The 54,612-nt window shown below is 67.0% G+C and carries 61 protein-coding genes, 1 tRNA gene and 1 pseudogene (1 of these 63 running past the window's edge); 34 read left to right on the top strand and 29 right to left on the bottom strand.

Annotated features, from left to right (window positions below; all coding sequences use genetic code 11):
- Positions 1-283 precede the first annotated feature (283 nt).
- From IEX71_RS13605 to IEX71_RS13655, 11 genes are all read left to right on the top strand, one after another.
- Positions 284-997, top strand: coding sequence for a hypothetical protein (locus IEX71_RS13605; RefSeq protein ID WP_188837581.1), 714 nt, complete (start codon positions 284-286; stop codon positions 995-997).
- Positions 998-1,117: 120 nt separating this feature from the next.
- Complete coding sequence (locus IEX71_RS13610; protein WP_229749719.1) at positions 1,118-2,881, top strand: glycoside hydrolase family 15 protein; 1,764 nt, start codon at positions 1,118-1,120, stop codon at positions 2,879-2,881.
- Positions 2,878-3,903: an SDR family oxidoreductase gene (locus IEX71_RS13615; RefSeq protein ID WP_188837582.1), complete on the top strand. Its 1,026-nt coding sequence runs from the start codon at positions 2,878-2,880 to the stop codon at positions 3,901-3,903. Before IEX71_RS13610 ends, IEX71_RS13615 begins: the two co-directional genes overlap by 4 nt.
- Positions 3,903-4,262 carry a hypothetical protein gene (locus IEX71_RS13620; protein WP_188837583.1) on the top strand — a complete coding sequence of 120 codons (360 nt, stop codon included), beginning with the start codon at positions 3,903-3,905 and terminating at the stop codon, positions 4,260-4,262. The genes IEX71_RS13615 and IEX71_RS13620 overlap by 1 nt, the downstream gene beginning before the upstream one ends.
- 1 nt (position 4,263) lies before the next feature.
- Entirely contained in the window at positions 4,264-4,734 is a 471-nt protein-coding gene (locus tag IEX71_RS13625) for a hypothetical protein (protein ID WP_188837584.1), read from the top strand.
- Complete coding sequence (locus tag IEX71_RS13630) at positions 4,734-5,546, top strand: gluconate 2-dehydrogenase subunit 3 family protein (RefSeq protein WP_188837585.1); 813 nt, start codon at positions 4,734-4,736, stop codon at positions 5,544-5,546. The genes IEX71_RS13625 and IEX71_RS13630 overlap by 1 nt, the downstream gene beginning before the upstream one ends.
- Positions 5,543-7,261, top strand: coding sequence for a GMC family oxidoreductase (locus IEX71_RS13635; protein ID WP_188837586.1), 1,719 nt, complete (start codon positions 5,543-5,545; stop codon positions 7,259-7,261). The genes IEX71_RS13630 and IEX71_RS13635 overlap by 4 nt, the downstream gene beginning before the upstream one ends.
- Positions 7,262-7,320: 59 nt before the next feature.
- Entirely contained in the window at positions 7,321-9,135 is a 1,815-nt protein-coding gene (locus tag IEX71_RS13640; RefSeq protein ID WP_188837587.1) for a thiamine pyrophosphate-requiring protein, read from the top strand.
- Positions 9,128-10,252 (top strand): enolase C-terminal domain-like protein, encoded by a 1,125-nt coding sequence (locus IEX71_RS13645; protein ID WP_188837588.1) that lies wholly within the window; start codon positions 9,128-9,130, stop codon positions 10,250-10,252. The genes IEX71_RS13640 and IEX71_RS13645 overlap by 8 nt, the downstream gene beginning before the upstream one ends.
- A 66-nt stretch (positions 10,253-10,318) precedes the next feature.
- Positions 10,319-11,062, top strand: a complete 744-nt coding sequence (gene gntA, locus IEX71_RS13650) for a guanitoxin biosynthesis heme-dependent pre-guanitoxin N-hydroxylase GntA (RefSeq protein WP_188837589.1) — start codon at positions 10,319-10,321, stop codon at positions 11,060-11,062.
- Entirely contained in the window at positions 11,062-11,664 is a 603-nt protein-coding gene (locus tag IEX71_RS13655) for a DUF1989 domain-containing protein (protein ID WP_188837590.1), read from the top strand. Before gntA ends, IEX71_RS13655 begins: the two co-directional genes overlap by 1 nt.
- 54 nt (positions 11,665-11,718) lie before the next feature.
- Here IEX71_RS13655 and IEX71_RS13660 read toward each other — a convergent pair whose 3' ends face one another.
- A complete protein-coding gene (locus IEX71_RS13660; protein ID WP_188837591.1) occupies positions 11,719-12,231 on the bottom strand; it encodes a hemerythrin domain-containing protein in 513 nt (170 codons plus the stop codon).
- A gap of 159 nt (positions 12,232-12,390) precedes the next feature.
- Between IEX71_RS13660 and IEX71_RS13665 the strand changes: the two genes are divergently transcribed.
- Positions 12,391-15,321, top strand: a complete 2,931-nt coding sequence (locus tag IEX71_RS13665) for an FAD-binding and (Fe-S)-binding domain-containing protein (protein WP_229749720.1) — start codon at positions 12,391-12,393, stop codon at positions 15,319-15,321.
- Between the two features lie 35 nt (positions 15,322-15,356).
- On the opposite strand, the gene IEX71_RS13670 is transcribed toward IEX71_RS13665, so the two are convergent.
- Both IEX71_RS13670 and IEX71_RS13675 read right to left on the bottom strand, forming a co-directional pair.
- Entirely contained in the window at positions 15,357-15,710 is a 354-nt protein-coding gene (locus IEX71_RS13670; RefSeq protein ID WP_188837592.1) for a hypothetical protein, read from the bottom strand.
- 554 nt (positions 15,711-16,264) lie between these two features.
- Positions 16,265-16,537 carry a DUF7218 family protein gene (locus IEX71_RS13675; RefSeq protein WP_188837593.1) on the bottom strand — a complete coding sequence of 91 codons (273 nt, stop codon included), beginning with the start codon at positions 16,535-16,537 and terminating at the stop codon, positions 16,265-16,267.
- Between the two features lie 326 nt (positions 16,538-16,863).
- Here IEX71_RS13675 and IEX71_RS13680 point away from each other — a divergent pair, with 326 nt between their 5' ends.
- The 5 genes from IEX71_RS13680 to IEX71_RS13700 all read left to right on the top strand — a co-directional run bounded on the left by IEX71_RS13680 (position 16,864) and on the right by IEX71_RS13700 (position 22,138).
- Complete coding sequence (locus IEX71_RS13680) at positions 16,864-17,667, top strand: SigB/SigF/SigG family RNA polymerase sigma factor (RefSeq protein ID WP_188837594.1); 804 nt, start codon at positions 16,864-16,866, stop codon at positions 17,665-17,667.
- A gap of 135 nt (positions 17,668-17,802) precedes the next feature.
- Complete coding sequence (locus IEX71_RS13685) at positions 17,803-17,976, top strand: hypothetical protein (RefSeq protein ID WP_188837595.1); 174 nt, start codon at positions 17,803-17,805, stop codon at positions 17,974-17,976.
- Between the two features lie 136 nt (positions 17,977-18,112).
- A complete protein-coding gene (locus tag IEX71_RS13690) occupies positions 18,113-20,230 on the top strand; it encodes a catalase (protein ID WP_188837596.1) in 2,118 nt (705 codons plus the stop codon).
- 180 nt (positions 20,231-20,410) lie between these two features.
- Positions 20,411-21,499 carry a fatty acid desaturase family protein gene (locus IEX71_RS13695; protein ID WP_188837597.1) on the top strand — a complete coding sequence of 363 codons (1,089 nt, stop codon included), beginning with the start codon at positions 20,411-20,413 and terminating at the stop codon, positions 21,497-21,499.
- Positions 21,500-21,589: 90 nt separating this feature from the next.
- Positions 21,590-22,138 carry a DUF2231 domain-containing protein gene (locus IEX71_RS13700; protein ID WP_188837598.1) on the top strand — a complete coding sequence of 183 codons (549 nt, stop codon included), beginning with the start codon at positions 21,590-21,592 and terminating at the stop codon, positions 22,136-22,138.
- 67 nt (positions 22,139-22,205) lie between these two features.
- Here IEX71_RS13700 and IEX71_RS13705 read toward each other — a convergent pair whose 3' ends face one another.
- From IEX71_RS13705 to IEX71_RS13775, 15 genes are all read right to left on the bottom strand, one after another.
- Positions 22,206-22,427 (bottom strand): hypothetical protein, encoded by a 222-nt coding sequence (locus IEX71_RS13705; protein ID WP_188837599.1) that lies wholly within the window; start codon positions 22,425-22,427, stop codon positions 22,206-22,208.
- 57 nt (positions 22,428-22,484) lie between these two features.
- On the bottom strand, positions 22,485-22,790 hold the full coding sequence (locus IEX71_RS13710) for a gas vesicle protein K (RefSeq protein ID WP_188837600.1): 306 nt from the start codon (positions 22,788-22,790) through the stop codon (positions 22,485-22,487).
- Positions 22,787-22,972: a gas vesicle protein gene (locus IEX71_RS13715; protein WP_229749721.1), complete on the bottom strand. Its 186-nt coding sequence runs from the start codon at positions 22,970-22,972 to the stop codon at positions 22,787-22,789. Before IEX71_RS13715 ends, IEX71_RS13710 begins: the two co-directional genes overlap by 4 nt.
- Before the next feature lie 11 nt (positions 22,973-22,983).
- Positions 22,984-23,736 carry a GvpL/GvpF family gas vesicle protein gene (locus tag IEX71_RS13720; protein ID WP_188837602.1) on the bottom strand — a complete coding sequence of 251 codons (753 nt, stop codon included), beginning with the start codon at positions 23,734-23,736 and terminating at the stop codon, positions 22,984-22,986.
- Positions 23,733-24,104 carry a gas vesicle protein GvpJ gene (gene gvpJ / locus IEX71_RS13725; RefSeq protein ID WP_188837603.1) on the bottom strand — a complete coding sequence of 124 codons (372 nt, stop codon included), beginning with the start codon at positions 24,102-24,104 and terminating at the stop codon, positions 23,733-23,735. Before gvpJ (IEX71_RS13725) ends, IEX71_RS13720 begins: the two co-directional genes overlap by 4 nt.
- Position 24,105: 1 nt before the next feature.
- The gene (gvpO, locus tag IEX71_RS13730) at positions 24,106-24,432 is read right to left on the bottom strand and encodes a gas vesicle protein GvpO (RefSeq protein WP_188837604.1); all 327 of its coding nucleotides are present in this window, start codon (positions 24,430-24,432) and stop codon (positions 24,106-24,108) included.
- Positions 24,433-24,435: 3 nt separating this feature from the next.
- Positions 24,436-24,687 carry a gas vesicle protein GvpG gene (locus IEX71_RS13735; protein WP_229749722.1) on the bottom strand — a complete coding sequence of 84 codons (252 nt, stop codon included), beginning with the start codon at positions 24,685-24,687 and terminating at the stop codon, positions 24,436-24,438.
- Positions 24,680-25,465: a GvpL/GvpF family gas vesicle protein gene (locus IEX71_RS13740; protein WP_188837605.1), complete on the bottom strand. Its 786-nt coding sequence runs from the start codon at positions 25,463-25,465 to the stop codon at positions 24,680-24,682. The genes IEX71_RS13735 and IEX71_RS13740 overlap by 8 nt, the downstream gene beginning before the upstream one ends.
- A complete protein-coding gene (gene gvpJ, locus IEX71_RS13745; RefSeq protein ID WP_188837606.1) occupies positions 25,462-25,896 on the bottom strand; it encodes a gas vesicle protein GvpJ in 435 nt (144 codons plus the stop codon). Before gvpJ (IEX71_RS13745) ends, IEX71_RS13740 begins: the two co-directional genes overlap by 4 nt.
- Positions 25,897-25,926: 30 nt before the next feature.
- Positions 25,927-27,159 (bottom strand): SRPBCC family protein, encoded by a 1,233-nt coding sequence (locus IEX71_RS13750; protein WP_188837607.1) that lies wholly within the window; start codon positions 27,157-27,159, stop codon positions 25,927-25,929.
- A gap of 6 nt (positions 27,160-27,165) precedes the next feature.
- A complete protein-coding gene (locus IEX71_RS13755) occupies positions 27,166-28,107 on the bottom strand; it encodes a histone protein (RefSeq protein ID WP_188837608.1) in 942 nt (313 codons plus the stop codon).
- 461 nt (positions 28,108-28,568) lie between these two features.
- Entirely contained in the window at positions 28,569-29,330 is a 762-nt protein-coding gene (locus IEX71_RS13760) for a GAF and ANTAR domain-containing protein (protein ID WP_188837609.1), read from the bottom strand.
- An 88-nt stretch (positions 29,331-29,418) separates the two neighbouring features.
- The gene (locus IEX71_RS13765; protein WP_188837610.1) at positions 29,419-30,153 is read right to left on the bottom strand and encodes a GAF and ANTAR domain-containing protein; all 735 of its coding nucleotides are present in this window, start codon (positions 30,151-30,153) and stop codon (positions 29,419-29,421) included.
- A 154-nt stretch (positions 30,154-30,307) separates the two neighbouring features.
- On the bottom strand, positions 30,308-30,676 hold the full coding sequence (locus IEX71_RS13770; protein ID WP_308420986.1) for an ANTAR domain-containing protein: 369 nt from the start codon (positions 30,674-30,676) through the stop codon (positions 30,308-30,310).
- 509 nt (positions 30,677-31,185) lie between these two features.
- Complete coding sequence (locus tag IEX71_RS13775; protein ID WP_188837612.1) at positions 31,186-31,422, bottom strand: hypothetical protein; 237 nt, start codon at positions 31,420-31,422, stop codon at positions 31,186-31,188.
- Positions 31,423-31,592: 170 nt separating this feature from the next.
- Here IEX71_RS13775 and IEX71_RS13780 point away from each other — a divergent pair, with 170 nt between their 5' ends.
- The 4 genes from IEX71_RS13780 to IEX71_RS13790 all read left to right on the top strand — a co-directional run bounded on the left by IEX71_RS13780 (position 31,593) and on the right by IEX71_RS13790 (position 33,741).
- Positions 31,593-31,991 (top strand): VOC family protein, encoded by a 399-nt coding sequence (locus IEX71_RS13780; RefSeq protein WP_229749724.1) that lies wholly within the window; start codon positions 31,593-31,595, stop codon positions 31,989-31,991.
- A 160-nt stretch (positions 31,992-32,151) separates the two neighbouring features.
- Positions 32,152-32,790, top strand: coding sequence for a hypothetical protein (locus IEX71_RS13785; protein WP_229749725.1), 639 nt, complete (start codon positions 32,152-32,154; stop codon positions 32,788-32,790).
- A gap of 53 nt (positions 32,791-32,843) precedes the next feature.
- Positions 32,844-32,996: a GVDTG sorting domain-containing protein gene (locus IEX71_RS22530; RefSeq protein WP_229749726.1), complete on the top strand. Its 153-nt coding sequence runs from the start codon at positions 32,844-32,846 to the stop codon at positions 32,994-32,996.
- A gap of 10 nt (positions 32,997-33,006) precedes the next feature.
- A complete protein-coding gene (locus IEX71_RS13790) occupies positions 33,007-33,741 on the top strand; it encodes a class F sortase (RefSeq protein WP_188837614.1) in 735 nt (244 codons plus the stop codon).
- Between the two features lie 53 nt (positions 33,742-33,794).
- On the opposite strand, the gene IEX71_RS13795 is transcribed toward IEX71_RS13790, so the two are convergent.
- The 3 genes from IEX71_RS13795 to IEX71_RS13805 form a co-directional block, all read right to left on the bottom strand.
- A complete protein-coding gene (locus tag IEX71_RS13795) occupies positions 33,795-34,190 on the bottom strand; it encodes a DUF3040 domain-containing protein (protein ID WP_188837615.1) in 396 nt (131 codons plus the stop codon).
- A gap of 134 nt (positions 34,191-34,324) precedes the next feature.
- Positions 34,325-34,588: a YtxH domain-containing protein gene (locus IEX71_RS13800; RefSeq protein WP_188837616.1), complete on the bottom strand. Its 264-nt coding sequence runs from the start codon at positions 34,586-34,588 to the stop codon at positions 34,325-34,327.
- Positions 34,589-34,697: 109 nt separating this feature from the next.
- The gene (locus IEX71_RS13805; protein WP_188837617.1) at positions 34,698-34,889 is read right to left on the bottom strand and encodes a hypothetical protein; all 192 of its coding nucleotides are present in this window, start codon (positions 34,887-34,889) and stop codon (positions 34,698-34,700) included.
- A 445-nt stretch (positions 34,890-35,334) separates the two neighbouring features.
- On the opposite strand from IEX71_RS13805, the gene IEX71_RS13810 reads away from it, so the two are divergent.
- Positions 35,335-36,108 carry a GAF and ANTAR domain-containing protein gene (locus tag IEX71_RS13810; RefSeq protein ID WP_188837618.1) on the top strand — a complete coding sequence of 258 codons (774 nt, stop codon included), beginning with the start codon at positions 35,335-35,337 and terminating at the stop codon, positions 36,106-36,108.
- A 63-nt stretch (positions 36,109-36,171) separates the two neighbouring features.
- On the opposite strand, the gene IEX71_RS13815 is transcribed toward IEX71_RS13810, so the two are convergent.
- Both IEX71_RS13815 and IEX71_RS13820 read right to left on the bottom strand, forming a co-directional pair.
- Complete coding sequence (locus tag IEX71_RS13815) at positions 36,172-38,061, bottom strand: MFS transporter (protein WP_188837619.1); 1,890 nt, start codon at positions 38,059-38,061, stop codon at positions 36,172-36,174.
- Between the two features lie 299 nt (positions 38,062-38,360).
- Positions 38,361-40,217, bottom strand: a complete 1,857-nt coding sequence (locus IEX71_RS13820) for a transketolase (RefSeq protein ID WP_188837620.1) — start codon at positions 40,215-40,217, stop codon at positions 38,361-38,363.
- A 115-nt stretch (positions 40,218-40,332) separates the two neighbouring features.
- Between IEX71_RS13820 and IEX71_RS13825 the strand changes: the two genes are divergently transcribed.
- Both IEX71_RS13825 and IEX71_RS13830 read left to right on the top strand, forming a co-directional pair.
- The gene (locus IEX71_RS13825; RefSeq protein WP_188837621.1) at positions 40,333-41,499 is read left to right on the top strand and encodes an enolase C-terminal domain-like protein; all 1,167 of its coding nucleotides are present in this window, start codon (positions 40,333-40,335) and stop codon (positions 41,497-41,499) included.
- Positions 41,500-41,541: 42 nt separating this feature from the next.
- Complete coding sequence (locus IEX71_RS13830; protein ID WP_188837622.1) at positions 41,542-42,075, top strand: hemerythrin domain-containing protein; 534 nt, start codon at positions 41,542-41,544, stop codon at positions 42,073-42,075.
- A gap of 244 nt (positions 42,076-42,319) precedes the next feature.
- Here IEX71_RS13830 and IEX71_RS13835 read toward each other — a convergent pair whose 3' ends face one another.
- Together IEX71_RS13835 and IEX71_RS13840 are read right to left on the bottom strand one after the other, a co-directional pair.
- A complete protein-coding gene (locus IEX71_RS13835) occupies positions 42,320-42,469 on the bottom strand; it encodes a GPGG-motif small membrane protein (protein WP_188837623.1) in 150 nt (49 codons plus the stop codon).
- A 149-nt stretch (positions 42,470-42,618) separates the two neighbouring features.
- Entirely contained in the window at positions 42,619-42,822 is a 204-nt protein-coding gene (locus IEX71_RS13840) for a hypothetical protein (RefSeq protein WP_188837624.1), read from the bottom strand.
- Positions 42,823-43,104: 282 nt separating this feature from the next.
- On the opposite strand from IEX71_RS13840, the pseudogene IEX71_RS22845 reads away from it, so the two are divergent.
- Together IEX71_RS22845 and ilvD are read left to right on the top strand one after the other, a co-directional pair.
- Positions 43,105-43,245 (top strand): annotated as a pseudogene (locus tag IEX71_RS22845) (IS3-like element ISMyma3 family transposase); the annotation flags it as partial.
- 54 nt (positions 43,246-43,299) lie between these two features.
- A complete protein-coding gene (ilvD, locus tag IEX71_RS13845) occupies positions 43,300-44,988 on the top strand; it encodes a dihydroxy-acid dehydratase (RefSeq protein ID WP_188837907.1) in 1,689 nt (562 codons plus the stop codon).
- Positions 44,989-45,124: 136 nt separating this feature from the next.
- Here the strand turns inward: ilvD and IEX71_RS13850 are convergent.
- Positions 45,125-45,207 (bottom strand) — tRNA-Leu (locus IEX71_RS13850).
- 147 nt (positions 45,208-45,354) lie between these two features.
- Complete coding sequence (locus IEX71_RS13855) at positions 45,355-45,939, bottom strand: TerD family protein (RefSeq protein WP_188837625.1); 585 nt, start codon at positions 45,937-45,939, stop codon at positions 45,355-45,357.
- A gap of 94 nt (positions 45,940-46,033) precedes the next feature.
- Here IEX71_RS13855 and IEX71_RS13860 point away from each other — a divergent pair, with 94 nt between their 5' ends.
- Together IEX71_RS13860 and IEX71_RS13865 are read left to right on the top strand one after the other, a co-directional pair.
- A complete protein-coding gene (locus tag IEX71_RS13860) occupies positions 46,034-47,557 on the top strand; it encodes an ATP-dependent DNA ligase (RefSeq protein ID WP_188837626.1) in 1,524 nt (507 codons plus the stop codon).
- 31 nt (positions 47,558-47,588) lie between these two features.
- Positions 47,589-48,935, top strand: coding sequence for a M20/M25/M40 family metallo-hydrolase (locus IEX71_RS13865; RefSeq protein ID WP_188837627.1), 1,347 nt, complete (start codon positions 47,589-47,591; stop codon positions 48,933-48,935).
- A gap of 121 nt (positions 48,936-49,056) precedes the next feature.
- Here IEX71_RS13865 and IEX71_RS13870 read toward each other — a convergent pair whose 3' ends face one another.
- On the bottom strand, positions 49,057-49,251 hold the full coding sequence (locus IEX71_RS13870) for a DUF5703 family protein (protein WP_229749727.1): 195 nt from the start codon (positions 49,249-49,251) through the stop codon (positions 49,057-49,059).
- A gap of 82 nt (positions 49,252-49,333) precedes the next feature.
- Here IEX71_RS13870 and IEX71_RS13875 point away from each other — a divergent pair, with 82 nt between their 5' ends.
- Positions 49,334-49,687 carry a hypothetical protein gene (locus IEX71_RS13875; RefSeq protein WP_188837629.1) on the top strand — a complete coding sequence of 118 codons (354 nt, stop codon included), beginning with the start codon at positions 49,334-49,336 and terminating at the stop codon, positions 49,685-49,687.
- 4 nt (positions 49,688-49,691) lie between these two features.
- On the opposite strand, the gene IEX71_RS13880 is transcribed toward IEX71_RS13875, so the two are convergent.
- Positions 49,692-50,639, bottom strand: a complete 948-nt coding sequence (locus IEX71_RS13880) for an aldo/keto reductase (RefSeq protein ID WP_188837630.1) — start codon at positions 50,637-50,639, stop codon at positions 49,692-49,694.
- A 21-nt stretch (positions 50,640-50,660) separates the two neighbouring features.
- On the opposite strand from IEX71_RS13880, the gene IEX71_RS13885 reads away from it, so the two are divergent.
- From IEX71_RS13885 to mshC, 5 genes are all read left to right on the top strand, one after another.
- Positions 50,661-51,761 (top strand): LLM class F420-dependent oxidoreductase, encoded by a 1,101-nt coding sequence (locus IEX71_RS13885; protein ID WP_229749728.1) that lies wholly within the window; start codon positions 50,661-50,663, stop codon positions 51,759-51,761.
- A gap of 3 nt (positions 51,762-51,764) precedes the next feature.
- Positions 51,765-52,475 carry a histidine phosphatase family protein gene (locus tag IEX71_RS13890; protein ID WP_188837631.1) on the top strand — a complete coding sequence of 237 codons (711 nt, stop codon included), beginning with the start codon at positions 51,765-51,767 and terminating at the stop codon, positions 52,473-52,475.
- Between the two features lie 10 nt (positions 52,476-52,485).
- Positions 52,486-53,025, top strand: coding sequence for a DUF3090 domain-containing protein (locus tag IEX71_RS13895; protein ID WP_188837632.1), 540 nt, complete (start codon positions 52,486-52,488; stop codon positions 53,023-53,025).
- On the top strand, positions 53,003-53,812 hold the full coding sequence (locus IEX71_RS13900) for an SCO1664 family protein (protein ID WP_188837633.1): 810 nt from the start codon (positions 53,003-53,005) through the stop codon (positions 53,810-53,812). The genes IEX71_RS13895 and IEX71_RS13900 overlap by 23 nt, the downstream gene beginning before the upstream one ends.
- Before the next feature lie 96 nt (positions 53,813-53,908).
- Positions 53,909-54,612 carry the 5' portion of a cysteine--1-D-myo-inosityl 2-amino-2-deoxy-alpha-D-glucopyranoside ligase gene (mshC, locus tag IEX71_RS13905; RefSeq protein WP_373284645.1) on the top strand. 538 nt of this gene lie beyond the right edge of the window, so only the first 704 of its 1,242 coding nucleotides appear in the window; it begins with the start codon at positions 53,909-53,911; its stop codon lies off the right edge, out of view.

Below are 54,612 nucleotides of genomic sequence, written 5' to 3' on the forward strand. Positions count from 1 at the left end.
AACGATTCCGTCGACCAAGGACCGGGCGTTGCTGCCCTGCGCCCGCCGTGCCCGCGCTGCGGGCAGCCCTACAACGCAGAAGACGCCGCGCGGCACACGGAGCCGGTGGACTGCGGAGGATGCCATCAGTGCAAGGGCATGCCGGCCTGCTTCGCGTGCGGGTTCATGTACTGCGCCTGCGACACGCACGAGCACGGATGAGGTAGGGGGACGGACAGCGCGGTTTCCCGCATCGCGGCCGGGGGTAACCCTTCTTCATGACGAGTTGAAGGAGGGCGGCGACGTGGCGGATTCGTCGGGGCACGAGCGGGTCCGGCGTCGATCCGGCGATGGGGAGCATCGACTTCCACCAGCGGCTGCGGTGGTGGTCGCGGCAGTGACGTACGGGTTCTTGCCGGAGTCGTTGCTGGTGGCGCCCCGGTTCGCCATACCGGGCGTGGAAGTTGTGCTGTTGATCGCGTTGGTGGTCACCAACCCGGTGCGTATGACCCGGGAGTCCCGGTGGTCACGCGGCGTATCCATGGCGCTGGCGGCCCTGGTCATCGCAACCAATCTCGTCGCGTTGGGCATGCTGATCCGCGCGCTTGTCGCAGCGAAGACTCCCGGAGGGCCGTTGCTGGTCGCGGCGATGCAGGTGTGGTTGACCAATGTGATCGGGTTCGCGCTGTTGTTCTGGGAATTGGACCGCGGCGGGCCGGTGTCGCGTCGGAGTCGGGACCGGGATGAACTGCCGGCGGCCGACTGGCGCTTCTCCCAGGACGAAAACGATGACGCCGTCGTCGAGGTGGCGATCACCGCGAGTGGCCGCTCCGGCTGGATTCCGACCTTCGTCGATTACCTGTACCTGTCGTTGACGAATTCGAGTGCGTTCAGTCCGACCGACACGATGCCGCTCGCCAGTCGCGCCAAGGTGCTGATGGGTGTCGAGGCGACCGCAGCCCTGCTGACTTCGCTGCTGGTCATCGCCCGCGCGGTCGGGTCGCTCGGTGGGGGCTGACCGGCGCACTGGGTCCCTGGTGCGGCGCCGGCACGGTTGAGGACGACCATCTGCGGGTACGGCACTCGCAGCAGCCCGCTGACAGCGAGCGGCGATCGTCGACAGATGGGATGACAGGGCGTGGCCACGTGGAACGTGCCCGATGTGCAGCTTCCTCCGCATGTCCTGCGCGAATATGCCCTGCTGGCGGACGGCGAGCGTGGGGCGGTGATCGGTCCACACGGAGACGTGGTGTGGATGTGCGCCCCGCAGTGGCACGACGATGCCGTCTTCTCCGCGTTGATCGGCGGCCCTGGGGTCTACTCCGTGACGCCGACGGACCCCAACATGGTGTGGGGCGGCAGCTACGAGCCACGGTCGCTGATCTGGCACAGCCGATGGGTGACGACCGATGCCATCATTGAATGCCGGGAAGCGTTGGCACACCCCGGCGATCCTGGCTGCGCCGTGCTGTTGCGGCAGGTTCGTGCCGTGAGCGGCCACGCCCGGGTGCGACTTGCTCTCGACGTGCGGGCCGGTTTCGGCAAGGAACCAATGTGCGACGTCCGGCTGGATCACGATGTGTGGGAAGGGCATTCGGGGGATCAACGGTTCCGCTGGAGCGGGGCCTCGCTGGCCGCGGTGCGCGACGGCAGTCTCATCCAGGAGATCGAACTCGAGCCGGGCCAGCGCCACGATCTGGTGTTGGAGATCGGCGCAGACCTGGCCGACCATCCGGTGCGGGCGCAGGCTGCGTGGGTGGCAACCGAGCATGCCTGGGCAAAAGACGTGTCGGAAATGAGCACCAGTCTGGCGCCACGGGATGCGGAGTTGTCGTATGCCGTGCTCCGTGGCATGACCAGTTCGTCCGGAGCGATGGTCGCGGCCGCCACAACAGGACTGCCGGAACGCGCGGATGCCGGGCGCAACTACGACTACCGCTACGCGTGGATCCGCGACCAGTGTTATGCCGGACAGGCGGTCGGTTCGGTCGGGCCCCTGCCGTTGCTGGACTCGGCTGTGCAGTTCGTCTCCGAGCGTGTCCTCGCCGACGGTGACAAGCTGCGACCTGCCTACCGGATCGACGGGTTGAACCTGCCGGAGGAGCACGACCTGGACCTGCCCGGCTATCCGGGCGGCGTCGCCAAGACCGGCAACTGGGTCAATGACCAATACCAGCTGGATGCCTGTGGCGAGGCGCTGCTACTGCTGGCCAGCGCTGCACGACACGACCACCTGGACGTGCAGCACTGGGACGCCGTACAGGCATTGGTGACCGCGATCGAGCACACCTGGACCGAGCCGGACAACGGCATCTGGGAGCTGGATCCCAAGCACTGGGCGCACTCCCGGCTGATGTGCGCGTCCGGGCTGCGACGGATCGCCCGCTACGCCCCCCGGCAGGAGGCGGCGGGCTGGGTCGGGCTGGCCGACACGATTGTGGCCAGCGCGGCGTCAGACTGCGTCACCGCCGGCGGCCGGTGGAAACGGGCTCCGGACGACGACCGCGTCGACGCCGCCTTGCTGCTGCCTGCGATCCGAGGCGGCGTGCCCCCCGACGACCCGCGCAGCGTCGCGACATACAACGCGGTGCAGGCGGACCTCAGCCAGGACGGCTACGTCTACCGCTTCCGCCAGGACGCCGGGCCGTTGCAGGAGGCCGAAGGCTCGTTCCTGCTGTGTGGCCAGCTGATGGCGCTGGCTGCTCAGCAGCAGGGCGACGCGCTGGCGGCCGTGCGCTGGTTCGAGCGCAGCCGTTCCGCCTGCGGCTCGCCCGGCCTCTTCACCGAGGAGTTCGACGTCGAACAGCGGCAGTTGCGCGGCAACTTTCCACAGGCGTTCGTGCACGCACTCACCCTCGAAACAGCACACGCACTGACGCGACCCGCAGGAGGCACCTCATGACCAAGAAACAGCAACGCCCGCAGACCGTGGTCGTCACCGGTGCGAGCGCAGGGATCGGCCGGGCTGCCGCGATCGCCTTCGGGGCGCGCGGGGACCGGGTAGCACTACTGGCTCGCGGAGACGCCGGCCTGCAGGGCGCGGCACAGGAAGTCCGAGGCGCCGGCGGTCAGGCGATGACGGTGTCCACCGACGTGGCCGAACACGACCAGATCGAGCGGGCAGCGGTGCAGGTCGAGGCGCAGTTCGGCGAGATCGACGTTTGGGTCAACGTCGCGTTCACCTCGGTCTTCGCACCGGTCTGGGAGATCGAGCCGGCGGAGTTCGAGCGGGTCACCAAGGTCACCTACCTCGGGTTCGTCTACGGCACGATGACCGCACTGCGCAGGTTCCGGCCACGGGATCGCGGCACCATCGTGCAGGTCGGCTCCGCGCTGGCCTATCGCGGCATACCGCTGCAATCGGCATACTGCGGCGGCAAGCACGCCATCCAGGGCTTCAACGAGGCACTGCGTTGCGAGTTGCTGCACGAGAAGTCCAGCGTGCACACGACGATGGTGCAGATGCCGGGCACCAACACCCCGCAGTTCACCTGGGTGCGTTCCCGGCTGCCCGACGACGCGCAACCGGTGCCGCCGATCTATCAGCCCGAGATCCCCGGTCGTGCCGTCGTGTATGCCGCCGAGCATCCACGCCGTCGCGAATACTGGGTCGGCGGCAGCACCGTCGGGACGCTGCTGGCCAACGCAGTAGTCCCCGGCATTCTCGACCGCTATCTCGGGCGCACCGGTTTCTCCTCACAGCAGACCGACCAGCGGCGCGAGCCTGATCAGCCGGACAACCTCTTCAGTCCGGCCGACCAGGACCGCGACTACGGCACCCACGGCCCGTTCGATGAGCAGGCAACGGACACCTGCTACCAATTGACCGCCTCGCACAACCACGTCGGACTTGCCGTCGCTGCGGCCGCTGCCGGCGCCGGGATGGTCGGCCTGACAGTGACCCTACGGCGGCGGTTGCGCTGATGCGTGCCGAAGTCGCCCTGACCGGCGCGAGAGCAGCATGCGGTCTCACACTGGCGTGCCGGCAGTCCCTGCTCGACCGGCTGCAGGGCGGGCGGATGCTGCTCCAAGCCGGCGCCGAAACCTGGGCGCGCGGCGCATCGGGCCTGGCCCGGTCGGACACCGCCACGGGCTACACCGCCGCGGCAGCGATCGATGCGCTGCACGGAGTCTCCATGCTGGCGATCGCCATCTGGCCCAGCCATCGTCGCCAGGCGTCGGCATCCGCGGCTGTCGCGTTCCTCTTCGCGGTCGGCGACCTGCTGGTGCGTCGCACCGACCGGCCGCACCGGCTGACCACCGTTTTGCTGATGGAGGTATGAAATGTCGTTGTTCCGAATGGGTTCCGCGCAATCCAGTGGGGTCGTCCACCTGATCGACCGAGCCGTGGCGAATGTCGAGCACGGCCGTTTTGAGCAGTCGCTGTCCGGGCTCACCGCGATGGCCGCACTGGTGACCACGGCCGAGATCTACCTCGAGCACTACAAGGCCGGGTTCGGCAACAAGTGGATGTGGTCACCAGTCCTGGTGACGCCGCCGGTCGTGGTCGCCGGCGTCGCCGGGGTGTTCAGCAAGAAGTGGGCCAAGACGGCACTGCCGGTCACGGCGGCGGCATACACGCTGAACGGTTTGGCGGGGGAGTACTTCCACGCCCGCGGCGTCTCGCGCAAGCCGGGCGGCTGGAAGAACGCGTCATACAACGTGCCGATGGGGCCGCCCATCGCCGCGCCGGGGCTGATGTGCGTCGTTGGCGGGATGGGGATCCTCGCGGCGATCCTGCGGCGGGAGAAGTGATGCCGAGCAGGAGCGACGACAACGCGATCGACAAGGACCCGATCGACAAGGACCCGATCGACAAGGGCCCGATCGACAAGGACAAGGGCGAGCACCTGCCGCACCTGCGTGCGGATGGGGCGCCGCCGCGTCCCTCGTGGTTGCCGCGGCAGCGGCGGGGGATCACCCCGCAGATGATCGGGCGCTACCCGGACTATGACGTGCTGGAGAATGCCGACACATGGGACGAGATGACCCGCGGTGTCGTCCTGGCACGGCTCGACCCGCCCGGTCCACTGCGCTTCTTCGAACCATCGGAGGAAGCCACCCTGCGCGCGTTCTGCGACGTCACCACCGGGCAGGACGAGGACCCGCGGGTCCCGGTGGCCGAGTCCGTGGACGCGAAACTCGCGGACGGCAAGCTGGACGGCTTCCAGTACGCCGACATGCCGGACGACCGCGACACCTGGCACCTGGTGCTGGCCGGCCTGGACGAGTCCGCGCACGAGCGGTTCCGGACCGGGTTCGGACAGTGCCGGCTCGACGAGCAGGAGCAGCTCGTCCGCGATTTCGCCGCGGGACGACTGAGCGGCGGTTCCTGGAACGAGCTCAACGTCAGCCGCGCGTGGTCGGTGTGCATGCGCGCCATACTCTCCGGCTTCTACTCCCACCCCTGGGCGTGGAACGAGATCGGCTTCGGCGGCCCCGCCTATCCCCGCGGGTACATGCGCACCGGGGCCCTGAACACCACTGAACCGTCCGAGAGCCGCGGCGCCACTCAGGAGGACCCGGTAGGCACAGTGCGCCGCGAGTCCGAGGAGTTTCCCGGATGAGCATCAAGGATCGCCTGCGCAACGCCGCCAAGGGGTCGATCGGCCCGGCCGACAACGATTCCCGTTTCCTGCTCGACGTGCACTCGCGTGCTCTGCCGGGCCGGCAGACGATGCAGCAGTACGACGACGATGACGAGGTCGACCTGGCGATCGTCGGCGCCGGTGCCGGCGGGTCGGTGCTCGCGCAGCGCCTGGCCCGCAAGGGCTGGCGCATCGTGGTGATCGAGGCCGGACCGTTCTGGGACCCGGACAAGGACTGGGTCTCCGACGAAGCCGGCTCGCACGGTCTCTACTGGACGGGCAAGCGGATCATCGGGGGAGCGGACCCGATCGAGTTGGGCAAGAACAACTCCGGCCACGGTGTCGGCGGCTCGATGGTGCACTACGCCGGTTACACCCCGCGCTTCCACCCGTCGGACCTGGAGACGTTCACTCGCGACGGTGTCGGTGCCGACTGGCCGATCCGTTACGAGGACCTGTTGCCGCACTACGAACGGGTGGAACGGGAGCTGCCCGTCTCCGGGCAGAACTGGCCGTGGGGTCACCCGCACAGCTATCCGTTCAGCCCGCACCCGGTGTCCGAGGCCGCCAACGTCGTATGGCGAGGTGCCGAGCAGCTCGGCATCGGGATGCGAGTGGGACCGGTGGGCATCGTCAACGGCACCTTCGGCAACCGGCCGCACTGCATCTACCGTGGCTATTGCCTACAGGGTTGCAAGGTCAACGCCAAGGCAAGCCCGCTCGTCACGCACCTGCCGGATGCGTTGGCGCACAGTGTCGAGATCCGCTCGGACTGTATGGCGGCGCGGATCGAGCTGGACGAGTCCGGGCGCGCTCGCGGCGTGGTCTACCTGTCCGAACCCGGAGGAGCCGAGCGGCTGCAGCGGGCGAAATTCGTTGCCGTTGCGGGGTATTCGATCGAGACACCGCGCCTCTTGCTGGCGTCGACATCCGCGCGTTTCCCGCACGGACTGTGCAACGACCACGACGTGGTCGGTCGCTACGTGATGGTGCAGGGTGCCACCCAGACCGCAGGTCGATGGCCGGAGGAGCTGCGAATGTACAAAGCGCCGCCACCGCAGGTCTCCAGCGAGGACTACTACGAGACCGACACCTCTCGCGGGTTCGCACGCGGCTTCTCGATCCAGACGGTCTCCCCACTGCCGATCGGTTGGGCCGAGCACGTGCTCGCCGACGGTCACTGGGGTCGTGCCATGCGCGAATACATGCGCGACTACAACCACTGGGCGACCGTGGGTGTGCTCAACGAGTTGCTCGCCCACCCGGACAACCGCATCACGCTCGCCGACGAGGTCGACGCCTACGGCCTACCGGTGGCGCGGATGGACTATTCGCTCACCGAGAACGACAAGGCCAACGAGGCCTACTCGACCAAGGTGATTACCGACATCCTGAAGGCCGGCGGCGCCCAGGACGTCTTGACCATCCACCGCTATGCGCACCTGATCGGCGGGGCACGGATGGGCAGCTCACCCGGGACCAGCGTGGTGGACGCCAACCAGCGGTCCTGGGCGGTGCCCAACCTCTTCCTCGCCGACGGGTCGGTCTGCCCCACCCAAGGGTCGGCCAACCCGGCGCTGACGATCATGGCGCTGGCATCCCGCCTCGCCGAGCGGATGGCGGACGGGTCGGCCATGTCCGACGATCCCGAGCAGCGGGCGGGGCCTTTCCGTGCGCGACAGCCGGTCGGGTGACAACCTGCCCGAGCGCGTGAATTCTTGCCCGATTGCACTGCAAGTTAAGGAGATACAGCATGAGCGACACCGTCAGTGACTTCGTCATCGACCGACTCATCGAGTGGGATCTGCACCAGTTCTACGGTTTCCCGGGCGACGGGATCGGCGGTTTCGACGGCGCCCTGGAGCGAGGTGAGCGGGATGACAAGGCGTTCCGCTACATTCGCCCCACCCACGAGGAGATCGCTGCCTTCATGGCGTGTGCGCACGCCAAATTCACCGGCGACGTCGGCGTCTGCATCGCCACGTCCGGGCCGGGCGCCATACATCTGCTCAATGGTCTGTACGACGCGAAGATGGACAACCAGCCGGTGGTGGCCATCGTCGGACAGCAGGGCCGGGCGGCCTTCGGGAGCGACACCCAACAGCAGGTCGACCTGGAGCGGGTCTACCAGGACGTCGCCGGTTACGTGCAGACCGTCGTCACCCCGATGCAGGCGCAACTCGTGGTCGACCGTGCCGTGCGCATCGCGGCCGCCGAGCGGTGTCCCACGGTGGTGATCCTGCCGGCCGACGTGCAGAACCTGCCGATGGAGGAGCCGGCGATGGAGCACTGGGTGGCGCGTACCGGTGTCGGATACGCGTCCACGGTGCTCACCCCGGAGCACGAGGAGTTGCAGCGTGCGGCCGACGTGCTCAACGCCGGCAGCAAGGTCGCGATGATCGTCGGACAGGGCGCGCGCGGCGCGACCGACGAGGTCATTGCGATCGCCGAGCAACTGGGTGCCGGAGTCATCACCGCGCTGCTCGGAAAGGACGTCATACCAGGCGATCTGCCCTATCACACGCAACAGCTCGGCCTCCTCGGTTCGAAGCCCAGTTACGACATGATGCAGGACTGCGACACGTTGCTGATGATCGGCAGCAACTACCCGTATGCCGAGTTCCTGCCCGAGACCGGACAGGCGCGCGGGGTGCAGATCGACCTGGCGGCGGGGCATCTCAGCCTGCGCTACCCGATGGAGGTCAATCTGGCCGGCGACGCGAAGGCGACGATGACCGCACTCCTGCCGTTGCTGCACCGCCAGGAGGACCGGTCGTGGCAGGAGAAGGTCGTCGGGGGCATGCAGGACTGGGAGCAGGTGCTGACCGAGGAGGCCGGGACCGAGGCGGACCCGATCAACCCGCGCTCCGTCTACCACGAGCTCAACAAGCGGCTGCCGTCCGACGTGATCGTCACCGCGGACGCCGGGTCAACGGCGGACTGGTATGGCCACCACATCAAGCTCGGCCGCAAGGCCAGTGGCAACCTGTCCGGAATGCTCGCCTCCATGCTCGCTGCCATGCCGTATGCCGTCTCCGCCAAGTTCGCCCATCCGGACCGCCCGGTCGTCTGCACGATCGGCGACGGCGCGTTCCAGATGCTCGGCATGAACGAGCTGATCACGGTCAAGCGGCACTGGAAGTCATGGGAGAACCCGCAGTTCATCGTCCTGGTGTCGAACAACGGTGACCTCAATCAGGTTTCGTGGGAGATGCGCGAGGCCGGCGATCCACGTTACGACACCTCCCAGTTGGTCGAGCGGATCGATTACGCCGGTTACGCGAAGCTGCTGGGACTGGAGGGGATCACCGTCGAGCGACCGGAGGACGTGGCCGGCGCGTGGGACGCCGCCTTTGCCGCGGACCGTCCGGTGGTGCTCGATGTGCACACCGATCCGAACGTGCCGCCGTTGCCGGCGCACATATCGCTGCAGGAGGCCAAGGGCTTCCTGGCCGCGATGCGCAAGGGCGACCCCGCAGAGGCGTCGGTCATCCGCGACTCGATGAAGGCCATGGGTGCCGAGCTGAAGGCGGGCGTCAAGAACGCGCTCGGGCGGGACGATGGCTGAGAGTTCGGTCCACGCTGTCCGGGGCAGCGTCCCGGTGCAACGGATCGAGGCTGCGATCTACCGATTCCCCACGGACGCACCGGAATCCGACGGAACGCTGGCCTGGGAGGCCACCACGATGATCATCGTCCGTGCCCACGCCGACGGCCGGCTCGGGATCGGTTACACCTATGCGAGGCAGGCGGTTGCGACGGTGGTCACCGAGACGCTGGCCGACGTCGTGCGGGGCCGGGACGCGCTCACGCCGTCCGCTTCGTGGGCCGCGATGCAGCACCAGGTCCGCAACCTCGGCAAGCCCGGCATCGCCGCGCAGGCCATCGCCGCCGTCGACATCGCCCTGTGGGACCTCTACGCCACCCTGATCGGACAGTCCCTGTCGGTCGCGGCGGGCGCGGTGCACTCAGGAGTGCCGGTCTACGGCAGCGGCGGATTCACGTCATACGACGACGAGCAGCTCACCGAGCAACTGACCGGCTGGGTGGAGGCCGGCATCCCGCGGGTCAAGATCAAGGTGGGGCGTGACCCCGAACGCGATGAACATCGGGTCTCGCTGGCCCGCAACACGATCGGCCCGGACGTGGAGTTGTATGTCGACGCGAATGGCGCCTATCAGCGCAAGCAGGCGCTGGCCTGGGCGGAGCGCTTCGCGGCGTATGACGTGCGCTGGTTCGAGGAGCCGGTCAGCTCCGACGACCTGGCGGGCCTGCGCCTGATCCGCGACCGCGGACCGGCCGGAATGGACGTGACCGCAGGGGAGTACGGCTACCACCTGCCCTACTTCCAGCAGATGCTGGACGCGGGCGCGGTCGATTGCCTGCAGGCCGACGCCACCCGATGTCTCGGGGTCAGCGGGATCCTGCGGGTCGCCGCACTCGCCGATGCGCGCAGCATGGACCTGTCGCTGCACTGCGCTCCGCAGGTCAGCGCGCACGTCGGCACGGCGATCTGGCACCTGCGGCACCTGGAGTACTTCCACGACCACACGCGCATCGAGCAACTCGCGTTCGACGGTGTGCTGCAACCGGATTCGCACGGTGTGCTCGTGCCGGACCGGGGTCGGCCCGGGCTCGGCATCACGGTGCGTGAATCGGACATCGCGCCGTACCGGACGGGCTGACTGTCGAACGGCGTGCATCGAACGGCGGCCGGTGGGTACTCCCGTGGAATGGACACGAGGAGAGGCATGGTCGCTGCACCTGGGGGCAGCGTCGGCGACGGACCGGAGGACACGTGGGCGCAACGGCCACCTCACGATGCCGACGACGAGGTGCTTGCCGAAACGTTCCGCTCGATGATCCAGCACCCCGATTACCCGTGCCTCGGCGCACGCTCGGTGGTCAACCGGCATCGTGCATCGGTCCTCGTGCTGCCGCGCCTCGGGTCCCGCGATGCGGCGCCCCGCCTGCTGGACGGTCTGAGGCGGTTCGCGGCGGACACCGACGTCGACGAAGGATTCGCGTCATTCGTCGTCATCTTTCGGCGACCCGAACGCACGGACGAGGAGAGTTTCGAGCAGCTCCTGTGGCAGCAGCTGCAGAGCATCGTGGAGGCCGACAGCGCACCGTGGAGCAGGGAAGTGTCTGACGACCCCGTCGATCCGCATTTCTCCTTCAGCGCTGCGGGGACCGCCTACTTCGTCGTGGGACTGCACCCGGATGCCTCGCGGGTCGCCCGGCGAGCCCCGTGGCCCACGCTCGTCTTCAACCTGCACGAGCAGTTCCAGAACTTGCGCGCACACGGCGGATTCGATCGGATGCGCGAGCGCATCCGGAGCCGAGACAGCGAACTCCAGGGCTGCCCGAACCCGATGGTGGAAGACTTCGGTGACGCCTCCGAGGCGCGCCAGTACTCCGGGCGGGCGGTCAATGCGGAATGGACCCCACAGGCCGACTTCGGCGACACGCGACAGGACGGGCAGGGCCAGTGATGCAGCGAATACCACCGCAGACCGGCGTGGGCCTACGGCTCCGGACCGGCGATCGCCTCGTCGTCGTGGACCCGACCGGCGGACAGGTGAGTGACCTGTTCTGTGTTGCCGGCGACGGGGGAGACGACTGGTTGAGCAATGGGCGGACCATCGACTACGGGAACACGATGTACTTCTCGACCGGCGACACGCTCTACAGCAACCTCAGTCGCCCGATGCTGACGATCGAGCAGGACACCTGCGGCAAGCACGATTTCCTGCTGACGCCCTGCAGCCAGGCGACGTTCGACCTGTTGTATCCCGAATTCGGCGGTGCGCCCCACCCGAGCTGCTTCGACAACCTCTGTGCGGCCCTCGGTCCTCTCGGCGTCGAGCCTGGAACCATCTCGACGACCTTCAACATCTTCATGAACGTCTGGTTCGAGGCGGACGGCACCATGCACATCGATCCGCCGATCTCCGGTGCCGGGGACAGGTTCGTCGTACGCGCGGAGATGGACCTGCTGGTCGGGGTCACGGCCTGTTCGGCGGAGAAGTCGAACGGCGGTGAGTGCAAGCCGATCGATGTCGAGGTCATCCCGGAATCGCCCGCCACTGAATGAGATTCGCGCGAGATGAGACTCGAGCGATGACGGCAGGCATGTTCGCGCCCTGGTTCACTCGAGTTGGCGCAACTGCTCGTGCGCGCTGGCGAACATGTCCTTGAAGGACTCACCCATGAGCCCGGTCCCCGCCTGCAGTTGCTCCGCGAGTTCGACCTTCGCCCTGGCCTGGTCGGTCAGGTCACCCGTCAGCTGCCCGAACTCCTCCTTCTCCTCATGCTCCGCGTGGTCGACGACGTCCGAGCACAACGCCCGATATTCGGCCTCGAAATCGGGGGACATCGCATCACCGCTTTCGAGCTCGGAGATCGCGGACTCCGCCGCGGTCTCTTCCTGCACCCGCGCCGCTGCTTCCTCAGGACTCACTTCGGTCGTCGCCAGCAGGTGGACCGTGCTCTGTTCGAGGGCTTCGTGCACGGCCAGCATCCGCCGCACTCGGGTGAACGCTTCCCGCCGTTGGTCGTCGGCGAGGTCCAGCACCTTCGGCATCAGGTCCTTGACCTGCTGATGCTGATCGGTCAGATATGTCACCAGATCCTGCGCGGTGTTCATTTCGGTGTGCGACATGAGGGGTCCTTCCCAATTGTGTGTCTGACCGTCCGGGACCGGTCGGCTGGCGTCTCGTCGCGGACTCTCGGCAGCGAGTGACCATGATTCGCCTACCCGTCCGCGAATGGCTGAAACAGCAGCTGAGTTGGATGGCCACAGCGTGGGTAGGTGGACATGATGGACGATCAGCAGGCTGACACGCTCGAGCAGGATCTCCTCGCCGAGGTGGACGGTGAGGTCCGCTTCGACGCGGGCAGCCGCGCCGCGTATGCGACCGATGCGTCGAACTTCCGGCAGGTGCCGATCGCGGTCGTCGTCCCGCGCACGATCGAGGCCGGCGCCAGTGCAGTCGAGGTGTGTCACCGAAACCACGCACCTGTCGTGTCCCGTGGCGGCGGCACGAGTCTCGCGGGGCAGGGGACGAACCGCGCAGTCATGATCGACTGGGCCAAGCGCTGTCATCGGTTGCTCGAGGTCGATCCCGCCGAGCGGAGGTGTGTGGTCGAGCCGGGCATCGTCCTGGACGACCTCAACCGCGAACTCGCTCCGCTTTCCTTGCGATTCGGTCCGGAGCCGGCCACGCACCCCAACTGCACGATCGGCGGGATGATCGGCAACAACTCGTGTGGCGCAACCGCGCAACGCACCGGCAAGGTCGTCGACAACGTCTCGCGCCTCGAAGTCCTGCTCGCCGACGAAACACGATTCTGGTGCGGGCGGACCACTGACGAGGAGTATGCCGAGATCGAGCGGCACGGGGACCGGCGAGCCACGATCTACCGGTCACTGCGCCACCTGCGCGACGAGTATGCCGACGACATCCGTGATCGCTTCCCCGACATCCCACGCCGGGTGTCGGGCTACAACCTCGACTCCCTGCTGCCGGAGTACGGGTTCGACGTTGCACGCTCCCTCGTCGGCAGCGAGTCCACCCTCGTCACCGTGTTACGTGCCGAGTTGGACCTTGTCCCAGTGCTTCCCGAACGCACCCTGGTCGTGCTCGGCTACGACTCGGTCGCGGCCGCCGCCGACGCCGTGCCGGCGCTCCTGCGGTACGACCCGATCGCCCTGGAAGGTTTCGGGGAGCGCCTGATCCACGACGAGCAGATCGAACACCTCCTGCAGGATGCCCGTGGTGACATGCCGGAGGGGAACGCCTTCCTGATGGTGCAGTTCGGTGCACCCCACGGGCAGGATGCGGACCGGGCGGCGCACGCCATGCTGCGCGGGCAGGGCCGGTTGCCGGAGGACCCGGACGTGGCGCTGGTGACGGATCCCGCCATGGAGGACGACCTGTGGGCCGTCCGGGAGGCCGGACTCGGTGCGAGCGCGCACGTTCCGGGCGAACCCGACGCGTGGGCCGGATGGGAGGATGCCGCAGTCGCGCCGACGAAGCTGGGTGACTACCTGCGTGACTTCGAGGCGCTGTGCCAGGAGTTCGGTTACGCCGACGATGCGGTGCCGAGCATCTACGGTCATTTCGGCCAGGGCTGCATCCATACCCGAATCCCGTTCCGGCTCACCGACGTCGACGGCGTCCGCGCATATCGTCAATTCATGGAGCAGGCCGCCGATCTGGTCGTCGGGTACGGCGGGTCGTTGTCGGGGGAGCACGGGGACGGTCAGTCCCGGGGCGAACTGCTGCCGAAGATGTTCGGCGACCGCATCATGGCGGCGTTCGTCGAACTCAAGACGACGTTCGACCCCGAGAACCTGATGAATCCGGGAAAGCTCGTCGCGCCCGCAGGGCTCGACGAGAACCTCCGGCTGGGCGCCTCGTGGTCCCCGCACGTCAAAGGGCCGATTACCTTCGACTACCCCGAGGACGGCGGTTTCGTGCACGCGGCGAACCGTTGTGTCGGCGTCGGTCTCTGTCGCGCACCGGAGCCCAAGGCGGACGACGTGATGTGCCCGTCATACCGGGCTACGCGTGAGGAGGCCCACTCGACCCGGGGGCGCGCACGACTGCTGTTCGAGATGATGAACGGGCACGGCGATGGTCCGATCACCGACGGCTGGCGCTCCGACGCGGTCAAGGGCGCCTTGGACCTGTGCCTGTCCTGCAAAGGCTGCGCCAGCGACTGTCCGGTCAACGTCGACATGGCGACCTACAAGGCCGAGTTCCTGCACCACCACCATCGGCACCGCCTGCGTCCGCGCGCGCACTACACGCTCGGCTGGCTGCCGATGGCCGCGCGATCGGTCGCTGCAAGCCGAAGTGCTCGGATCGTCAACCGACTGACTGGTATTCCGGCCGTCCGCATGGCCGGCGCCAAGCTCGCGGGGGTCGAGAATCGGCAGGTGCCGAAGTTCGCGGCGCAGACTCTGCAGGAGTGGTGGAGCGAGCGGACCGCGCGGGGGAGCGGGGAACGCCGCACGGTCCTGCTCTGGCCGGACACCTTCACCAACCACTTCGACCCGCAGGTGGGCCGGGCCGCCATCACGGTGCTGGAAGGTGCCGGTTACGAGGTGCAGCTGCCGCGTGAAGCGGTGTGCTGCGCTCTGACCTGGACGTCGACCGGACAGCTGGATGTCGCTCGCCGCGTGCTGCGCCGTACCGTTCGGGCGCTCGCGCCGGCTCTGCACGAGGGCTGGCCCGTGGTCGGGCTCGAGCCCAGTTGCGCGGCGATGTTGCGCTCGGATGCACCTCGCCTGCTGCCCGACGACCTCGATGTGCGGCGGCTGGCCCAGAACACCGTGGGATTCGCCGAACTGCTCCAGGAGCACACGGACGGCTGGTCGCCACCCGACGTGGGAGTGCACGAAGCGCTGGTCCAAGTGCACTGTCACCAGCACGCCGACGGTGGGTGGGATGCCGACCGCGCCCTGCTGGCGAATGCCGGTGTCGAGGCGCACAGCATCGGCGGATGCTGCGGCCTGGCAGGCAATTTCGGGTTCGAGGCGGGCCACCTCGAGGTGAGTCGCGCGTGCGCCGAGGATCGACTGCTCCCCGCGTTGCGGGATGCGGAGGACTCCGTCGCGGTGCTCGCCGACGGTTTCAGCTGCCGCACCCAGATCGCCGAGTTCGACGACTCGGGGAAGCACCCGGTGCACCTGGCGGAGCTCTTGGCGGAGGGACTGATATCACGGATGCCACACAACGAATGAAGCTGTGCTCCGGCCACAGCCGAGGTCGTCCCGGCCTACTGATCGACGCTCGGGTTGGTCGATGCGTGCGGATCCTCGAGTGCGTCGGTGTCGGAGAGTGCTCCGGCCAGCACGTGCTCCTCGCTGATGATCGTCAGAAAGCCACCGGAGTTGCGGAAGATCTCCTGCCATCGGTCGATCACTACGTCGGGAGAGTCAACTCCGAATCGTTGGTTGACCGCTCTGATCGACGCCGCCATCTCGTCAGCATCGGCGTCTCCCTGCTGTGCGACCGACCACAGCGCTTCGGCGTAGTCGCCAGCGGACCGGCCCAGCTGTTCCGTGAGGTCAGCGGAGAGCGCGATCTGCGCTGCAGGGTGGCCGGTGGCTTCCGTCGGATTGTCGGTCATGACCGGACCTTTCGTCAGCTTTCGGTGGGGCTCTGGTTCTACCCCGGGCAGCTCTGGCCGAATCAACTGGTGAGCGGGCACGGACCCGGTGTGGAGTGAGGAGAAGGAAGACTTCCCCGCAGTGGTCGCCCAGTGCGATCGCTTCAGCGTCGCGGGAAGTGGGTAGGGGAGGCGCATCACCCGTGAGTGGGTGGTCGGCGCGGCGTGAGCGGCTCGGCGTTGTGCACGTCGGGCGCGGGTATCCAACGTTAGCAACGAGGTTGGAGGAACTGAGATGCGAACCGGCTACTTTCTGTCGTGCGAGGAGTACGCCCCACACGAACGTGTCGATCAGGCCTGGGCCGCAGCGGAGGCCGGATTCGACTGCCCTACCTCGACGCGGGATACGACACCGTGACGATCGCGAACATGGGACCGCACTATCGCTCGATGATCGACTTCTACGGGTCGGTGATCATCCCCCGACTCAAGGACGGGGAGGACTGAGTGTGTGATGGCACCGTCCTCGACAGTGCGCACTCATCCACCCGGGTCGGTCGTTGCCCCGGTCCGAGTCAGTGGTTCCGGAGGGCGTCGACCAGGTCGTCCTTACTCATGGACGAGCGGCCCTCGATACCGAGTTCTGCGGCACGCTCCTGCAGATCCTTCTTCGTCCAGTCCTCGTACGACGAGTGCTTGCCGCCCTTGTGGCCGACGCTCGATCGCGAGGAATTGGCCGCTGCATTCGCGATGCGCGCCGATTTCTCCTTGCTGTCGCCCTCGTCGCGCAACTCTTCGTAGAGCTCGTCGTCCTTCACCGACGGGCCGGGCGTCTTCTTGCCGGGCATGTGAGTCACCTCCGGTAATGGTGTTCTGATCGTGCCTTCGGCTTCTACCCATTCCGGCAGAACTTACGCACAACCCTTGGTTCGGCCGGCGTGGGGGTACCACGACGTGGTGCAGGGCGAGAGTGGCCGGCCGAATGGGTGGAAGTTGGGCTACTTTACCGACTGTTCAGCAATTGATATCCAGGCGAATGCCGTTGTGGTCCAATACAATTCACCGAACATCAAGTGGGTGGCCTTGCCGAAACCCGTGCATCGTGTCAGTGTGGTTTCAACGTGCCGGCTCAAGAAGAGTGGTCGGTGTGGTTTCTCGCTGGAAGAGAATTGCCATGCCGCACACAGGAACTCTCAGCAGGTCGGCTCAGGAACAGCGCGAACGCGCGGACCACCTGCTTCGCAAGGCGCAACACGCCAACCGTGCGTCAGCGGCGCGGTTACGTCACGAGGTGGTGCTCGACCACTTCGCGCTGGCAACCTCCATCGCACACCGTTACGACCACCGCGGCCTGGAGCGTCAGGATCTGGAACAGGTGGCGCTGCTGGGTCTCGTCCAGGCGGTGCGTCGATACGACCCGGAGCAGGGCTCGGGCTTCTTGGCGTTCGCGGTGCCAACCATCACCGGAGAGCTGAAACGGCACTTCCGCGACCACGGCTGGGCGGTGCGCCCGCCACGTCAGCTTCAGGAACATTGCCTCGCCGTTCGCTCCAGCGCCGAGCGCTTGGCGCAAGAGCTCGGCCGGGATCCGACCGCTGCCGAAGTCGCCGCTTCCCTGGGTCTGAGTGTGCGAGATGTGGGGCAAGCGCGGGGAGTCGACGGCCAGTATGTCGCGCGGTCGATGGACGCACCGCTCGATCACGACGGTGGCACGACCTTGTCCGACACGTTGGGCGAGACCGCCACCGATCTCGATCGCGTCGATGATTTCGAAACGCTTCGCCCGTTGCTGCGCAACCTGAAGTCGCGAGAGCGACTCATCGTGCGGTTGCGTTTCGTCGACAACCTCACCCAGCGGCAGATCGGCCAACGGATCGGAGTGAGTCAGATGCAGGTGTCGCGTCTGCTCTCCGACATCCTGCTCCGGTTGCGTCGTGCCATCGCGGCCAAGCACGACGACATCAGCGCGGCATCGTGACCCTGCGGCAACCCGTGGGGATCCTCCCAGGGGTGCGGCTGCCTGTCTTCCCTGGGCCCTCCGTCGGTGACGGTGGGACCGGACACTTGCAATGGAGACGAACTGACGACCGATTTCATACGTGGAGGTTTTCTGATGGCTGATGATTTCCGCTCGCTCATCGTGCGACTCGCCGAACTCGAGGATGCTGCCCGCACCGTTCCGGTCGTCGCTGCGGGGGACTCCAGTGCCGCAGTGAATCCGGACCTGCAGCACCTCATCGACGAGGAACGTCTCGTCGTGGAGCAGATCCGGGCATTGCGCGAGTAGGGGTATGTCGTGAGCGCGAAGAAGACTGCCATGAACACCGCCAAGTCCGGCCCTAACAAGGTTCGGGTGGAGGCACCGGGGCCGGCCGGGTGCCGAGCCGGCGCCGCTCGAAGAGCCCACGACTCCGCGGGAGCCGTTGCCGCCCAAGGCCGACCAGCACGGGCCCGCGCCCACATCGCCGACCGGGATCCCGCTCGACGTCGGGCCGACGTATGCCGCCCAGCACGGGGAGTACCTCACGACGGCGGGAGGCACACGTCTACGGGAGACCGACATCTCGCTCAAGGCGGGGCCGCGCGGCCCGATCCTGTTGCGGGACCACCATCTGCGGGAGAAGATCACCCACTTCGACCACGAGCGGATACCGGAGCGGGTGGTGCACGCACGCGGCGCTGCGGCGCACGGCCACTTCGAGGCCAACGGTGCCGCGGAGAGGCTGACCTGCGCCGCGTTCCTGCGGTCCGGTGCGCAGACGCCGGTCTTCCTGCGGTTCTCCAACGTCGTCGGCTCCCGCGGCTCCATGGACACCGCGCGCGACACCCGCGGTTTCGCGACGAAGTTCTACACCGAGGAAGGCATCTTCGACCTCGTCGGCAACAACATGGCCGTGTTCTTCATCCAGGACGGCATCAAGTTCCCCGATCTCGTCCATGCGGTGAAGCCCAACCCCAGCAACGAGATTCCGCAGGCCCAGAGCGCGCACGACGGCTTCTGGGACTTCGTCTCGCTGCGCACCGAGGCGCAGGCGCACACGATGTGGCAGATGTCGGACCGTGGCATCCCTCGCTCCTACCGGATGATGGAGGGCTTCGGGGTGCACACCTTCCGGCTGGTGAACGCCGATGGTGCGACCTCTCTGGTCAAGTGGCACTGGAAGCCTGCCTCCGGCGTGCACTCGCTGACCTGGGAGGAGGCACAGCTGGCCGCAGGGAACGACCCGGACTACCTCCGACGGGACCTTGCGGATGCTATCGAGTCGGGCGCGTTCCCGAGTTGGGACCTCGGCGTCCAGGTCTTCCCCGACACAGAGGACCAGATGTTCGACGGCATCGACCTGTTGGATCCGACCAAGTTCGTCCCCGAGGAGTTGGCGCCGGTGCAGATCGTCGGCACGATGACCCTGGATGCGAACCCGGTCAACTACTTCGCCGAGACCGAGCAGGTGGCATTCCACCCCGGACATCTGGTGCGCGGCATCGACGTCACGAACGACCCGTTGCTGCAGGCCAGGTTGTTCTCCTACATCGACACCCAGCTGACCCGGCTCGCCGGTCCCAACTTCGAGCAGATCCCGATCAACCGCACGCATGCACCGGTAAATGACATGCTGCGGGACGGCTCGCATCAGAGCGGCGACCAGGGCGGCGCCGCGCCATACCACCCGAACTCGCTGGATGCCGGCTGTCCGTTCATGGCGGACGACACATCCGCCGCTTTCATCGACGTACCCGAAGAGGTCGCCGCGAGCCACACGGTGCGCGAACAGTCCGCAAGCTTCGACGACCACTTCAGCCAGGCCACGCTGTTCTATCGATCTCTGACGCCGGTCGAACGCGAGCATGTCGCCCAGGCCTATTCGTTCGAGCTGGGCAAGTGCTTCGAGCAGGCGGTCAAGGAGCGTCAGCTCGGCCACCTGGCGAACATCGACGACGAGCTCGCCGAGCGGGTCGCCGCCGCATTGGGCATTCCCGTGCCGGAGTCGACCGTGCCACCTGCCACCGATGTCGAGGTGAGCCCCGCGCTGAGCCAAGTCGGTGAGTCCTGGCCGGTGGCCGGGCGTCGGGTTGCGCTCGTCGTCGACTCGGCGAGCGGCACCCGCCCTGTCAAACAGGTGCGCAGCAAGTTGCTCGCTGCCGGAGTGCTGCCGGTGCCCGTCGCACCGCATGGTGGCCAGGTCGCGGGGGTGGACGCGCAACGCACCTACCTGACGGCGGCGTCCATCGAATTCGACGCGATCATCGTGTTGACCGCGGCGGCACCGGGCGAGGACGCGGATCCGAATCTGGACACCAAGGCGGGGTATGACGACGCGCCGGACCGCACCGTCGACCCACGGGTGGAGAAGCTCGTGGGGGAGTTCTGGCGTCACTCGAAGTCGATCGGAGCGATCGGCGGCGGGCTCGACGTGCTGCCAACGGCTGGCGTCGCGGCCGGCGCGCCCGGTGTTCACGTCGGCAATGCAGCCGAGGTGGTGCAGGGTCTGCTACACGATCTCGAGCAGCACCGGGTGTGGCAGCGGTTCACCGCTGAGTGATTGCGCTGAGGTGGACGCCTTGACGGGTGTTCCGAAAATTGATGCATTGCAACAACTTTCGGTGAACGCATCGACGTTGTCTCGTCGCGGGGGTTGAAGACGGCACCAGCGGGTACTACAGCACGCACCAGTGGCTGTCCCGGACCCTGACAGCGATCATCACGGCGTTGGAGGGCCCTCATGAGCAGCATCACCGCCCGGCAGTCTGCTAATCCCGACAGACCATCCGCGTCTGTCCGGTATGTCAGCTCGTTCACCGAGCTGTCCCGACAGGTCAAAGAGACCGACCTGCTCGACCGTCGTTACGGTTGGTACTGGTCGCGGATCGTCGGCGTGGTCGTGGCTTTCGCTGCGGTGTGGGTGGCGGTCGTCATCGTCGGCGACTCGTGGTGGCAGCTGGTCGTCGCGGGCGTGCTTGCCGTCATCTCCGCTCAGATCGGCTTCCTGGGACATGATGGCGCGCATCGCCAGATCTTCCGGTCCTGGCAATGGAACGAGTGGACCAGCCGGGTGCTCAGCGGCCTGTTCCTTGGGATGAGCTACGGCTGGTGGGACAAGAAGCACAGCATGCATCACGCGGCCCCCAACCAGGAGGGCATCGATCCGGACATCGCGTCGGGTGCCGTCGCGTTCACCCCGGACCTGGCGCGGGCACGGCACGGGGCTGGCGCGGCGTTCGCCCGCCGGCAGGGCTGGCTGTTCTTCCCGCTGCTGACCTTGGAGGGGCTGAACCTGCAACTGCGCAGCGTCCAGACAGTGACCAGCAGGCAGCCCCTGCAGCAGCGCTGGGTGGAGGCGTCCCTCATCGGGGTGCGACTGGCGGTCTATCCGATAGCGCTGCTGCTGCTGTTGCCCCCGGGCAAGGCCGCCGCGTTCTTCGGGCTGCACATGGTGCTCTTCGGTGTCCTGCTGGGTGGCTCGTTCGCCCCGAATCACAAGGGTATGCCGTTGGTGCCGCGCGACATGAAGGTCGACTTCCTGCGTCGGCAGGTGCTGATGTCGCGCAACATCGTGGGCGGGCCGCTGGTCGACTTCGCGATGGGCGGGCTGAACCAGCAGATCGAGCACCACCTCTTTCCGAGCATGCCGCGACCCAACCTGCGGCGCGTCCAGCCGCTGGTCCGGGCGCACTGCGCCAAGCACGGCGTGACGTACACGCAGAAGACGCTGTGGCAGTCCTACGGGCTGGTGATCCGTTACCTCAACCAGGTCGGCATCGGTGCTCGTGACCCGTTCGAGTGCCCTCTGGTGCGCAGGTACCGCGAATAGAACCCCGTCGATGAGGCTGCGGCGTCGCGTTTGATCGGGTACGCACGGGGTAGGGATCAAGTCGATCACCAGACGCATCAGGAGACACTCATGAGCTCAGCAAACCCCTTGGTACGACTGACAACTCAGCTTGAAGGCGACGACTCGCTCGATCAGCTCGCGGACAACGTGGCCAAGATCAGCCAAGTACTGGTGCAGTCGCCCTCACGGCGCGACCTGCTGCAAGGTAAGTGGCTGGGGCACGCGGTGCACCCGGTGATGACCATGGCGCCGCTGGGCATGTGGATCTCCGCCGGCGTGTTGGACGTCTTCGCGGGGCGGCACGCGGCCCCAGCCGCGCGAAAACTGATCGGTGCGGGCCTTCTCTGTGCGTGGCCGACCGCAGTGACCGGCCTCGCCGAGCTGGCGAACGCCGACCGGCGACAGCTGCGGATCGGTGTCGTACACATCCTGGCGAACACGACCGGCATTGCGTTGTATCTCGCGTCATACCGCGCCCGGCGGCGCGGCCGGCATGGCCGGGGCGTCGCGACAGGTCTGGCCGGCCTGGCCTGCGTCGGCGCGGGCGGCTACTTCGGCGGTCACCTGGCGTCCGTGCGCAAGATGTCGAGTGTGAACCCCGCTTTCCCAGGTGTATGACGCAAGACCCACCACTGGCAGGGGATGGTGGATTGCCGCCGATGTCGAAGGTGGATCGGTCCACGTGTCACGACACGAGGTTCTGCAGCCTGCGCAGCATCGTCACACTGGGGAACCGCTCGCCGTCGACCTTGGCGAACAGCACCTCCACGTACCTCGGCAGATCGTCGGGCGTGAGGAGCTCCTCGGCGAGATCCATGTAGGTCCCCGACGGATAGGGGTCGTCCTCGATCTTGCTGAGCAGGGTGTTCAACAACTTCGACCGGGTGTCCGGTGCGCTGCTGGCCATGGGTAAACCTCCTGATTTGCTGATGTTGCTTCGTGTCGACCGCTCGCTTGTCACCGATCACTCGGAGAGCAGGGTGCCGAGCGGCCCCAGGTCGATGTTGAGGTCTGCGGTCGTGAGGTCGTACCTCGCCTTGAGGTCATCCATCGCCTCCTCGAGGTGCATGAGTCCGGTGCCGAGCCCCTCGACCTGCTCGTCGGTGAGATCTCCCTCGTCGACGCGCCGCAGGGCCTGTTTCTCCATCAGCTGCCGCACGAGCTCGATGATGGTCAGCACGAGCTTGAACAGATCCCGCTCCACCGTCTCCGGATGTGTCTCCAGCCGGCGCGGAACGTTGCACGGTTCGTCTCCTCTCGTGGCGCTCATCGCGGCTCCACCATGTCGGAGCGGATCGTGCTGATCAGCGCCTGCAACCGGATCTGCACCAGGTCGACGCCCGACAACGAGATGACGATGTCCCCGGCCAGCACAACCCCGGTGCCGAGCAGTCGGTCGAGCAGGTCGACGAGGGCGATCTGGCTCGGCCGGTCGGCCTGAGGTTGCGTCACGGTTTGCTCCATCACTGCTCCAAGACCGCGAAGGAGTATGGCGGCCACGGCCCCTGGCACTCGATGCTGACCTCGTGATGCTCGGCCTGCAGTGACTTCACGTGCGACTGAAACGCAGGACCGTCGTCGTCCTGGACGAGGTAGGCGGCGTTGAGCAGCATCGTGCCCGCGAGTCCGGTCAGGCGCTGGTCCTGGGGCTGGAGCCGACGACTGGCGACGGTTCCGTCCGCCAGCGCCTCGTAGACCTTGTCGGCCAGGTCCATCAGCAGGGCGTCGTTGATCTCCTTGTCCTCGGCGCTCGCCTTCTTGCGGCGTAGGTACTCCGCGCCGCTCATCCCTCGTTCGGCTGTGCTGACAACCGGTGTGGCGGGTGCCAGGACCTTGACGCTCCACTCGAGCCGGCCCGCGACCTGACCGAGCACTCGGTCCAGTTCGGCGCACCGCTCGGCGAGTCCGCGACGAACACCCTCGTCATCCAGGTAGACGGTTGCCAGACGTAGTGGTGCCGTCGGGCCGACAGAGGCAACTGCATGCACGACCGAGTCATGGGTCCGGGCCACCCGTTCGAGCCAGTCGAGGTGCTCGAGGTTCCGGCGCAGGCCCTCCTCGCCGTATTCGTCGAGGGCGACGTCGCTGACCACTGCGCAGAGGTCGAGGTGCTCGACCACGTCCAAGTGCCCACCGTCGAGGCCGGGCGTCCCGGCCAGTTGCTGCGGCTCGAGGCCTCGGGTGACGGCATACAGGTAACGGCCCGACTCACTCACGAGCTCCCCTTCCCGGTGCCTCCCGATGCCGCGGTCGGGGAGTCTCCGGCCTCGAGGGTTTTGATGCGCTCACGCAGCTCGCGATTTTCCTCGGCCAGGCCGCGTTCGCTGGTCGTGAGCATCGGGTCGTTGCGCCACCAGTCGATGCCCATCTCCTGAGCCTTGTCGACCGACACGATCAGCAGCCTGATCTTGATCGTGAGCAACTCGATGTCCAGCAGGTTCACCCGGATGTCGCCGGCAATGATGATGCCCTTGTCGAGCACTCGCTCGAGGATGTCGGCGAGATTGGCGGGCTGCGGCCGCGAGGACTCACCGACCGCGGCCGAATAGGGCCGCGACACAGGAGTGTTCGTTGGCTCAGCCATGTCACTCCTCGCCGCGGATGTAGCGACGCACACGGCGGTAGGCGAGCAGCTCACCGTCGCTGTCGGTGTCCACCTCGTAGGTGGCCAGCAGGTCGGTGGTGTCCGGCACGCGCATCATCTCGAGCACGTCGACCTGCACGGTCCAGCCGTCCTCGTCGTCTCCGGACCTGCGCTCGATCCCGGTGATGCCCTCGTAGTCCCGGTCGATCAGCTGGAGCAGTTGGCGCGCCGCCGATGACGCCGCCTCGGACGCGGACACCCGCTTCGGCGCCGCGGCCTTGGGAGCCGAAGACCGCTTCTTGTTGCTGGTCGTCTTCTCGGTAGCCATCAGTCACTCCTTCGGTTGGGTGGGAGCGGACAGCAGGCGTTCGACGAGTTCGTCCTCCCAGGCGATTGCCTGGTCCTCGGTGAGTTCGCCTTCGTCCCGTTGCCGGTCCACCTCATGCAGCTGTGCCCGGATGCTCTCGGGGTCGTAGAACTCCGATTCCGCCTGCTGCCGGACCTGTTCGGCGGCCCAGATCGTCACGCGCAGCGGTGCGAGTGGCAGTCCGAGCAGTCCGGAGACCAGTCCCACTTCAGTCACCACCCACGAACTCGTATGGCGCCAGAGGACCGACGAGACTCAGTCGCATCCGGCCATGCATCGACTCGGCGAGGGACTCGAGCCGCTGCTCGAAGTCGTCGCGTCGGTCGTTGTCGATGAGCAGGATGAAGTCTGCGAGCTGGTCCACATCGGACCCGAGCCGGATGCGGTGTGCCGCGGCGTAGGGCAGGACCGCTTCCGCAAGCACGTCGGCGTCGGCGGTTCTCTTGTCCTGCATCGCTTGTGACACCAACTCGCCGAGCCGGACTCGGTCCGCGAGCGCGGCGTTGCTCGGGGTACCCCGTGTTCGCTCTCGCAACCGGGCGATGGTCGGATCGGCATCGACCACCTCGGTCAGCGCAGCTTCCTGGACGTAACGGACGCTGAGGTTGAACTGTGCGCGACCGTCCAGCTCCGCGAGTAGCCGTGAGAACCATGCCTGCTGGGGAAGGAGCAGGTCGGTCACGACTGCCTCCTCGTCACGAACGACCGACCCGAACCGCACCGGCACCACGGCGCCGGATGACGCCAGGGTGTCGAGCACCCGGCTGTAGGCGACCAGCTCGGCTCGTCGCCCCGGAGGCCGGTCGAGGCGGATGTCGGTGATCACCGCCGCAATCTCGTCATGGGGCACCACGCGGACCGGCATGTCGTCGATGCCGTTGAGGTCTTCGGGCACCCGGCCAGGCCCGGCCGGCACGATGCCATAGACGTTGCAGCCGGTCTCGGTCACGTCCTCGGCAACGCTCTCCTCGGACTTGAACGTTCGCGCGGTCATTTCTGCTCGGACCGGTGCCGTGAGGACGTCTTGCGGGGGCGGCGTCGCGAGCCCTCGTCGTCGTCCTTGTCGTCGTCCTTGTCGCCGCCGCCGGTGAGGGCGCTCTTGACGCCTTCCACTGCACCCTTGGTCTTCCCGCCTGCGCCGCTCTCGGTCATGCTCTCGATGAACTCGTCGAGAGGTTTGCCTCCACCGTGCTTCACCAAGTCGAGCCGGTTGGTCGCCTCTGCGAAACGGAGATAGGTGTCGACGCTGGCGATGACGATCCGCGCGTCGATGGTGAGCAGTTCGATGCCGACCAACGACACCCGGACATAGGCGTCGATGACGACTCCCTTGTCCAGGATGATCGCGACGACATCGGCCAAACTGCTGGGGGCGGGGCGCTCGAGATAGCCACCTCCGCGGTTCTGCACGCTTTGCACACTCATGGGATGTCTCCTTCTCGACGTTACGGCTGATTACCGACGACCGCGACGGCTGCGGCGCTTCGGCTGCTCCTCGGGTTCGTCCTCGTCTTCGGGTTCGTCGTCCTCTTCGGGTTCGTCCTCGTCTTCGGGTTCGTCGTCCTCTTCGGGTTCGTCCTCGTCTTCGGGTTCGTCCTCGTCTTCGGGTTCGTCCTCGTCTTCGGGTTCGTCGTCCTCTTCGGGTTCGTCGTCCTCTTCGGGTTCGTCGTCTTCGGGTTCGTCCTCGTCTTCGGGTTCGTCGTCGTCTTCGGGTTCGTCGTCGTCTTCGGGTTCGTCGTCGTCTTCGGGTTCGTCGTCGTCTTCGGGTTCGTCGTCGTCTTCGGGTTCGTCGTCGTCTTCGGGTTCGTCGTCGTCTTCGGGCTCGTCGTCGTCTTCGGGCTCCTCGTCGTCTTCGGGCTCCTCGTCGTCTTCGGGCTCGTCCTGGGACTCCTGTTCCTCTTCTTCGACGACCTCGTCGTGGTCCTTGACGACCTCACTGTCTTCGATGACACCCCGCCATCCCTCGACGTCATCGGGTGCGAGGATCGTCTTGGTCATCACGTGGCGTTGGAACTGTCTGAGCTCGGCTCGCACGCGTCGGCCCTGGGCGCGCCAGATGTTTCCGGTGTGCTCCATGAGCCCTTGGGGGTGGTATTCCAGGACCACCAGAATGCGAGTCAGGTCGGAGTCGAGTTCATGAAACGTGACCCCGCCGTCGACGTGTCCCTTGTCACCCTTGGAACGCCATACGATCCGCTTGTCTGGGATCTGTTCCAGGACTGTCGCCTCCCAACTACGGTGGGACCAGAAGATCTGTGCCTTGAACCCGAGCTTCGTGTCCTCCTTGGCCTCAACGTTCTCGACCTTCCGCATGAAGCTCGGGAACTCCCCGAACTCGGTCCACTGGTTGTAGGCGACCGAGACGGGCACGCCGACGTCTATCTGCTCGATGATCTTGGTGGCTTTCGGGCCTTTCGCAGAGCCTCCGCCGCCCTTACCGCCCCCGGTGACCTTGTCCTTGATCCCGGAGAGTGCGCCCTTCACTGCTCCGCCGGCCGGCGACTTGCCCTCTGCGGCCGACTCGCCGGCCTTTGCGGCGGCCTTCCCGATCGGTCCGCCACCGGCAATGGCCTCGAACTTGTCAGTGAGCCCTCCGACCTTGCCGGACACCGCACCCATGGCCTTCTCGCCGAGTGCTTTGAGCAGGTCCTGTGAGACGTCCTTCAACTTTTCCATCGGCTCGGGCATCGTTCATCACCTCTTCGATCCGGCGCTGCGCGAGCGCGACGAACTGGACTTCTTGGTCGTCCGCCGCGAGGAGGCCGACTTCTTCGCGGGGGCCTTCTTGGCTGCTGACTTCTTGGCCGGCGACTTCTTCGCGGGGGCCTTCTTGGCTGCTGTCTTCTTGGCGGGGGTCGCCTTCGCCGCGGACCTTGCGGACGCTGTCTTCTTGGCGGGGGTCGCCTTGGCCGCAGACCTTCCGGATCCTGATTTCTTGGCGGGAGTCGACTTCGCCGCGGACTTTCCAGATCCCGACTTCTTGGCTGGGCGCGACTTGGCCGCGGCAGACTTCTTCTTCGGGCGCGGCGCCGGCTCGTCCTCGGGCTCGTCCTCGCCCTCTGGTTCGTCGTCGTCGGACGGCTCGGCCTCGTCCTCTGGTTCGTCGTCAGGTTCGGCCTCGTCGGACGGCTCGTCCTCGTCCTCGTCCTCAGGTTCGGCCTCGTCGGACGGCTCGTACTCGTCCTCGTCTTCGGCCTCGTCGGACGGCTCGTCCTCGTCCTCGTCTTCGGCCTCGTCGGACGGCTCGTCCTCGTACTCGTCGTCATACTCGTCCGTGCCTTGGTCCTCCTCATCGGAGTCCTCGTCCTCCGACCCGTTGACGACCTCGCCTTCCACGACGTCTCGACCGGAGTCGCGCAGGGACTGCGTGACGTGTTCGAGCTGCGTGGTTGCGGTCGCCAACGCGGCTGCCTTCGCGGCCTCCACCAACCTGCCGGTGATCTGTCCCTGGAGCTGCTTGAGCTCAGGATTGTTCTCCACCAGCTTCGAGCCCTGCTTGAGCAGCGCCTGCGGGTTGGTGGCGATCCGCTGGCCGGCCAGCATGCTTCCGAGGGCGATGGCCAGTTTGAGCTTTCCGGTTTTGCCGAGCAGATATCCGCTGGCCACGCCGACGGCGATCTTGGTCTTTGCGCTCATCGTCTCCTCGATCCTTGTCATTCATCGCACCCACGCGGTGTCAATGGTGTTTTCCGAACGACGGTTGTCCGTTCCGCCGCACACAGCTCTGGACCTTCCATACCCAGCCGCGTCCGCAACTACACGTCCCGTCGAACGCACTGTCTTCAGCTGAAGGCGAGCCTGGCCGCGTCGACCGGCCGGTCGCGGGGTGTGGAGATCGCCCGGAGGGACGTGGTGTCTCGGGAGAGGTCGCGAGATCCAATAATCGATTGGTACGACTGACGATTCACCGCAAGGATGTAAACCTCCACGGGCGCGCTGGAGACGCCTTCGCTGGTTCACAGGCCTCTTCGGCCGTCAACCACCCCGACGTGTATGACGGACGGCGAGCGGCGTAGCTCAGGGGTCAGCGGGCGAGAAGGCCGACAACGGTGTTCAGCACTGCCCGGGCAACGGGGAGCTCTCGGCTCCGAGGCGTTCTACCGACTTCTGTCGGTGGCCGGCACGTCTCCGGCACTGAGGACCTGTGCGGCGGTCAGGGTGCCGTCGGCGAGCTGGGCGGCAACCTGGGACAAGCGGCTCTGAGTGCGACGGGCGTAGGCACGCAATGAGCGGAATGCGTGGTCCATGTCGGTCGCGCCCGAGGCGGATAGGATGCCCTTGGCCTGCTCGACGATGAGGCGGCTGCTGAGCGCTCCTTCGAGTTGGGTGACCAGGACACTGCGGTGGTGGATCGCCCGCTCGGACAGGATGCCGATCGTTGCCACGTCCGCCAGTGCCCGCGCGACGCCCAGGTCGGCGTCGGGCATGGCTCCGGTGCGAGTGCGGAAAAGGTTCATTGCGCCGATGATTTCGTCGCGAAGTCGCATCGGGACGGCGTCCACGGCGCGGAAGTCCTGTTCCGCGGCTGCCGGCACGAAGCGTGGCCACTGCTCGGCGCGTTCTGTCAGGTCGGGGACCGACACCGGCTCCCCGGAGCTGACGCAGTCGACGCAGGGTCCCTCGTTGGCCTGTTGCTGGAAGAGCTCCAGCAATCGCGTGTGTTCACTCGTGGAGGCCATCACCCGCAGCCCGCCGCGGGGGTCGACCAGGAGGATGCCGGCCGCGTCGGCGCGCAGCAACTCCGCGCAGTGCTCGACGAGGTCCTGGAGCAGGTCGGTGATGTCGTAGTCGCTGACGAGGGTGTCGGACAGCCCCACGAACGCCCGCACGAGCTGCTTTTCGCGATCTGGTGTAGTCATGGCGTCTCCTGTGCATCCCACCGGTGCAGGTTCGTCTTCGAGTCTAGATGTGCGTCCTGTCGTGACCTTTTGCTCATGGAGTCGTCTGTCACGGTGGGTCCGGGTCGTCGGCTTGCAGGACGAGACGGCGCGCGACGATGTCGGCGGACACGTCCTCCAGGGTGCGGCCGTGCGCGAAGGCGTGCGCGCGAAGGCGAGCGAACGCTACCGCAGAGGTGACACCGCCGAGCTGGACCATGGACATGCCGGTGGCCTGGTGGACCGCGTGGCTGCCGGGGACACCGTCGCCGAGCCATGCGCCGTCCTGGCCGTCCAACAGGGTGTTGTCCTCGCCGACCTGGGTAAGTGCAGCCGCGAGAACGTCCGCGGCTCCTAAGGCGAATGCCAGCTCTTCACGGTCCAGCTCGCCGGTGTCTCGCCGGTAGCACAACACCATCCCGATCACGGTCACGCCGAGTCGCATCGGAAAGGCGAACAGGGCCGCGACCGGCTCGCCGGCCAGTCGGTCGGTCAACCCCGGCCACGCCGCCTGCCACGCCGCGTCACTCAGGTCCGGGACCAGTACCGGTCGAGCAGCTGTGAACGCGTCCAGGCTGGGGCCGTCCCCGACGATGTGTTGCGCCTGCTCGACGGCCGTGATCACCTCGTCGGTGGCGGCCAAGGTATGCCGTTGCGCGTCGGGAGTCATCAGCGTGACAGCGGCGCCGTCTCCAGGCAACGCGCGCGAAGCCACCTCGGCGACAGTGGTCGCCGTCGTCGGGCCGCCAACATCGGCTCGCAGCGCCGCGGCGAGAGCGGCACGAAGCCGGCTCAGGTCACCCATCGCGGTGGCACCTGTCCGGCAACGCGGGTGTCCATGACCTCTCCCATCCGCCGATCATCGGCCGTGGAATCGGGGGCCTGCCGCCCGGGCACCACTGCGCTCGACTCTACGCGGCCGGGTGCGGCGCGATGGTGCAGGCACGCCCGGCCAGCAATCATCGGCTGCGATCTGCGGCGGCTTCCGACGTGGGTGGGGCGGGGGCGAGTTGGTCCAGCACGTGTGCAAGGACGGGATCTGCGCCCGGGTCCGGCCGCTGGTGGCCGCAGCTCACCTCGCACACCAGCGCGGCGACCTCGCGGACCTTGATGTTGGTGTCTTGTGAGACACGGTCGAGCACGGCGAACGCCGTCTCGGCGTCAACTCTGAACTGCCGCATCACGACACCCTTGGCTTGCTCTATCACCGGCAGGCTGAGCAAGGCACGCTGCAGGTCACAGATCTGCGCTTGCAGTGCTGTCGTGTCCGCCGCCGTGGCCCCATCGTCATCGGTCGGGAACGGGACGACATTGGAATGAGGCGTCAGACGGGGTACCTCCTACTGGGGATCAACACAGTGGAGCCACCGGGGTCCGGGGTGACCAATCAGTCCAGCATAGCGTTCCTGGCACCTCGTCGACGCTGCCGTCGTTGACCATCTTGCAGCCGACGACGATGTCACAGGCAATCGTGCGCGATCATCTCAGTCGGCGCCCAGATGCCGACTGGTCCGACCCAATCGCGCGCTTCTCGTGTTCCTCGGGCCTGCCGACTGCGCCAGGGGTCGGGTTATCCGGCCCGGTCCGGCCACCTCGTCCGTCCGTCAGTCCAGGTGTCGGTGACCTGGGTGCCTTGGACCGCGTTCTCGAAGTCATGGGTCTCAGGCGCCAGTCTCGAATGTTCTCCGCGGGGAAGTTCATGATTGAAATCCTTTGCTGCTAGATGCATTCAGCGTCGTACCCGTTGTCGCGAAACGGGACCGGTGTCGCCGGGACAGGCCGAGCCGCGCACACATCAGCGCACTCATGATCCTCCCGCCGACCAGACCCGTGAGACTCAGCGCCCGATCTGACGGAAGGCCGCAACCAGGACCGTGACCAGGAAGACCAGCATCATCATCAGATAAGGCGCGGCGCCCCCTTCCCGGATCGCTGAGGCGCGGGTTCGCCATATGCTGGAGCTGCCGGGTGAATTGGGCCGGGCTGCCGGGGGTGCGCCGGAGCCGACGAACAGCACCGAGCGACACACCCGGGCGCGGCGCTGCCCCGGTGTGATCGCAGTCCTGGCAGTCATGTCCTACCTCTTACCCAGTGACCGGCGCATCACACCCCGGCCTGAACGACATCGAGGGCTTCCTGCCTCCGGTAGCGCCAGTGACCCGGTCTGATGTCGCGAGATTCGTAGCGCCCATCCGTGGGTAGAGCAAGCTCATGGCATTGATATCCAGTACAGGATTTGCTCATGTGCGGCTGACGGTGACCGACATCGGCCGGTCGAAGGCGTTCTACGACCAGGTGTTCGGGTGGCCGGTGGCCATCGACGCTTCCGACCAGGTCGACGAGCCGGGGGTGAGGACCTCCCAGGAGAAGTTCTATGGCGGCACGATCTATCAGACCCCGCAGGGAACCCTGTTCGGGTTGCGCCCGGTCGGAGCCGATGGCTTTGACCCCGGCCGCACCGGTCTGGATCATGTCAGCTTCTTGGTGGAGTCCCGAACCGACCTGCAAACGGCGGCGGATGCGCTGGACGGCGCCGGCATCGAGCACGGGCAGGTCCGCGATCTGCCGGATGCGGGCTTGTCGATCCTGTCCTTTCAGGACCCGGACAACATCAACATCGAGCTGACCGCACCGTTGAGCTGAGCAGCGCCCAGGTTTCTCCCGGCAAAACCACGGGTAGGAGCCTGCGGGGTTGCCAGCTGGCGCCTCGGCAGATGACCCGGTGGAGCGACCGCCGCGTCGGCCCTGAGGGGAGAAAGAGGCACAGGTTATGCAGACGAAGGCGAAGCTCATGGTATCGGCCGTGCCGGTTGCCGCGTGTGTGGCCGCGCTCGGAATGGGTGCGGGAGCACCGCCCGCCCACGCCGCCGGAAACGACAGCTATCAGGCGAAGTTGGCACCGGTGCCGATGAATACTCCGTCCGGCGCGGCGTCGGGGAATCTGATGCTCACGATCAACGGTGACCAGGCGACGGTCAGCGAGACCGTGTCCGGTCTCGCGCCGAAACTGCCGACGGACAAGAAGACGTTGTCCTCGCTCGGGATCCCGGCGGCGTTCGCGGGTAAGCCGTTCCCGCACGTGCAGCACGTCCACATCAACGGCCAGGACAGTTGCCCGACCTCCTCGGACGACAAGAACGGTGACGGCGTCATCAGCACCGTGGAGGGGCAGCCGGCCTACGGCAAGATCGGCACGACCTTGTCGCTCAAGGGTGACACCAGCGCCAAGACCGCTACCGATGTGACGGTCGCTCCCGGTGGTGGCAGCTTCACCTACAAGCGCACGTTCACCTTGAACGCGGACACCATGTCGGCGATCAAGAACAACAAGGCAGTGATCGTCGTGCGCGGGCTGAACCCGGCCACCGCGCCGAAGGCGTCGCTGTCCACTCCGAACGAGCTGGGTGCGACGCTGCCGGGGCGAGCAAGAAGCTCGCCCTGATCGGTACTGCCCCTGCACTGTGCGGCAAGCTGGCCCCATCTCAGATGACCAGCATGCCGACAGGGGGAGTGCAGACCGGTGGTGGCAGCACCTCGGGCACCCAAGACCTGGGTCTGTTCTACGGGGCCGGCGCCCTGCTGCTCGGTGCGGGAGCGGTGCTGACGGTCCGTCGCCGCTACGGCAAGCAGCACGGAACATCCTGCTGACGATCCCGGCATGAATGCCGACACACCCGGTCACCACGGTCGACGCTGGGCGGCAGTGGCGGCCGGGATGCTCGTCATCGCAGCGGTGGTGTTGGTGGTCATCGGCGTCCGCGGTCAGGTGCACGCTGCCACGCCGCCCACGTCGGCGGCGCACCCGGCCGCCGAGGGAGACCTGCCTGCGCCGTCGTCGGGCACCTCCTCGCCGGCATCTTCGGCGCCATCGAGTCGGGCTACGGCCAGCCGGTCCACTCCGTCGGTCGTCGGACCCGTGTTGCCCCGGTCGAAGCCCGTCTCGGTGAGCATTCCCGCTATCGGGATCGAGCACGCCCACTTGGCCGGGTACGGCAGAGACAGTCACGGCGCGATCGCCGTCCCGCCCGCCACCGGCGGCGTGCCGCCCGGCTGGTACACCGGATCTCCCACCCCCGGACAACTCGGCCCGTCGGTGATCGTCGGGCACACCGACGCCGCCAAGGACGGGCGTTCCATCTTCTTCCGACTGGGCGAGCTACGCCCCGGGAACAAGGTCCAGGTCACCCGGGCCGACCACACCGTCGCGACCTTCACGGTCGACAGCCTCGAGGACTACCCCAAAGCGGCGTTCCCGACCGCCCACGTCTACGGAAACATCAACCACGCAGGACTGCGTCTTATCTCTTGCATCGGCAAATTCGACCGCGCCACCGGCCACTACCTGGACAACATCGTTGTCTATGCGCATCTTACGTCGAGTCACCCCGCCTAACCCAGCGCCAAGGTCCGGCCCGAAGTAAGTCCGGACTGCGCCGCGCCCGCGCGTCACTGCCCGTCCGGCGGCACGTGGGTGGCCTTGTGGCGATGCTGCAGGATCGCGAGGTGATAGTGGTGGGCCGCGCGGCGGGCGCGCAATCGGAGGCGTAACCAGCGGGCCCGCGTGGGGACCGGGAACGGCGCCACGGCGCCGACGCTACAGGTGACCCCGGCCAGCGCCAGAGCCGCGGCCACGAACGCCCAGGCGAGGCCGACCGCGCCGCTCAGCGACAAGGCGATCAGGGCGATGAAGCAGACCGCCGCCCCTCCCGCGCGGATCAACCGGACCCGCCGCGTCCAGCCGTGGCGACGGGTGACCAGCTGCCTCATGAATTCCGGGTCGTCGAGGCACAGGTCGATCATCAGCCGGTGGAACTCGCGCTGCTCCTGCGGGGTCAGTGCCATGACGGACTCCTGTGCTCCATCAGTTCTCACGTCTCGTGAAGCCCCGCCCGCTCGGCGTTCTTGCCGGACGCGCTCGCGGGACTCTCGTTCGTGTCGTTCGTGTTCTCGCTCGGACGATGCACTTGCTCGTTCAGTCAGAGGTCGTCCGGACCGGCCGAATCGGCGGCGTCCGGGGTGTGCTTACCGGTGGAGCCGCCGAGGTTGCCGGGTAGCTTGCCCGCCACCTGACCTGAGCGGTCCTTGACCTGCCGCGTCGCCTCGAACTTCTTGGCCTGGACTCGTGGGTCGCTCCACAGCTCGCGGACCTTCGTCTGAATCTGGTCGTACCGTTCCCGGCCTGCCTTGGCACCCAGCACGTAAGCGGCCGCCGCGATGGCGCCCGTGATGATCTTGCTCATTGTTCTCTCCGGAGGACTGATCGGGTTCCTGTTGCGCCCTGGTGGGGGGAGGTGGCGGCCGGGCCGTTGGTTGCGCGAGGCCGACCACCGCCATTTCGAGACGATCCGGTCAGAGGCCGAGCTTGCCGCCCAGCTCGCCGCCACCGAGCAATTCGCCGGGGTTGATGCCCAGCTTGCCCAACTTGTCGGCGTGCTCATCGGTGTCGACCTTGTCGGGTAGCTCCTTGTCGGCCTGGTCGGCCTTGTCGCTGTCGCCCTTGGACTTCAGTGCGTCGATGATCTGGCTCTTGTCGATCTGCATGTCGTGCGTTCCTTTCTTCGTCGACTTGCGGGTCACCGGGACGTCCTCGGTGACCACGTACTTGGACAGCCGCGCCCGACCGCTCTCGCGGGTCTGGCGTGCCCACGTCCAGTCGCTTTGCTGTCTCCCAATGGGATTGGTGCTGCGTGGACTGAGGGAACGGTGCCAGGGTCCGGGGCAACACTGCTGCGAGAACAAGACGTCTGCACGGCGTCAGGTGCTGTAACTACCCCCGGCTGGTGAAGGAAAACGTCACGCGACGATTCCGGGTCTTTCAGCGCCTCGGCCGGGACGACCCGATCGCCGTTGACCATGCACATGGAGCCGGACCAGTTCGACGCGTAGATTGGATGGCAAGTGCAACGCGGGGGCGGGCCGATGATCGCTGTCGATCGGCGATGCCTGCGCAGACCGATGAGAACCGAATGAAAGCGAGTTGGTCGCAATGTCGCATGACGGACAGGACTTCGGTCGCGCTCGAGCGTTCGAGCAGATCAGCCACGACCTGCTGGACACCACTGGCGAGCAGCCCACTCTGGCGTTGACCACCCAGCTCGCGGTGGAGACCGTCCCGGCGTGCGACGCGTGCGGCGTCTCGATCCGCCGCCCCGACGGCAGCGTCGACACCCCGGCGTGCACCTCGCCGCTGGTTCAGAAGGCCGATGCTCTGCAGTACGAGTTCGGGGAAGGTCCCTGCCTGGACGCGGTGTGGAAATTCGACATGTACGTCATCGAGGACATGAGGTCCGAGACGCGCTGGCCCCGGTGGGCGCCGGCGGCGGCCGACCTCGGCTTCCGGTCCATCTTGAGTGTGCGCCTGGACACCCCGGAGCGCACCCTCGGTGGGCTGAACCTCTACGCGCGTGACCCTTACGCCTTCGACAACACCGACGTGATGATCGCCAGCATCTTTGCCCGGCACGCCGCCAATGCGCTGACCGCCACCCGCCGCACCGACGGCATGCAGACGGCGCTGCGGACCCGGCAGGCCATCGGAATCGCTCAGGGCATGCTGATGCAGCGATACGGACTGACCCTGGATCAGTCGTTCGAACTACTGCGCCGCTACTCCAATCAGGAGAACATCAAGCTCCGGGTGCTGGCCGAGCAGCTGGTCGCCGCCGGAACCATCACCGATGGCATCGAAGAGACGCTCGCAGCTGGGAAACTCGCGCCGGGGGCAGGCACTCTCAGGCAGGTGTCCCCACCAGCGGTCTGACCCGGCCGCACACCCATTGGGTGCGGTAACGGCAAGTGACGCAGGAGTCCGGCGGCGTTCGGTCTAGTGCGACTCGTGACCTGAGGACTCGCCGGGTGCGGCCGGCGGTCCGTACAGCGCCCGGGACAGCCGGTCGACGCGTCCTTCAGCCACCGCCTCGCGCAGTGCGCGGCGGAATCGCCCAGGACCCCAGTAACGCCCGCCCACCATCTGGAACAGGTCAGAGGTATTCAGCGCGCCACGATCGGCCAACGCCCGGGCGATGGACTCGATCTCGTCGTCAAGCACGTCAGGTGGTTCCGTCGGGTCGGACACCGACATCCGAGGAGACCAGAGAGTGCGTCCCGGACCCGGGCGGTAACGAGCCGCCCCGGTGGTCTGTTCGCGTCGCCGGCGCTCCTCCATCGCCCTGATGCGTTCGTCCCGGGCCCGCCATTCCTCGTCCCTGTGCTGGCTTCCTTCCCGGGCCCGCTCCTTCCCATCCGCGGCATCTCGCGCGGGATCACCATCCTTCACTCCTTCGGCGGTGAGCGGCGTTGCGATGCTCTCCAGGCTCTTGCCCTCCGAATTCACGCCGAAGAACAGCTCGATCACGCCACCGACCGCCATCACCACGGCTCCGATGATGAAGCCCAGCGCGATCAGCGAGGTGTCACCAGAATCGATGAACCGGCCAAAGAGCAGCGGACCCGCGATCCCTCCGGCAGCGGTGCCGACGGCATAGAAGAAGGCGATCGCCAGGGCACGGGTCTCCATCGGGAAGATCTCGCTGACAGTCAGGTATGCCGCGCTCGCGCCCGACGAGGCGAGGAAGAACGTCACCATCAGCATGGCTTCGAATCCCCATACGCCACCGGCGGAATCGACGATGACCCATGCGAGGATCAGCCCCGCGGCGGCGGAGCCGAGGTAGGAGATCGCGATCATCGGCTTCCGGCCGACCGTGTCGAACAGCCGCCCGAGCAGCACCGGCCCGAGGAAACTGGCCACGGCATACAGGATGAAGAAGATCGGGATCCGGTCGGACGACACGTTGTACGCCTTGCCCAAGAGGGTTCCGAGATCGAAGGTGATCCCGTTGTAGAGGAACGCCTGGCCGACGAACAACGAGAGGCCGAGGATCGCCCGCTTCGGATAGAGCGTGAAAGCGACCTTGGCGATCTCCCGGAACGGGATCGCCTGCCGTTGCCGGACGGTGATGCTGTCGCCCGGCTCGGACAGTTCCTGGCCGGTCTCCTCCTCGACGCCCTGTTCGATGCCGCCGACGATCCGTTCGGCCTCGTCCTCCCGGCCGTGGATGAACAGCCAGCGGGGGCTCTCCGGCACGTGTCGACGCACGAGGAGCACCAGCAGCCCGAGGACCGCGCCGAGCCCGAAGGCCAGCCGCCAGCCGAGGTCGGCCGGCAGCACTGCCTTGTTGAGCAGCACGATGGCCACTGCGGCCCCGCCCGCGGCACCGGCCCAGTAGGTCCCGTTGATGATCAGATCGATCCGGCCGCGGACTCGGGCCGGGATGAGTTCGTCGATGGCCGAGTTGATCGCCGAATACTCGCCACCGATACCGGAACCGGTGAAGAACCGCATGAAGAAGAAGTACCAGGGCGCGAACGCGAAGGCGCTCAGCACGGTGGCGGTGATGTAGACACCCAGGGTGAGCATGAACAGCTTCTTACGACCGAACCGGTCGGTCAGCTGCCCGAAGAAGAGCGCTCCGACACAGGCGCCGACGACGTAGATGGCGCCGGCCATCCCGATCTGCGCCGACGTGATCGAGATGCCACTGTCGCCCTCGGTCATCCGGGCGGCCACATTCCCGACCATCGTGACCTCGAGGCCGTCGAGGATCCACACGCTGCCGAGCCCGATCACGACCCGCCAGTGGAACTTCGCCCACGGCAGCCGGTCGAGCCGTGCCGGGACCTTCGTGGTGATCGTGCCTGTCTGCACACTCATGCCGGCCTCCTCCTCATGTTGCGGCGCCCCTTCGATTGCGCAGGAATCGCCACAGCCGCAAGGGGAACATCCCGAGAAGCGGCGCGCGCTTGCCGGTGTCCTGACCGTCCCGACGGTCGAATGCACGTGCGTACCTGTTCGCGGCAGCGGCAGACTCATAGATCTTGGATCCCGTGTGTCCGCCGCACCATTCGCAGGACCACGTCATGGTGTTGTCGTGCGCGCGGAACCGGATCCGGTGACCGACGACCACGCACTTCCAGTTTCGTGGTCGGTGCTCGTGGTCGGTGGTCCTCACGTCATGCCTCGCAGAGACTCCGCGCTGCGGCGGTGACCGCTTCGGCGTCGATGCCGGCTGCGTGCATCAACTCCTCGGGAGTGCCCGACGTCGGCATGATGCCCACGGCGAGCTTGCGGACCACTGGGCGTGCTTCGGACTCCGCCAGTGCTTCCAGGACTGCGTCCCCGAGCCCTCCCTCGGCACGATGGTCCTCGACGGTGATGATCGCTTTTGTGTCGGCAGCAGCGCGGCGTACTGCGTCTTCGTCGATGGGCTTCACCGAGTAGCAGTCGATGACGCGTGCCGTTATGCCCTGTGCGGCAAGGAGATCCGCGGCCTTCACCGCCTCGTCGACGGTGACGCCGCAGCTGATCAGCGTCACGTTGTCATCGTCGCTCTGCCGCACGGTCCGGCTACCGCCGACATGGACGCGCTCGTCGGGCGCCGTGCGCACCGTCGTCTTGCCGCGCAGCACCCGCAGGTAGGAGATGCCGCTGCGATCGGCGATGTCCTCCATCAAGCAGGTGACCTGGTTCGCGTCGGACGGATGCAGCACGGCGCTGCCCTGGATGGCGCGTAGTGACGCCATGTCCTCCAACGCCATCTGCGAAGGACCGTCGGCGCCGATGGCGACACCTGCGTGTGATCCGCACAGGCGTAGGTCGGCACGTGACACTGCGGCCATGCGGACGAAGTCGTAGGCCCGCGCCCAGAACGCTCCGAAGGTCGAGGCGAAGGCCGTCCAGCCGCACGTGCCGAGGCCGACGGCAGCGGCTGCCATCTGCTGCTCGGCGATGAACATCTCGAAATACCGTTCGGGCTGAGCCTTGGCGAACTGGTCGGCGTGCGTGGAGTTCGAGACCTCGCCGTCCAGGGCGACGAGGTCCTCACGGGTTGCCCCGAGCCAGGCGAGGGCAGCGCCATACGCCTCGCGCGTCGAGCCGTCGGTGCCGACCTCGTATGACGGGCGGTCTGCGTGCGTGCTCGAGAAACGGTGCGGCTCCTGGCTGGTGTCGGGACGCTGTACGTCGACCTGCAGGTCCCGGAGGCCGCCGAGCTCCTGGACCGCCGAAGCTGCGTCGTCCAACGGCTTGCCGTGCTTGCCCGGCTGGTCCTCGACGGCTTTGACCCCCTTGCCCTTGAGTGTGCGGGCGATGATCACGGTCGGCTTGCCAGAGACATTTGCCGCCTCGTCATACGCCTCGTCGATGGCCCGCACGTCGTGGCCGTCGACGACGATCGGATGCCAGCCGAAGGCGGTCGCCCGGTCGGCATACGCCTGCAGGTCGTGGCCGAGCATGGTCTCGCGGGTCTGCCCGAGGCGGTTGACGTCGATGATGGCGGTCAGGTTGTCCAGCCCGCGCCAGCCGGCGTAGTCGAAGGCCTCCCAGATCGATCCCTCGGCCATCTCTGAGTCACCGCACAAAACCCAGACGCGGTAAGGGAGTTGCTCAAGGTCCTTGCCGGACAAGGCGATCCCCACCCCGATCGGCAGACCCTGGCCGAGTGACCCCGTCGCGACATCGGTCGGGGGCATCCTCGGTGTCGGGTGTCCCTCGAGCCTGCTGTCCAGCTGGCGGTAGGTCCGCAGCTCCTGCTCGTCGATGACACCTGCCGCGTGCAGCATCGCGTAGTAGAGCGGCGAAGCATGGCCCTTGGAGAAGATCACATGGTCGTTGTGTGGGTCGTCCGGTGTCTGCAGGTCCCAGTGCAGGTGGCGGGCCATCAGCACCGCGATCAGGTCGGCCGCTGACATGGACGACGTGGGGTGACCCGAGCCGGCCCGATCGCTCATCACCACCGAGTCGACCCGAAGTTGTTGGCCCAGCTCAGCGCAGAAATCCAAGTCCGGCCGAGTGTCCGAGGTTGTTGTCATCGAGTGTGCTCCTCTCAGCGACGCAGGATGAGCGGCATCTACCCGTCATCGCAAAGGTGGAAACCGGGGAGGTTCGGGAGGGTTGGGTCGTTGCTGCTGCGGGTATGCGGCGGGGATGACGCACGCAGCTGTAGTCGACGAGGTCGAGGTCCGAGCGCTGTCGTTCGCGACGTCGGCGCCGGAGAGCGACGGCACCCTGACGTGGGATCACACCAACGTCGTGACCGTGGAAGTGCGTGCGGGCCCAGAGGTCGGGCTCGGGTGGTCGTACACGTCGCCGGCGGCGGTGGAGATCATCCGATCGGTCCTCGCGCCGGAGGTCTTGGGCGAGGATTCGTCCAGCCCGGGACGTCTGTGGGAACGGATGCACCGTGCCTGCCGCAACCTCGGGACGCGCGGTGTGGCGATGGCAGCGATCAGTGCGATGGACATCGCGTTCTGGGATCTGCGCAGCAAAGCGCTGCGGGTGCCGCTGGCAGACCTTTGGGGTGCGCACCGCGACTCGGTCCCGGTCTACGGGTCCGGCGGCTTCACCTCCATGGACGACGGTCAGCTCGACGAGCAGGTCGAGGCGTGGCTGAGTGCCGGCTGTTCGGCGCTGAAGCTGAAGATCGGTGAGAATTGGGGGCGCAACCTGACGCGTGACCTCGACCGGGTCGCCCGTGTCATGGCCAGAGTGCGCGGCGACGCCCAGGTGATGGTCGACGCGAACGGCGGCTACTCACGAAGCCAGGCGATGCACGTCGGCCAGGACCTGGACCTGCTCGGCGTGACGTGGTTCGAGGAGCCGGTGTCCAGCGAGGACCTGCCGGGGCTCGGACAGTTGAGCGATGCCCTGAACTGTGAAGTGGCCGCGGGGGAGTACATCGCCGAGATCTCCGATGCGCGCTCGATGTGTGAGGCCGTCGACTGTGTCCAGCTGGATGTGACACGGTGCGGCGGCTACACGGGGTGGCGGCGGTGTGCGGCATACGCGCACGCGGTCCACGTCCCTGTCTCCGGGCACGGCGCGCCCGCGCTGCACCTGCCGCTGGCACTCGCAGATCACACAGTTCGCCACACCGAGTGGTTCAGCGACCACGTCACCGTGGAGGAACAGTTGATCGAGGGGGCACCGGCCGTCCGAAACGGGCAGATGTCGTCGGTGCGCCCCGCGGCCTTGGGGCACGGTTATCGGCTGAAGGACGTGTCGCGCTTCGCGGTCGATGATGTCTCGACCCAACGTGTCGGTATGCGCGCAGTCACCTCACTGGACGCGCATCGGCCCCCACGGCTCACCTGAGCCGGCTGTGTCATCGCCGGCAAGAGCGGGTATGGCGCGGGTATGGACCAGAAGAACATCGACGACGTACCCACAGCGATTGAGATCGTCGGCGCGGTCACGGCGCAGCATGGCATGATCCGCGCCGCGTTCCATGCCGCGAAGACCGGGTCCGAGAAGGATCAGGAAGTGGCCACTGAGCGGCTGTTGCGGTTGCTGGCCATGCACGAAGCTGCCGAGCAGTTGACGGTCCACCCCTCGCTCGCGCACGCCGGGGGTGGTCCGGTCGGGGTCGGCGACGACCGCATGGCCGAGGAGCGGCAAACGGTCCAGCTGATCGAGCGGCTTCAGGAACTCGACCACGGGTCGTACGAATACAACATGCAGCTCGCCCTGCTCGAGGAAGCCGTCACGCATCACGCGACGGCCGAGGAGTCCTCCGAACTGCCGTTGTTCGGCGAACTCGGCGCCACCGAGCGAATGAGGATCGGGCAGGCGCTGCACGCGGTCGCGACCGCAGTGGAAGGCGAGTGCCCGATCGAGTACGGGACCTTCTCCACCATGGTTCGGGACAGCACGACCTGGCTGGCCGGCTGACGGGAGTCAGCGCGATCTGTTGCAGTCCGTACTCGACCGATCAGCGGCGCCGCGGTGCCACAGAACGGCACCACGCTGCACACGGTGCAGTCGGACCTGGCCGACTTCACGTTCCGGCTTTCCGGCGAGCCGACATCGGTAAGCCTGTCTCGAGAACGCCGCCGGGGCCGCACTTCCGCTAATCACTGAACCCCGTCGGAGTTCGGGGGACAGCGAGCGAGGTGAGATTCACGCGCTCAGCCGGTCAGCGCCGCTTGATCAGGCTCCAACCGCCGGGCCCGACGGCAAGACCGACCACGATCAGCACGATGCCCAGAATAAGGCTTCCCTGGATAAGGGTCACGATGCCAGCAATCACCAGAATGACTGCCACGATCCACAATAGAAACGTCATGATCTCTCCTAAGGATGTACGGGGTAGGGGGAGCTGATGGGTAGCAAGTTGCACCTAAACAGGTCGCAGATTGCGGACGACCGTCACCGCTCGAGGAACTCGGTCTGTATCTCGGCTGAGTGATCAAGCGAATCGACACGTCCAAGGTGTCAACCAGCGGTGTCGGGATCCCTATTCACATCGCGCTCGAGGCCGTCATCATGCGACGTGTCGTCATTGTCGTGGGCGCGTTCACTGACACCGCCGCTAGCAACATCGTTCTCGGCACCGCCGCTGTCGTCCTCGTTGTGCGAGCCGGGTCCACCGTCTTGTTGGTCGACCTTCGCCCGTTGGCCCTCGTTCGTGGTGTTCATGACGACCTCCTGCCGTGAATGTCCACGAGTCGTACCCACATCCCCGAAATGCATTCTTGTCCGACGTGCGGCCATGTCACGCGTTGCTCGACGACCGGCCGAGCTTGGATGAGCAGCGGAGCCCTCGGCGACATGTCTGCGCGCGTCGGCCGGAGACTCCAGTCCTTAAGAGGGTTGCAGTTACGCCGCGGAACACGACGAAGCGGTCTCCGGCGGATTTGAAGTCGCGTGCGATGCGGGATGGTCGCGGAGCGGCCGGTTGAGGAGGCTGAGTGGGCGGCGATGGGCCGGGTCGCGCCGTCGCTGGGTGTCGGGACGCCGGACACGCTGCGCAAGTGGGTGCGGCAGGCTGAGGTTGGTGCCGGCTCGCGCGTCGGCGCCACGGCGACCTGTCGGAGGAGTCGCGCTGACCTGGAAAGGTCGGGCTGCAGCTCAACCGCGCCCGAACGGTCGCCATACGCTGCTAGGTTCGCGAAGATGAGTGATTCTCCGGAGATCGACATCAAGCCCCGCAGCCGCGAGGTCACCGACGGCTTGGAACGGACGGCATCCCGCGGGATGCTGCGCGCTGTGGGGATGGGCGACGAGGACTTCGCCAAACCCCAGATCGGGGTGGCCTCGAGTTGGAACGAGATCACGCCGTGCAACCTCTCGCTGGACCGCCTGGCGAAGGCTGTCAAGAACGGTGTGCACGCCGCCGGTGGATACCCGTTGGAGTTCGGCACCATCTCGGTCTCCGACGGCATCTCGATGGGGCACGAGGGCATGCACTTCTCGCTGGTTTCCCGTGAGATCATTGCGGATTCGGTCGAGTGCGTGATGATGGCCGAGCGGATGGACGGTTCGGTCCTGCTCGCCGGGTGCGACAAGAGCCTGCCCGGCATGCTGATGGCCGCCGCCCGGCTGGATCTGTCCTCCGTGTTCCTGTATGCCGGGTCGACCATGCCCGGTCAGGTGGACGGCAAGGACGTGACGATCATCGACGCCTTCGAGGCCGTCGGCGCCTGCATCAAGGGGCTGATCACTCGCGACGAGGTCGACCGCATCGAGCGGGCCATCTGCCCGGGCGAGGGCGCCTGCGGCGGCATGTACACCGCGAACACGATGGCGTCGATCGCCGAGGCGATGGGTATGTCGATCCCCGGCTCCGCCGCTCCGCCGGCAGTCGATCGGAGACGGGACGGGTTCGCACACCGCTCCGGCGCGGCGGCGGTCGAGATGCTGCGGAAGGGGATCACCGCACGCCAGATCATGACGATGGAGGCGTTCGAGAACGCCATCACCGTCCTGATGGCGCTGGGCGGATCCACCAACGCGGTGCTGCACCTGTTGGCGATGGCCCGCGAGGCCGACGTCGACCTGACCATCGACGACTTCAACCGGATCGGCGACAAAGTCCCGCACCTGGGGGACCTCAAGCCGTTCGGCAGATACGTGATGAACGACGTGGACAAGGTCGGCGGCATACCTGTCGTGATGCGTGCCCTGCTGGACGCGGGTCTGATCCACGGCGACTGCCTGACGGTGACCGGCAAGACCGTCGCGGAGAACCTCGACGACATCGCGCCGCCCGCCGTGGACGGTGACATCATCCGTCCGGTCGGGCACCCGATCCACCCGACCGGTGGGCTCACGATCTTGAAGGGGTCCCTTGCGCCGGAGGGTGCGGTGATCAAGAGCGCCGGGTTCGACGATGACGTCTTCGAGGGGCCCGCACGGGTCTTCGACGGCGAGCAGGCCGCGATGCGGGCGCTGGAGGACGGCACGGTCGTGGCGGGCGACGTCGTCGTCATACGTTATGAAGGCCCGAAGGGCGGCCCCGGCATGCGGGAGATGCTCGCCATCACGGGTGCGATCAAGGGTGCCGGGCTCGGCAAGGACGTCCTGCTGCTGACCGACGGGCGCTTCTCCGGCGGGACGACCGGGGCGTGTGTCGGGCACGTCGCACCGGAAGCGGTCGACGGCGGCCCGATCGCGTTCGTCCGGGATGGGGACCGGATCAGGCTCGACGTCGCGGGCCGGTTGCTCGATCTGTTCGTCGATGAGGACGAGTTGGCGCGACGTGCCGACGGCTGGGCGCCGCCACCGCCGAAGTACACCCGCGGGGTGCTGGCCAAGTTCGCAGCGATGGCCCAATCCGCCTCACACGGAGCGGTGACCGGCTGAGCGCGCGCTGGTTGCCGGGCCGATTTGGCAGGCATACCCGGTTGCAGCCGGGTCGATCGTCGTGACCCGCGGACCCGAACGCGAAACACCCTGTGCAACCGATGCGTTCGGATCCACAGGGTGTTCGTGTGTTAAGTGTCCGGAGGGGGACTTGAACCCCCACCCCCGTTAAGGGACTAGCACCTCAAGCTAGCGCGTCTGCCATTCCGCCACCCGGACAAATGGGTGTGTCAACCGTCCTCTTGGCCCGGCCAACGAGCGGAAACACTAGCACGCAGTAGCCGGTTTCCTTCAATCGTGCCACGGCCCGAGGCGGAAGACATTTGTCATCCCGGCAACCGGTCGTGGATCCACCGATCCGGTTGCTCAGACGTCCAGGCCGAAGTCCTTGATGACGCCGGCGAGGCCGCTGGAGTAGCCCTGCCCGACGGCGCGGAACTTCCACTCGGCCCCGTTGCGGTAGAGCTCACCGAAGACGAGTGCCGACTCGGTCGCGGCGTCCTCGCCGAGGTCGAACCGGGCGCCCTTGTCGTTGTTGGACGGGTCGTCGGCGTCGAAGATCCGGATGAACGCGTCGGAGACCTGACCGAAGTTCTGGCCCCGTGCGTCGGCCTGGTCGATCGACGCCACGAACGCGATGCGCTGGACGTCAGGGGAGACCTGGCCGAGTGTGACCTTGATCTGCTCGTCGTCGCCCTCGCCCTCGCCGGTGCGGTTGTCACCGAGGTGCTGGACCGAACCGTTGTCGCCGGTCAGGTTGTTGTAGAAGACGAAGTCGGACTGGTTGCGGACCTTGCCGTTCTCGGCGAGCAGCAGCACCGACGCGTCGAGGTCGAACTGCGCGCCGTCGGTGGTGCGTGGGTTCCAGCCCAGGCCGACGATCGCGGTCGTCATACCCGGTGCTGCCTTCTCCAACGAGATGTTGGCGCCCTTGCTCAGATTGACCGGCATGTGCTTTCCCCTTCGTGTCTCTGGCTGTTTCAGGTATGACGCTAGCGCGTCGCGATCGTTCCCGTATGTCGGAGGTGGCAGGCAGACTGCCGTCATGCTGGTGGAGCAGGTCATCACTGTGTCCGAGGCGGTGCGCGCGACCCGCTCTCGATTGGCCAAGCGGGACGCGGTGGCGCAGCTGCTGCGCGACGCGACGCCTGACGAGGTGCCGCTCGTGGCGTCATACCTGGCCGGAGTGCTGCCGCAGCGGCGCATCGGCGTCGGATGGCGCGGACTGCGCGACGCGCCCGAGGCGGCACCGAAGGCGAGTGTGACCGTGCGAGAGTTCGACGAGGTGCTGACCGCTGTGGCGTCCGTGAGCGGCGCCGGCTCCGTCGGGCAGCGCAAGGAGCTGTTGGCGACGCTGTTCGGCCGGCTGACCGCCGCCGAGCAACGCTTCGCCACCGGGCTGATCCAGGGCGAGCTGCGCCAGGGCGCCGGTGACGGCGTGATGCTGGCCGCGATCGCCCGGGCGAGCGCTGTCCCCGAGCCGGCGATCCGGCGTGCAGTCATGCTCGCCGGTTTCACGGCCCCCGTCGCTGCGGCCTCGATGACCGGCGGCGCTGATGCCGTGGCACAGATCGGGCTCGTCGTCGGCCGACCGGTCCGTCCGATGCTGGCCGGCAGCGCCCCGGACATCGGCGATGCCGTTGACCTCGCCCAGCACCAGCAGATCGAGACCAAGCTCGACGGCATCCGCGTGCAGGCACACAAGGTCGCCGACGAGGTGCGTCTCTTCACCCGGAGCCTGGAGGACATCACCGACCGCCTTCCCGAGGTGGTCGAGATCGTGCGGTCGCTGCGGGCCCACACCGTGGTGCTCGACGGTGAGGCCATCGCGCTGGACCCCGACGGGCGGCCGCTGCCGTTCCAGGTGACGAGTGCGCGCACCGGGAGCAGCGCCGACCCGCAGCGGCTGCGCGAGCAGACACCGGTGACGCCGAAGTTCTTCGACGTGCTGCATCTCGAGGGCGCGGATCTCATCGACCGTCCGTTGCGGGAGCGCTGCCGGCGCTTGGCCCAGCTGGTGCCCGACCAGTGGTTGGTCGAGCGGGCCGCCGTCGCGGATGAGGCGCAGGCGCGGGAGTTCTTCGCACAGCGCGTCGCGGGTGGCGACGAGGGCGTCGTCGTCAAGGATCTGGACAGCCCGTATGCCGCCGGCCGCCGCGGCGCGGGTTGGGTCAAGGTGAAGCCACGGCACACGCTCGACCTGGTCGTGCTGGCCGTCGAGTGGGGCAGTGGACGACGCAAGGGCTTCCTGTCCAACATCCATCTCGGGGCCCGTGACCCGGAGACCGGTGGCCTGGTGATGCTGGGCAAGACGTTCAAGGGGATGACTGACGAGATGCTGCGCTGGCAGACCGAGCGGTTCACCGAGCTCGCAACCGACCGCGGCGACTGGGTCGTGCACGTGCGCCCCGAGCAGGTCGTCGAGATCGCCTTCGACGGACTGCAGCGTTCCAGCCGTTATCCGGGCGGGCTCGCCCTGCGCTTCGCACGCGTGATCCGCTACCGGGACGACAAGACCGCCGAGGAAGCCGACACGATCGACACCGTCCGGGCACTGGCCGGGCAGTGATCCCGCGACGCAACCGTGGCAGGGTGGACGTATGACGCAAGCGGGCACCGGCGAGGACAACACGAAGCAACTGACTGCGGAGGATGAAGTCGTCCGGATCACGCAGGATCTGATCGGCATCGACACCAGCAACTACGGCGACGGCAGCGGTCCGGGTGAGCGCAAAGCCGCCGAATACGTCATGCAGGAATTGATCGAGGTCGGTCTCGAGCCGACCTTGCTGGAGAGCGAGCCTGGTCGCGCGTCGGTGCTGGTGCGCCTCGAGGGCGAGGACTCCGACCGTGGGGCGCTGGCCGTGCACGGTCACCTCGACGTCGTGCCGGCGAATGCCGAGGACTGGCAGGTAGATCCGTTCGGTGCCGAGATCAAGGACGGCTGCGTCTGGGGGCGTGGCGCGGTGGACATGAAGGACATGGACGCGATGATCCTGTCCTGTGTGCGGGAGCTGGCGCGCACCGGTCGCAAACCGGCTCGCGATCTGGTGGTGGGCTTCGTCGCCGACGAGGAGGCCGGGGGAGTCAAGGGCAGTCACTGGCTGGTCGACAACCACCCGGAGCTTTTCGAAGGCGTCACGGAGGCGATCAGTGAGGTCGGTGGTTACTCCGTCACCTTCGACGGCAAGGCGGGCCAACAGCGCGCCTACCTGTTGCAGACCGCGGAGAAGGGCATCGCCTGGCTCCGCCTGCACGCACACGGTCGGGCCGGGCACGGCTCGGTGCCCAACGACGACAACGCTGTGGTGCGCCTGGCGCAGGCCATCGCGCGCATCGACGCGCACGAGTGGCCGCGCGAATACATCGCGTCCGTCCGGCAGTTGCTCGACGGTTTGAGCGACCTGTCCGGCGTGACCTACAGCGACGCCGACCTCGGCCCGCTCCTGGACAAGCTCGGCGGCGCCCGCGGCTTCGTCGAGGGCACCCTGCGCGACACCTCGAACTTCACCATGCTCGACGCCGGATACAAGCACAACGTCATACCGCAGTCGGCGTCAGCGTCCCTGGACTGCCGTTACCTGCCGGGCCACGAGGACGACCTGATGGCCACCATCCGCGAGCTTGCCGGCGAGTTCGTCGAGGTCGAGGTGCTGCACCACGACATCGCGCTCGAGGCGCCCTTCGACGCGCCCCTGGTGGACAAGATGAAGCGCGCACTGCTGTCCCAGGACCCGCAGGCCGCGATCCTGCCCTACTGCCTGTCGGGCGGCACCGACAACAAGGCGCTCAAGCGGCTCGGCATCACCGGCTACGGTTTCGCTCCACTGCAACTGCCGGCCGACCTCGACTTCGCCCCGATGTTCCATGGCATCGACGAGCGCGTGCCGGTGGAGTCGCTGAAGTTCGGTGCGCGAGTGCTCGGCGAGTTCCTGCACGACTGCTGAGCGGGCATGCGGATCGAGTAGCGACGAAGGAGCGTATCGAGATCAAATGTTGAGTTGATGCTGGCCTCGATACGGGCCTTCCCCCGCTTCGCTCCGCCAGGACCTACTCGACCAGCAGGTATTACGCGGTGCGGCGGACCCGGATGATGCGGCGTCGCAACCACACCCGGCGGGCACCGCCGAGGTAGAGCCGAGAGCGCGCCAACTCCCAATGGCCGTATTCGGCGTGGTCCGCGATCACCTGTCGCACATCGGACCGGCTGGCGTCGCGTGGGAAGTTCAGCACGCGGAATTCGTACTCGGTCATCACGGCCATTATCACCCACGCCGTGCGGATCCATGGCGCGTTGGGGGCGTCGCTCTGTGCCGAACCACTACCGACCCGGTACGGTCAAACCATGACCGCTGAGCCACGTGCCGCATTGTCCGCCCTGGTGAGTGCGTTGGAGCGTCATCTGGAGGCCGCTGCATCACGCCGCAGCGAGAACGACCCGTCGGTGGTGGCCGCCTATCGCGATCTCGCCGACGCCTTCGAGGACTACGACGACGCCCTCATGGACACCTATGGCGAAGTCACCCCGTTGGAGGTCTACGTCGGGGATGACGACGAGGACGACTCCGACGACGAAGCGGACGACGATGACTCGGACGATGACGACACGGATGACGTGGAAGACGGCGACGAGCCGCGCTACGTCGGACTCTCCGGCGACGACGCCGACGACCTGGACTTCGAGGACGCCGACCGCTAGGTCATTACACCTGCTGCACGCGCGACACGTCGTCCAACGCCTGCGCGATCTGTGGCGGGAGTTGCGTCTCCGCACTCGCCAGCACGGTGCGCAGCTGCGTCCGGTTGCGCACCCCGACGACGAGTGAGCTGATCCCCGGACGAGTTCGCGTCCAACTCAACGCGATCTGAGCCGGGCTGGCGCCGAGGCCGTCGGCCGCGGTCGCCACTGCATCGACGACCGAGTCGGAGGTGCCGCCCAACCGGCGAGCGGCCCACCCGGTGTGCCGACCGGACGCAGCCCGTGAGTCAGCGGGCACGCCCCGGCGATATTTCCCGGTCAGCACTCCACCGCCGAGCGGAGCCCACGCGAGGACACCGGCACCTACGTGATCGGCGGCGGGCAGCACTTCCGTTTCCGGGCCACGCGCGACCAGGCTGTATTCGACTTCGTTGGCGGTCAACGGGATTCGTGCATCGCGCAGGATCGAGTGTGCCGCGACGAGTTGCCAACCGGAATAGTTGGACACCCCGACATACCGCGCTCGACCCGTCGACACCGCATGCTCGAGCGCGGACATCGTCTCCTCGAGCGGCACGTCGTCGGCCCAGGTGTGCACCAGCCACAGATCGAGGTGGTCCGTCCGCAATCGGTGCAGCGACGCGTCGAGTTGTTTCAACAGGGTGCCCCGCGAGGTGTCGACCACCCGTGAACCGGTCGTGCGGGAGATGCCGGCCTTGCCGACCAGCACCAGGTCGTCCCGGTCGCCCCCTGCGACGAGATCACCCAGGATCTGCTCGGCCGCACCGTCGCCGTAGCCGTACGCCGTGTCGATCGTCGTCCCGCCGGCGTCGCGGAAGTCCCGCATGATCTCCTCGGCGAAGATCTCGTCGACGGTGTCTCCCCAGTTCATCGTGCCGAGCGTGAGATCACTGACGCGCAGCCCCGACCTGCCCACATTCACCGATTGCACGGCCCAACCGTAATGGTGCCGGTGACCGAGCCGGTGGAGGCCGGTAGCGTCGTGTTCATGGATCTGGGCATCAACCTCGGCTACTGGGGTACTACGGGCACCGACGACCTGGCCGCGATGAAGGCACTCACGCAGGCCGCCGACGTCGCCGGCTACCGCGTCGCCTGGCTGGCAGAGGCGTACGGCTCCGACGTGCCGTCGCTGGCGGCTTACCTGAGCGCTTTCACCGAGAACCTCGAATGGGGCAGCGCGGTCTTCCAGATCCCGGCACGCACGCCCGCGATGGCGGCGATGACCGCCGCGACCCTGGACAAGATCACCGACGGCCGTTTCCGTCTCGGCCTCGGGGTGTCGGGTCCGCAGGTGAGCGAGGGCTGGCACGGCGTACGTTTCGACAGTCCGCTGGGACGCACTCGTGAGTATGTCGACATCATCCGGTTGGCGTTCGACCGCAAGAACGTCGAATACCACGGCAAACACTTCGAATTGCCGCTGCCGGACGGCCCCGGCAAGGCGCTGCGGCTGCTCCTGCTGCCGGAGCGCGCCCAGGTGCCGATCTATCTGGCGTCCATCGGTCCGAAGAACATGGAGCTGACCGGCGAGATCGCCGACGGCTGGCTGGGCATCTTCGTCAGCCCCGAGCATCTGCCGGAGCAGCTCGAGCAACTGCGCGTCGGCCGTGAGAGGGCCGGGCATGCCGATGGTTCGCTGGACGGCTTCGACGTGGCGGCGCAGGTCGGCCTGAGCATGGCCGGCGATCTGGACACCGGGGCGAACCGGTTGCGAGCGAACGCCGCGCTGTATGTCGGCGGCATGGGCTCCCGGAAGAAGAACTTCTACAACGCACTCGCGCGGCGGATGGGTTTCGAGGAAGCGGCGCAGGAGGTGCAGGACCTCTTCCTGGACCGCAAGCACCGGGACGCCGCCATGGCGGTCCCACGGGATTTCATCGACCGCACCGCGCTGATCGGCCCGCGCGAGCATGTTGCCGAGCGCCTTCATGCGTATGCCGAGGCCGGTGTGACGACGCTCAGCGTGTCGCCCACCGGCGACAGCCTCGAGGAGCGGGTCGCGGCGATCCACACCCTCGCGGACATCATGGACGCCGAAGGGTTGCGGTAGCGCATGGCAACGGTTCTGCTGCTGCGGCACGGCCGCACGACATCCAACACCGCTGGTGTGCTTGCCGGTTGGAGTCCGGGTGTCGGTCTGGACGAGGCAGGCGAACGTCAGGTCGCTGACGTGCACGCCCGCCTGCAGAAGCTGCCGATCCTGCGCGTCGTCAGCAGCCCGCTGCAGCGCTGCCAGGAAACGGCCGCCGCCGTCATCGGGGACTCCGCGGACATCTCGGTCGAGACCGACGACCGGCTGGGGGAGTGCCGCTACGGCGCGTGGACCGGCCGGAAGATCAGTGAGCTGGTCAAGGACGACCTGTGGCGCACCGTGCAGGATCACCCGTCCGCTGCCGTGTTCCCGCCGTCGCCGGACTTCGAGCACGAGTCCCTCGCGCAGATGTCGGCGCGTGCGGTGGCTGCCGTGCGCGAGCTGGATGCCGCGGTGGAGGCCGAGCACGGCCCGAAGGCGATCTGGGTGGCGGTGTCCCACGGCGACGTCATCAAGGCGGTGCTGGCCGACGCTCTCGGCAGCCACCTCGACCAGTTCCAGCGCATCGTCGTCGGACCCGCATCGGTGAGCGCGATCCGTTACACCGCGCGTCGGCCGTTCGTGGTGCGGATCAACGATTCGACGGGCGACCTGAGCGACATACCCGACAAGTCCGAGCCGACCGGCGACGCGACACCCGGTGGCGAGACCGGCACCGATTCGTCGGATTAGGCTCTCAGGTATGCCGACCCTTGAATTCGACCACCCCGACCGGTTCGTCGCCGGCACGGTCGGTCCACCCGGCGACCGCACGTTCTTCCTGCAGGTCGTGGAAGGACGGCGCGTCGTGTCCGTGTCGCTGGAGAAGGAGCAGGTCGCGGTGCTCGCCGAGCGCGTCAACGACCTGCTCGACGAGCTGTCCGTGGACAAGGACGTGCCCGTCGCGAAGGAGGACAACGAGCCGCTCACCACGCCGATCGAGGACGAGTTCCGGGTGAGCACACTGAGCCTGGCCTGGGAGCCCGAGCGGCAGGTGCTGATCATCGAGGCGCACGACAAGCAGGTCGAGCTCGAGCCGACCGACGACGGTGAGGAACTGCGCGAGGTCACCGATCCGGACGACCAACTCGTCCGCGTGCTGCTCGGCCCGGCCGAAGCCCGCGAGTTCGCCAGGCGAGGGCTGGCCGCTGTTGAGGACGGCCGTCCGTCGTGCCCGTTCTGCGGCGGCCCACTCGATCCCACCGGCCACATCTGCCCCCGTGCCAACGGCTATCGACGCTGAGCGACTGCAGCGGCTGCTGTCCGACGGGCCGCTGGAGGTCGAAGGGCGACTGGTCCAGGCATCCAACTTCGTCCTGCGGGTGTGGGTCGAGGATGGCGGTGAGCGGATTCCCGCCGTTTACAAGCCGATTCGTGGCGAGCAACCCCTGTGGGACTTCCCCGAAGGGACGCTGGCCGGGCGCGAGTCCGCCGCCTACCTGATCGCTGCGGCGGGGCAGTGGGACTGCGTGCCGGTGACCGCGCTTCGTCCCGACGGTCCGATGGGAGCAGGCTCTGTCCAGCAGTGGGTCGGGCCGCTGGAGCCGGTCGCCGAGAACGACCTGCTGCGCATCGACCCGCTCGAAGCGGTGCCGTCGGACTACTTGCCGGTGCTCGGCGTGCACGACGAGGAGGATCGCCCGTTGGTGGTCTCCCACGCACCCCACCAGGACCTTCGCGACGTCGCGCTGCTGGACGTCGTCCTCAACAACGCCGACCGCAAGGCATCCTCGCTGATCCTCGACGACGGACACCTGTATGCCGTCGACCACGGCCTGACGTTGCACGCGGAGGAGAAGCTGCGGACCGTTCTGTGGGGTTTTGCGGGAGAACCATTGTCGGAGTGTGAGATCGGCCGACTCGAGTCAGTGCGTGTGGCGCTGGCGAATGCGCTGGGCGAGGCGCTGCGTGGCGCCATACAGGAGGACGAGTTGGAGGCGCTCCGTGACCGCGTCGAGGAGCTGCTGGAGACGCGACAGTTCCCGGAGCCGCCGGACCACCGGCATCCGCTGCCCTGGCCGCTGTGGTGACGTGTCGTGACGGCGGCTTAAGCTGGAGAGCGTGATCACCCCACGAAGTTCTCTGCTCGTACCTCGCTCCGATACTTCGCAGGGACCCCGATGACAATTGCTCCGTGGACTCCGCCGAATCTGCCCGGTTTACAAGGAAAAGGCCGAGCGCTGGCGTTGTGGCAGGCGAAAACCTCGACCGTGACCGCGCTCGAGCTCGGTGACGTCGCCCGGATGTACGTCTGCGGCATCACTCCGTATGACGCCACCCACCTCGGGCACGCCGCCACCTACGTGACCTTCGACCTGGCCGGCCGTGTGCTGCGTGACGCCGGGCACGAGGTCCGATACGTGCAGAACGTCACCGATGTGGATGACCCGCTGTTGGAGCGCGCGACGCGTGACGGTGTCGACTGGCGCGAGCTGGCGACCAGCGAGATCGAGCTCTTCCACACCGACATGACGGCGCTGCGCGTGCTGCCGCCGGACCACCACGTGAGTGTGGTGGAGACGATGGATCACCACGTCCGGACCATCCAGGGCCTGGTCGCGAAGGGCGTCACCTACACGGTGCCGACCCCGGACGCGGCCGAGGACGGTGCGCAGGACATCTACCTCGACCTGTCGACCCAGCCGACGTTCGGTGCAGCGAGTGGTTGGGGGCGAGAGCAGATGCTGGAGGTCTTCGCCGACCGTGGCGGCGATCCCGACCGCGCGGGCAAACGGGACGCGTTGGACCCGTTGCTGTGGCGCGTAGAGCGTTCCGGTGAGCCGGCATGGGACGCGGGCGAGTTGCGCCGGGGCCGGCCCGGGTGGCACGT

Source organism: Flexivirga endophytica, from assembly GCF_014640635.1.
Taxonomy (GTDB): domain Bacteria; phylum Actinomycetota; class Actinomycetes; order Actinomycetales; family Dermatophilaceae; genus Flexivirga; species Flexivirga endophytica.

What these genes read in the sequence shown, in the direction of transcription:
- IEX71_RS13615 (WP_188837582.1), top strand. Translation starts at nt 2,878, where the DNA reads ATGACCAAGAAACAGCAACGCCCGCAGACCGTGGTCGTCACCGGTGCG.
- IEX71_RS13620 (WP_188837583.1), top strand. Translation starts at nt 3,903, where the DNA reads ATGCGTGCCGAAGTCGCCCTGACCGGCGCGAGAGCAGCATGCGGTCTC.
- IEX71_RS13625 (WP_188837584.1), top strand. Translation starts at nt 4,264, where the DNA reads ATGTCGTTGTTCCGAATGGGTTCCGCGCAATCCAGTGGGGTCGTCCAC.
- IEX71_RS13630 (WP_188837585.1), top strand. Translation starts at nt 4,734, where the DNA reads ATGCCGAGCAGGAGCGACGACAACGCGATCGACAAGGACCCGATCGAC.
- IEX71_RS13635 (WP_188837586.1), top strand. Translation starts at nt 5,543, where the DNA reads ATGAGCATCAAGGATCGCCTGCGCAACGCCGCCAAGGGGTCGATCGGC.
- IEX71_RS13640 (WP_188837587.1), top strand. Translation starts at nt 7,321, where the DNA reads ATGAGCGACACCGTCAGTGACTTCGTCATCGACCGACTCATCGAGTGG.
- IEX71_RS13645 (WP_188837588.1), top strand. Translation starts at nt 9,128, where the DNA reads ATGGCTGAGAGTTCGGTCCACGCTGTCCGGGGCAGCGTCCCGGTGCAA.
- gntA (WP_188837589.1), top strand. Translation starts at nt 10,319, where the DNA reads ATGGTCGCTGCACCTGGGGGCAGCGTCGGCGACGGACCGGAGGACACG.
- IEX71_RS13655 (WP_188837590.1), top strand. Translation starts at nt 11,062, where the DNA reads ATGCAGCGAATACCACCGCAGACCGGCGTGGGCCTACGGCTCCGGACC.
- IEX71_RS13660 (WP_188837591.1), bottom strand. Translation starts at nt 12,231, where the DNA reads ATGTCGCACACCGAAATGAACACCGCGCAGGATCTGGTGACATATCTG.
- IEX71_RS13665 (WP_229749720.1), top strand. Translation starts at nt 12,391, where the DNA reads ATGGACGATCAGCAGGCTGACACGCTCGAGCAGGATCTCCTCGCCGAG.
- IEX71_RS13670 (WP_188837592.1), bottom strand. Translation starts at nt 15,710, where the DNA reads ATGACCGACAATCCGACGGAAGCCACCGGCCACCCTGCAGCGCAGATC.
- IEX71_RS13675 (WP_188837593.1), bottom strand. Translation starts at nt 16,537, where the DNA reads ATGCCCGGCAAGAAGACGCCCGGCCCGTCGGTGAAGGACGACGAGCTC.
- IEX71_RS13680 (WP_188837594.1), top strand. Translation starts at nt 16,864, where the DNA reads ATGCCGCACACAGGAACTCTCAGCAGGTCGGCTCAGGAACAGCGCGAA.
- IEX71_RS13685 (WP_188837595.1), top strand. Translation starts at nt 17,803, where the DNA reads ATGGCTGATGATTTCCGCTCGCTCATCGTGCGACTCGCCGAACTCGAG.
- IEX71_RS13695 (WP_188837597.1), top strand. Translation starts at nt 20,411, where the DNA reads ATGAGCAGCATCACCGCCCGGCAGTCTGCTAATCCCGACAGACCATCC.
- IEX71_RS13700 (WP_188837598.1), top strand. Translation starts at nt 21,590, where the DNA reads ATGAGCTCAGCAAACCCCTTGGTACGACTGACAACTCAGCTTGAAGGC.
- IEX71_RS13705 (WP_188837599.1), bottom strand. Translation starts at nt 22,427, where the DNA reads ATGGCCAGCAGCGCACCGGACACCCGGTCGAAGTTGTTGAACACCCTG.
- IEX71_RS13710 (WP_188837600.1), bottom strand. Translation starts at nt 22,790, where the DNA reads ATGAGCGCCACGAGAGGAGACGAACCGTGCAACGTTCCGCGCCGGCTG.
- gvpJ (WP_188837603.1), bottom strand. Translation starts at nt 24,104, where the DNA reads ATGGCTGAGCCAACGAACACTCCTGTGTCGCGGCCCTATTCGGCCGCG.
- gvpO (WP_188837604.1), bottom strand. Translation starts at nt 24,432, where the DNA reads ATGGCTACCGAGAAGACGACCAGCAACAAGAAGCGGTCTTCGGCTCCC.
- IEX71_RS13740 (WP_188837605.1), bottom strand. Translation starts at nt 25,465, where the DNA reads ATGACCGCGCGAACGTTCAAGTCCGAGGAGAGCGTTGCCGAGGACGTG.
- gvpJ (WP_188837606.1), bottom strand. Translation starts at nt 25,896, where the DNA reads ATGAGTGTGCAAAGCGTGCAGAACCGCGGAGGTGGCTATCTCGAGCGC.
- IEX71_RS13750 (WP_188837607.1), bottom strand. Translation starts at nt 27,159, where the DNA reads ATGCCCGAGCCGATGGAAAAGTTGAAGGACGTCTCACAGGACCTGCTC.
- IEX71_RS13755 (WP_188837608.1), bottom strand. Translation starts at nt 28,107, where the DNA reads ATGAGCGCAAAGACCAAGATCGCCGTCGGCGTGGCCAGCGGATATCTG.
- IEX71_RS13760 (WP_188837609.1), bottom strand. Translation starts at nt 29,330, where the DNA reads ATGACTACACCAGATCGCGAAAAGCAGCTCGTGCGGGCGTTCGTGGGG.
- IEX71_RS13765 (WP_188837610.1), bottom strand. Translation starts at nt 30,153, where the DNA reads ATGGGTGACCTGAGCCGGCTTCGTGCCGCTCTCGCCGCGGCGCTGCGA.
- IEX71_RS13775 (WP_188837612.1), bottom strand. Translation starts at nt 31,422, where the DNA reads ATGACTGCCAGGACTGCGATCACACCGGGGCAGCGCCGCGCCCGGGTG.
- IEX71_RS22530 (WP_229749726.1), top strand. Translation starts at nt 32,844, where the DNA reads ATGCCGACAGGGGGAGTGCAGACCGGTGGTGGCAGCACCTCGGGCACC.
- IEX71_RS13790 (WP_188837614.1), top strand. Translation starts at nt 33,007, where the DNA reads ATGAATGCCGACACACCCGGTCACCACGGTCGACGCTGGGCGGCAGTG.
- IEX71_RS13795 (WP_188837615.1), bottom strand. Translation starts at nt 34,190, where the DNA reads ATGGCACTGACCCCGCAGGAGCAGCGCGAGTTCCACCGGCTGATGATC.
- IEX71_RS13800 (WP_188837616.1), bottom strand. Translation starts at nt 34,588, where the DNA reads ATGAGCAAGATCATCACGGGCGCCATCGCGGCGGCCGCTTACGTGCTG.
- IEX71_RS13805 (WP_188837617.1), bottom strand. Translation starts at nt 34,889, where the DNA reads ATGCAGATCGACAAGAGCCAGATCATCGACGCACTGAAGTCCAAGGGC.
- IEX71_RS13810 (WP_188837618.1), top strand. Translation starts at nt 35,335, where the DNA reads ATGTCGCATGACGGACAGGACTTCGGTCGCGCTCGAGCGTTCGAGCAG.
- IEX71_RS13815 (WP_188837619.1), bottom strand. Translation starts at nt 38,061, where the DNA reads ATGAGTGTGCAGACAGGCACGATCACCACGAAGGTCCCGGCACGGCTC.
- IEX71_RS13820 (WP_188837620.1), bottom strand. Translation starts at nt 40,217, where the DNA reads ATGACAACAACCTCGGACACTCGGCCGGACTTGGATTTCTGCGCTGAG.
- IEX71_RS13825 (WP_188837621.1), top strand. Translation starts at nt 40,333, where the DNA reads ATGACGCACGCAGCTGTAGTCGACGAGGTCGAGGTCCGAGCGCTGTCG.
- IEX71_RS13830 (WP_188837622.1), top strand. Translation starts at nt 41,542, where the DNA reads ATGGACCAGAAGAACATCGACGACGTACCCACAGCGATTGAGATCGTC.
- IEX71_RS13835 (WP_188837623.1), bottom strand. Translation starts at nt 42,469, where the DNA reads ATGACGTTTCTATTGTGGATCGTGGCAGTCATTCTGGTGATTGCTGGC.
- IEX71_RS13840 (WP_188837624.1), bottom strand. Translation starts at nt 42,822, where the DNA reads ATGAACACCACGAACGAGGGCCAACGGGCGAAGGTCGACCAACAAGAC.
- ilvD (WP_188837907.1), top strand. Translation starts at nt 43,300, where the DNA reads ATGAGTGATTCTCCGGAGATCGACATCAAGCCCCGCAGCCGCGAGGTC.
- IEX71_RS13855 (WP_188837625.1), bottom strand. Translation starts at nt 45,939, where the DNA reads ATGCCGGTCAATCTGAGCAAGGGCGCCAACATCTCGTTGGAGAAGGCA.
- IEX71_RS13860 (WP_188837626.1), top strand. Translation starts at nt 46,034, where the DNA reads ATGCTGGTGGAGCAGGTCATCACTGTGTCCGAGGCGGTGCGCGCGACC.
- IEX71_RS13865 (WP_188837627.1), top strand. Translation starts at nt 47,589, where the DNA reads ATGACGCAAGCGGGCACCGGCGAGGACAACACGAAGCAACTGACTGCG.
- IEX71_RS13870 (WP_229749727.1), bottom strand. Translation starts at nt 49,251, where the DNA reads ATGGCCGTGATGACCGAGTACGAATTCCGCGTGCTGAACTTCCCACGC.
- IEX71_RS13875 (WP_188837629.1), top strand. Translation starts at nt 49,334, where the DNA reads ATGACCGCTGAGCCACGTGCCGCATTGTCCGCCCTGGTGAGTGCGTTG.
- IEX71_RS13890 (WP_188837631.1), top strand. Translation starts at nt 51,765, where the DNA reads ATGGCAACGGTTCTGCTGCTGCGGCACGGCCGCACGACATCCAACACC.
- IEX71_RS13895 (WP_188837632.1), top strand. Translation starts at nt 52,486, where the DNA reads ATGCCGACCCTTGAATTCGACCACCCCGACCGGTTCGTCGCCGGCACG.